Below are 56,335 nucleotides of genomic sequence, written 5' to 3'. Positions count from 1 at the left end.
GCGCGACTTCAGCCGCTCGCCCAGCTGGCGTGCCGAAGCCAGGGCCATCACCGCACCATCCACCGCCACGCTGCCGTTGGGCTCGATGTGATCGCCCAGCCATTCCAGCGCGCCAGGCTTGCCCGGCAGTAGCTTCATCAACTCGATACCACTGCCTGCCAGCTCGTGCTCTGCTTGTTCCCAATAGCGGCTATCGACCCACAACCCGGCAAACCCAGGCGTGACCACCAGCGTGCCGACCGAGCCGTGGAAACCCGACAGCCACTGGCGCCCCTGCCAGTAACCCGGCAGGTACTCGGAAAGGTGGGGGTCGGCCGAGGGTACCAGCAAAGCATCGATGCCCGCTGCGGCCATGGCCTGGCGCACGCGCGCCAGGCGCTGCGGCACGCTTTGCTCAAGGGTGGTGTGAACGTTCATGCGCTCTCCTGCGGCTACGGTTGATCCAGTGTGACGATAATGGAACAGCCGCCCAAGCCCTGCAATCATGACGACCAACACACGGCATGCATTGCCCAGCCCGCCCTGCACAACCCAGACGTTTCCTACAGCACAACCAGGACCGCCGATCAAGTGGCGCTGAACTTCCCAACGCCACCGGCTTCACACGCAGTACATTCATTGCACACAGGCGGATGACCATGCCCAATGCCTGCGCCCCTCGAAGCGGCGTGGTGCTGCTCGACACCCGCGCCCACACCCCTGACCACGAGCATGCCGTGCACCTCAAGCTTGCCGAAGGCCTGGCCCGCCTACTGGGTTGCCGAGCGGTGCAGCCCAAGCAGCCACCCACTGCTGCCGATGGCTACTACTACCTGCCAACCGAAACCCTGGTCGAGCCCAAGCGCCATGCAGCCATGGGCATTTGCGCCGAGCACGACCTGTTCGGCGGCCTGGTCGCACACCCCTACATGGCCACCAAGGCGATCTCGCACCCGTTGCCGGCCGGGGCCAGCTTCCCTACCGGCTGGACCGATGACTTCGCCCGGCAAGCCAGCGACGCCCTGCTGCGCGGCTACACCGTGTTCAGCAAAGCCGATGCGCGCACCGCCGCCCAGCTACTGCTGCTGGACGGCCCGTTGCGGGTCAAGCCTGTGCTGGCTTGTGCCGGCCGCGGGCAACAGGTCATCACCACGGCAGATGCCCTGGAGCCACTGCTAGCCGGCATGGATGATCAGGATTTGGCAGTGTGGGGGCTGGTGCTCGAGGAAGACCTGAGTGACGTGCAAACCTTCAGCGTCGGCCAGGTGCGCGTCGCGGGCTTGACCTGCAGTTATCACGGCACCCAGCAATTGACCCACGACCATCAGGGCACCGAAGTATACGGTGGCTCCGACCTGGTCGTGGTGCGTGGCGGCTACCAAACGCTGCTGCAACTACCGCTGGATGACCACCTGCGCCTGGCTATCAACCAGGCGATGGCCTACGAGCAGGCCGCCGAACAGCACTTCCCAGGCTTCATCGCTTCGCGGCGCAACTACGACATTGCCCGCGGCCTCACCCCCAAAGGCCACGTGCGCAGCGGCGTACTAGAACAATCCTGGCGCCTGGGCGGTGCCAGCAGTGCCGAGCTGCTGGCCTTGCAGGCGTTTGCCGACGACCCGGCACTGCAACGGGTGCGGGCCTCCACCCATGAGGTGTTCGGCACCCCCGACCTGCCCACTGACGCCACCCTCTTCTACCAAGGAAACGACAGTGAACTCGGACAACTCAGCAAATTTGCGCGGATTCGCGAACATGGCCATTCAGAGTGAAACCGTTGAGCTGCAAGTCGAGAATGACAGCATCGTCGGCACCTTGGTCAGCCCGGGTAGCAAAATGCCGGGCATCCTCTTCGTCCATGGCTGGGGCGGCAGCCAGCAACGCGACTTGGCCCGGGCTCGGCATATTACCGGGCTAGGCTGCGTCTGCATGACCTTCGACCTGCGCGGCCACGAAAAAACCGAAAGCCAGCGGCTCACGGTCACGCGCGAACAAAACCTGATGGACCTGCTAGTAGCCTACGACCGCCTGGTCGGCCACCCAGCCGTCGACGCCAGTGCCATTGCCATCATCGGCAGCAGCTATGGCGGCTACCTCGCCACCTTGTTGACCCGCGAGCGGCCTGTCAAATGGCTGGCCTTGCGGGTACCTGCCATGTACTGGGACGAGGAATGGAATAGCCCCAAGCAAACCCTCGACCGGCAACGGCTTAGCGCCTACCGCCAGCGCCCGCTCGGCCCGGCGGACAACCGCGCACTGGCCGCCTGTGCCGAATTTACCGGGGATGTGTTGCTGGTGGAGTCCGAGCAGGATGCCTACGTGCCGCACAGCACGTTGATGAGCTATCGCTCGGCATTCGTCAGCGCCCATTCGCTCACCCACCGCATCGTCGACGGTGCCGACCACGCGTTGTCCAGCGAAGCGAGCCAGAAGGCCTACAGCTCGATTCTGACATCATGGGTCAGCGAAATGGTCATCGGTGCCCGCCTGGACCGCTACCCGCACTACGCGCCGTGGTATGCCTGAGGCTCGCCTACCTGGCAATGCAGGCCGCCATCGGCACCGCGCACCAAGCTACGCAGGGTCTGGTAGGCAGCGAAGTTGACACCACGCGCCTGATGCTGGCCGAGCAGGTCAAGGAACGGCTCCTCGACGAAATAAACTGCCGCCGCCGCCCATGCCTGGCGGGACTGCCATTGCAGGTACTGCAACACCCGGCTGCCGTCGTCACTGGCCTGGATGCTGACGCTCTGCAGCCCTTCGCAGCGCGTGGCCAGCTCTTCGCTGCGCGCCACCAGCGCTTGGGCCAATGCCTGCTGGCATATGCTTGGCACTTCATATTCGATCATCTGGGTGAACCACAGGGCATGGGGTGTTGCTGTCATGAAGAGCTCCTGGCGACGGACGCGTACAACGCGATACCGAACAGGGTAAAACCTCAAGTTATATCAAGGTCAAGCGGTTTCTCCGCCACTGGAAGGGCACTAACCGGATACCGCGAAGCGTCGCCGATAATCACTCGGGGTCAGGCCGGTGATGCGCTGGAACACTTTGCGAAACGCGCCCGGGTCCTGGTAACCGACGCCCCAGGCGATTTGCTCGACATTGCGCCGGGTGAACTCCAGCAAGCGGCAGGCCCGCCCTACCCGCACTTGCTGGCAGTATTCGGTCGGCCGTAACCCCGTCGCGGCACGAAAACGGCGCAGGAAGGTGCGTTCCTCCAGCCCTGCGCAGGCGGCCATGCTGGCCAGGTCAGCGTCCTGCCCGCCGTTGCCCTGCAACCAGTGCTGCACTTTCAGCACCGCCTCATCGCCATGCTCCAAACGCGGGTTGAATACAGCACCGGGCAGCGCTGCTGCAACCGGGTCGACCGCCAGGTAGCGGGCAGTTTCGCGCGCCACCGTCGCGCCCATAAAGCGCTCCAACAAGCGCAAGCCCAGGTCGGTCCAGGCCATCAAGCCGGCCGATGTGACGATGTCACCGTCGTCCAGCAATGGCTGCTGGGCCTCGACCCGCACCTTGGGAAAACGCTGGGCAAGCGAATGCACGTAGTTCCAGTGGGTGCAAGCCGGGCGCCCGTCCAGCAGGCCGCTGGCAGCGATGAAGAACACCCCGATACACACCGAAGCCATCACTGTGCCACGCCCGTGCAACCGGCACAGCGAAGCGCGGTGGCGTTCCAGCAGCTCGCCTTGCGGTGCCGACTCCAGGCTTGGCGGAATGATCAGCACCCGCAGGTCAGACGCGGCGGCGGTTGGGCTCTCAGGGGCAAGCTGCAACTGCCCGGCGTCATCGGCCTGCCAGAAGCTGATGCGCACCCGCGGCAACTCGACAGCGCCCAGTTCGCCAGCAACCCGGTTGGCCACCAGAAACAGGTCGGCCAGCCCATGCACGGCGGCACGCTGCGCACCGGGGTACAGCAGCAGGCCGATATCCAGGCTGGCGGGGTTGTCAGTTTTTGCCCTCATTGTGTCGGTCACGCCAATCCTCAGGTCGGTGCACACAGCCTATAACTAACGTCAGCCAACGACTACTGCCACAGGAGGCAACATGAACAAGCAGGCGCTGATCATCATCGATATCCAGAACGACTACTTCCCCGGCGGCAAATGGACCCTAGAGGGCGCCGACCTGGCAGCCGACAATGCTGCCCGTCTTTTGGCCGCGGCGCGCCAGCGAGGCGACTTGGTGGTACATGTGCGGCATGAATTCGACAGTGCCGATGCACCGTTTTTCGCGCCTGGCTCGCAGGGCGCGGCCATCCACGCCAAGGTCGAGCCGCTGGCGGGCGAGCCGGTGGTGCTCAAGCACAAGGTCAACGCCTTCCTGGGTACTGACCTTGAGCACACGCTGGACCGGCACGGCGTCGAAGCGCTGACCATCGTCGGCAGCATGAGCCACATGTGCATCGACGCCGCCACCCGTGCTGCGGCTGACCTGGGTTATGACGTGACCGTGGCGCACGATGCCTGTGCCACGCTGCCACTGGAATTCAACGGCAAGCAAGTGCCAGCAGCGCAGGTGCATGATTCGGCTATGGCAGCGTTGGCATTTGCCTATGCCAAGGTGGTCAAGACCGATGAGTTGCTGGATCGTTGATAGGTCTTGATAGTTGGGGGCGCTTTGCGCCCCTTTTCGCAACGTGAGGCTGCCCCCACAAAGGCTCGGGTAGCTTCTGTAGCAGCCTGCAGCGTCAAATCACCACATTGCGCACAAAGCGCACCGCCACCGCCCCATCGTTGCGATAGGCATACTGGCAGTTGCTGGGGAACACCTGGAACTGCCCCGCCTGCAGCCGATGCTCCACCCCTTCGATAATTAGCGTCAATTGCCCTTCAGCCACATAAATCTGCTCGCTCCAACCCTCGGCATCGGCCTCGCTGGAATAGCACTCGCCCGGCGCCAGGGTCCATTCCCACAGCTCCACCTCGCGCCGCGCCACGCTACTGCCCAGCAGCACCGCCCTGCTCTGCGGGTGCTCGCCGGCCCAGGCCAGCTCTTCGATGCGGCCGGGGTCACGCTGGTCGGGCGCCTGGATCAACGTGCTGAACGCCACACCCAAGGCTTCGGCAATCAGGTCGAGGGTGGTCAGGCTGACATTTTTTTCGCCCGCCTCGATCGCCACCAGCATGCGCCGGCTGACCCCGGAGCGCTCGGCCAATGCCGCCTGGCTCATACCGGCGCCATTGCGCAGGCTGCGAACATTGAGGCTGACATGTTGCAGCACCGATGCCCGGTGCGAAGAATCTTTGTGCACTATATTGCTCACTGGTCGATATTGCGCAGTATACTGCCCACTTTGCGGCGATTGTGCGCCGCCCCCTGCGAGTGCGCAAGACCATGAGCCAACCCAGCAGCAAGCCGACCCCCACCGTTACCTTTCGCCTGAGCAAGGCCGAGTTGGTGCTGGTGTTCATCACCATGCTATGGGGCGGCACCTTCCTGCTGGTGCACAACGTGATGAGCGTCAGCGGCCCGATGTTCTTCGTCGGCTTGCGCTTCGCTGCAGCCGCCCTGTTCGTTGGCATGGTTTCAGCGCGGGCACTGCCCGGGCTGACCTTCACCGAACTCAAGGCCGGCGTGCTCATCGGCGTGTCGATCATGCTCGGCTACGGCCTGCAGACCATGGGCCTGCAAACCATCAGCAGCAGCCAATCGGCATTCATCACCGCGCTGTACGTGCCGTTCGTGCCGCTACTGCAGTGGCTGGTACTGGGCCGGCGGCCCGGTCTGATGCCCAGCATCGGTATCTGCCTGGCGTTCGCCGGCCTGATGCTGCTGGCTGGGCCAGAGGGCGGCAGCCTGCACTTCAGCGAGGGTGAACTGGTGACCCTGGTCAGCGCCGTGGCCATCGCGGGCGAAATCATCCTGATCAGCCGCTATGCCGGCCAGGTCGATGTGCGCCGAGTCACCGTGGTGCAACTGGCGACCGCTTCGCTGCTGGCGTTTCTGATGATCGTGCCAACCCAGGAGCGCATCCCCGACTTCTCCTGGCTGCTGCTGGCCAGTGCCGTGGGCTTGGGCGCCATGAGTGCGGTGATCCAAGTAGCGATGAACTGGGCACAGAAGTCGGTTTCGCCCACCCGTGCCACCCTCATTTATGCCGGCGAACCGGTATGGGCTGGGATCGTCGGGCGCCTTGCCGGTGAGCGCCTGCCGGGCGTGGCGCTGCTCGGCGGCCTGCTGATCGTGATCGCGGTGGTGGTCAGCGAACTCAAGGTGCGCCGCCCCCGCCAAGCTATCGAAGCACGCGACGTGCAGGCAGACGGCGAACGCCAGGCCGGGCTATGAAAAGGTCAACAGCGGCTATGCTTTGTAAAAAACTGTTATAAAAAAACAGCTTGTCACAGCCTGTTTGTAGGATTCTGCGACAGCTTGCGTGTTGGTGATCATCACCTCGGCACGTATGATTCTTTGCAAACTTCTCCAGAATAGGCCGCTATGTCATTGATAGTGCTATTGCTTCTGCCGTTCGTGGGCAGTTGCCTGGCAGCTGTGCTGCCGCACAACGCACGTAACGCCGAGTCCATTCTCGCCGGGCTCGTGGCCCTGGTCGGCACCGTCCAGGTAGCACTGCTGTACCCTCAGGTCGCCCACGGTGGCGTGATTCGCGAAGAATTCCTCTGGCTGCCCAGCCTGGGTTTGAACCTGGTACTGCGCATGGACGGCTTCGCCTGGCTGTTCTCGCTGCTGGTGCTGGGCATCGGCGCGCTGGTGTCGCTGTATGCCCGCTACTACATGTCGCCACAAGACCCGGTACCGCGCTTCTTCGCCTTCTTCCTCGCTTTCATGGGCGCCATGCTCGGCCTGGTAATCTCCGGCAACCTGATCCAGCTGGTGTTTTTCTGGGAACTCACCAGCCTGTTCTCCTTCCTGCTGATCGGCTATTGGCACCACCGTGCCGACGCCCGGCGCGGTGCTTACATGGCACTGATGGTCACGGGTGCAGGCGGCTTGTGCCTGTTGGTAGGTGCCCTGCTCCTCGGCCATGTGGTCGGCAGCTACGACCTGGACAAGGTCCTGGCTGCCGGCGACACCATCCGCCAGCATGCGCTGTACCCGGTGCTGCTGCCCCTGATCCTCATCGGCGCCCTGAGCAAGAGCGCCCAGTTCCCCTTCCAGTTCTGGCTGCCCCACGCCATGGCAGCACCCACCCCGGTATCGGCTTATCTGCACTCGGCTACCATGGTCAAGGCCGGGGTGTTCCTGCTGGCGCGCCTGTGGCCGGTGCTATCGGGTAGCGAGGAGTGGTTCTGGATCGTCGGGGGTGCCGGCGCGCTCAGCCTACTGCTCGGCGCCTTCGCCGCCATGTTCCAGAACGACCTCAAGGGCCTGTTGGCCTATTCGACCATCAGCCACCTGGGCCTGATAACCCTGCTGCTGGGCTTGAACAGCCCGCTGGCCGCGGTGGCTGCTGTGTTCCACATTCTCAACCACGCCACCTTCAAGGCCTCGCTGTTCATGGCCGCCGGTATCATCGACCACGAAAGCGGCACCCGTGACATCCGCCGCCTCAGCGGCCTGATCCGCCTGGTGCCGTATACCGCCACCCTGGCCATGGTGGCCAGTGCCTCGATGGCGGGCGTACCGTTGATGAACGGCTTCCTGTCCAAAGAAATGTTCTTCGCCGAAACGGTGTTCATCAGTTCCACCGCCTGGGTCGAAGCTACCCTGCCGGTGATCGCCACCCTGGCGGGTACCTTCAGCGTGGCCTATGCCCTGCGCTTTACCGTCGATGTGTTCTTCGGGCCAACGGCCCAAGACCTGCCCCATACCCCGCACGAACCGCCACGCTGGATGCGTGCACCGGTCGAACTGCTGGTGCTTACCTGCCTGGTGGTGGGCATCTTCCCCGCCCAGTCGGTGGGCCCGCTGCTGGCCGCCGCCGCCCTGCCAGTGGTGGGCGGCACCCTGCCGGAATACAGCCTGGCCATCTGGCATGGCTGGAACGCACCGTTGATCATGAGCTTGGTGGCCATGAGCGGCGGTATCGTGCTGTACCTGTTGCTGCGCAAGCAGCTGCGCCTGGGCCGCTTCCCCTACCCGCCCTTAATCGAGCGTTTCAACGGCAAGCGCCTGTTCGAACACGGCCAGGTGCAATTAATGCTGCTGGCGCGGCGCATCGAACGCCTGCTCACCACGCGCCGCCTGCAGTCGCAGCTGTTCATGCTGGTGGTGGCTGCCTTCCTCGCCGGCCTCACGCCCATGCTCTACAGCGGCCTTAGCTGGGGCGATCGGCCGAAAATTCCGGGCTCGGGGGTGTTCGTCGCGCTGTGGTTGATCGCCATCGCCTGCGCCATCGGTGCCGCCTACCAGGCCAAGTACCACCGTTTGGCAGCGCTGATCATGGTCAGTGTCTGTGGCCTGATGACCTGCATCACCTTCGTCTGGTTCTCCGCGCCCGACCTGGCCCTGACCCAGCTGGTAGTGGAAGTGGTCACCACTGTGCTGATCCTGCTTGGCCTGCGCTGGCTGCCGCGGCGGATCGAAGGCGTGTCGCCACTGCCAGGCAGCCTGGAGCGTGCACGCATGCGCCGCCTGCGGGACCTGCTGCTGGCAGTGCTGGTGGGTGGCGGTATGGCCGTGCTGTCGTATGCCATGCTGACCCGGCCGACGCCCAACGACATTTCCTCGTTTTACTTGAGCCGGGCCCTGCCCCAAGGCGGCGGCACCAACGTGGTCAATGTCATGCTGGTGGACTTCCGTGGCTTCGATACCCTGGGTGAAATCACCGTGCTGGTGGCCGTGGCACTGACCGTGTTCGCCCTGCTGCGGCGCTTCCGCCCACCGAAGGAGAGCATGCAATTGCCGGCGCAGCAGCGCCAGCTGGCGCCCGATGTGGTCACCGACCTGATCAACCCGCGCCATGCCACCGATACTGCCCTGGGCTTCATGATGGTGCCTGCGGTGCTGGTGCGCCTGCTGCTGCCGATCGCCCTACTGGTGTCGATGTACCTGTTCATGCGTGGTCACAACCAGCCAGGTGGCGGCTTCGTCGCCGGCCTGGTGATGTCGGTGGCGTTCATTCTGCAGTACATGGTAGCGGGCACCCAGTGGGTAGAGGCGCAGATGAGCCTGCGGCCGCTGCGTTGGATGGGTACCGGCTTGCTGTGCGCAACCCTGACCGGGGTCGGCGCGATGCTGTTCGGCTACCCGTTCCTCACCACCCATACCGCCCACCTGCACGTGCCGTTGCTCGGTGATGTGCACGTGGCCAGCGCGCTGTTCTTCGATGTCGGCGTGTACACCGTGGTGGTCGGCGCGACCCTGCTGATCCTCACGGCCCTGGCGCACCAGTCGGTGCGCGCCTACCGCCCGGGCAACCCGTCGAAAACCAGTCAAGCAGGAGCCGCCTGATGGAAGAAGTGATTGCAGTCGCCATCGGCGTATTGGCCGCCTCAGGGGTGTGGCTTATCCTGCGCCCGCGGACCTACCAGGTCATCATGGGCCTGTGCTTGCTGTCGTACGGGGTCAACCTGTTCATCTTCAGCATGGGCAGCCTGTTCATCGGCAAGGAGCCCATCATCAAGGACGGTGTTACCCAGGACCTGCTGCACTACACCGACCCGCTGCCGCAGGCCCTGGTGCTTACTGCCATCGTCATCAGCTTCGCCATGACCGCGCTGTTCCTGGTGGTGTTGCTGGCCTCGCGAGGGCTGACCGGTACCGACCACGTGGATGGCCGGGAGCGTGACGAATGAGTGGCATGAGTCAACTGATCATCGCGCCCATCCTGCTGCCGCTGCTGACAGCGGCCGTGATGTTGCTGCTGGGCGAGAAACACCGGCAGATCAAAGCCCGGCTGAACCTGCTGTCGACCTTCGCCGGCCTTAGCATCGCGGTCAGCTTGCTGCTATGGGTACGCACCCAGGGCCAGGCGGAATCGATCGGTGTCTACCTGCCGGGTAACTGGCCGGCACCGTTCGGCATCGTGTTGGTGGTCGACCACCTGTCCGCGCTACTGCTGACCCTCACTGGCATCATCGGCTTCAGCGCCCTGTTGTTTGCCCGCGCCCGCTGGGACAGTGCCGGGGCCAGCTTCCATGCTTTGTTCCAGATCCAGTTAATGGGGCTGTACGGCGCCTTCCTCACCGCCGACCTGTTCAACCTGTTCGTGTTCTTCGAGGTGCTGCTGGCTGCCTCCTATGGCTTGCTGCTGCACGGTTCGGGGCGAGCCCGGGTGCGCGCCGGCCTGCATTACATCGCCATCAACTTGTTTGCCTCATCGCTGTTTCTGATCGGCGCGGCAATGCTGTATGGCGTAACCGGCACCCTGAACATGGCCGACCTGGCCCTGAAGATTCCGCTGGTGCCGGAGGCCGACCGCGGCCTGTTGCATGCTGGTGCAGCCATCCTGGCCATGGCCTTCCTAGTCAAGGCCGGCATCTGGCCGCTGAACTTCTGGTTGGTGCCGGCCTATGCCTCGGCCAGCGCGCCGGTGGCGGCGCTGTTCGCCATCATGACCAAAGTCGGCCTGTACGCCGTGCTACGCCTGTGGACGCTATTGTTCTCCGGGCAGGCCGGGGCCTCGGCACACTTCGGTGGGCAATGGCTGGTGTACGGTGGCCTGGTTACTCTGGCGGTGGCGGCGGTGTCGATCCTGGCCGCACAACGCCTTGAGCGCATGGCGGCCCTTAGTATCCTGGTGTCGGCCGGCACCCTGCTCGGCGCTGTCGGTTTTGCCCAGCCGGCGCTGACCGGCGCGGCGTTGTTTTACCTGGTCAACTCCACGCTGGCGCTGTGCGCGCTGTTCCTGCTCGCCGAACTGGTCGAACGTTCGCGCTCAGCCAACGAAGCGCCGCTGGACGATGAAGAAGATGCCATGCCGCCGCCGCTGGAATCGCTGCACCCGCCCAAGGGCATCAACCTGGACGACGAGCAAAAGGTGGTGATCGGCCAGATCATTCCGTGGACCATGGCCTTCCTCGGCCTCAGTTTTATCGCCTGCGCCCTGCTGATCATCGGCATGCCACCGCTGTCGGGTTTTGTCGGCAAGCTCAACCTGATCAGTGCGCTGTTCAATCCGCAGGGGCTGGGTACGCCGCCCGAGCACCCACTGGGCGCAGCAGGCTGGGGCCTGGTAGCCTTGCTGATCTTGTCCGGCATGGCTGCGCTGATCGCTTTTGGCCGCGTTGGTATCCAGCGCTTTTGGAAGCCCGAAGAACGCCCGTCGCCGGTGTTGCGCCGCTACGAGTGCCTGCCCATCGTCATCCTGCTTGGCCTGTGCATCATCCTTAGCCTCAAGGCCGAACCGTTGCTGCGCTACACCCAGGATACCGCTGCCAGCCTACAGGCTCCGGATACCTACATCGACGCCGTGATGGCCGCCCGGCCAATTCCTGGCCCGACCTCGCTCGACGTACAGGTGCAGCCATGAGCCGACTGTTCCCCGCCCCGCTGTTATCGGTTTCGCTGTTTGCGCTGTGGCTGTTGCTAAACCTCTCGGTCAGCCCCGGCAACCTGTTGCTGGGTGCTGCGCTGGGTGTGCTGACGCCGCTGCTGATGGCCCCCCTGCGCCCGCAACATGCCCACGTGCGGCGGCCGCTGGCCATCGCCCGGCTGATCGGCCGGGTCGGCATCGACGTGATCATGTCCAACCTGCTGGTGGCCCGTGGCGTGTTGCGGGCCGGCAAGCAACCACCACGCTCGGCATTCGTGCACATCCCACTTTCGCTACGCGACCCGCATGGCCTGGCGGCGCTGTCGATGATTACCACGGTGGTGCCCGGCACGGTCTGGTCCGAACTGGCGCTGGACCGCAGCGTATTGCTGCTGCATGTGTTCGACCTGGACGATAAGGCCGCTTTCATCCAGCACTTCAAGGACACCTACGAACGCCCGCTGATGGAGATTTTCCAATGACAGGCCTGCTCGCCCATGCTGTCCTCACCAGCCTGTTCATCTTCGCCCTGGCCATGGCCCTGGCGCTGATCCGGCTGTTCCGCGGCCCGTCCGCCCAGGACCGGGTGCTGGCGCTGGACTACCTGTACATCCTGGCCATGCTGACCATGTTGGTGCTGGGGATTCGTTATGCCAGCGACACCTATTTCGAAGGTGCCCTGTTGATTGCGCTGTTCGGCTTCGTCGGCTCGTTTGCCCTGGCCAAGTTCCTGCTGCGCGGTGAGGTGATCGAATGACTGAAACCCTTGTACTGCCCCTCTGGCTGGAGGTGCTCACTGCCATGCTACTGCTGACCGGCAGCCTGTTCGCGCTGATCGGTGCCTTGGGCCTGTTGCGCCTGAAGGACTACTTCCAGCGCATGCACCCGCCGGCACTGGCCTCGACCATTGGCACCTGGTGCGTCGCGCTGGCCTCGATCCTGTACTTTTCCTGGCTCAAGGAAGCGCCAGTGCTGCACGCCTGGTTGATTCCGATCCTGCTGTCGATTACCGTGCCGGTGACCACGCTGTTACTGGCCCGGGCGGCGCTGTTCCGCAAGCGCATGTCGAACGAGCCGGTACCTGAAGAAGTCAGCAGCGGCCGTGATCGCGGTCATTGATTGAAGGTTACCGCCTCACCCTTGGCTGAGGCGTTGCAACTCCCGTCGAACCATGGCGACATACGGCGCCGGGCCAAGGCGGTACAGTTCGCCTGCCACCCAGTTCAACCAGGCGCCTTGCAGGGCTGCGCGCCTGGCCAGCAAGCGCTCGGCCTCGGCCACGGCACCTGCCTGGTGCTGCCGATGAAACGCGGCACGCGTGGCAGGTGCGGCGTTACTGTCGCTCATTCACTGGCCTTGAAGGTGGTCAGTTCACCCTTGCGCCATTTGGCAACTTTGCCGGTCACTGCCTTCAGCAACTTACCCAGGCCTTCTTGCACTTGTTGCTGCGCGGCGAACACCAGCATCACGCCGTGGCCCTCACGGAACACGATGCCCTCGCCTTCGGGCACCGATACGAAGGCGTAATCGCCTACGCCATACACGTTAAGCTTGATTTCGCGAAAGCGCATTTCCAGTTTGCCACCTTCGCGGCTGGGCAATACGGCGGCGCGAAAGTGGTCGCCAACTTTCAGTTCCAGGCGCTGTTTGTCATCGACCACCAAGGCGCTTTCGGTGTCGATTTCGGCCATGTACAGGCCTTCGGGACTCTGTTCGGTGACATAGATAAAGCGGCCCTGGAACAGCTGGGCCAATTTACCGCGCAAATCGCCCAAGGCGAACAACGCATGGGTATCAAGAGTGCTGACTGCCAATGAAGTAATCCTCAACCGGTTACAACCCGCCCTCATCCAAGCTCGGTGAGGCACGGCAATTTCTTGTCGATGGGCGAAAAGAGTAATAAAGCGATATGCGACATGTCTGTGTCCGCTGGCGATGCAGCGTGCAGGATTGTTTACTCTGGCCTGCCAGATCTGGCCTTAAACAGGCTTTCGGCATATTCCCGATTCGGGAAGCGTAATGGCTGACAACCCACCTGCCAGAAAAGAAGCGATAGGCATTGCCAGAGCGCACGTCTGAACGGGCCCTGCAACCATCAGCACATTACTAGTAGAAGAATATGCAACAAAACACCGAAATCCGTCGAGAGGCAAAGTGCATTTCTTGCACTGCGCCAGCCTACAACAACCTGTTTGGTCGCCGGGGCTGTGCATTCGCTCAGGCAGCCAGACCTTTCTTCAACTGCTGCAACCAGGCAGCCTGACACTCCAGCGCCTCTTCACGCGTGGCGAATGCTGTACCACGGCGCTCGCCATTGACCAGCACTACCCAGCAGATGCGTTTGCCCAACGCCCGCAGCGTGCTCGGCACGCCCGAGCCAATCATCACGGCTACATCGACCTGGCTACTCATCATACCCTCCGGAATTTGATTAGCACCCTAACGATAAAGCCATGATACGCCTGCTCGTCACGCGGAAACAGCGCATCGCTGTACAGCAGTGTTACGCACTGGGCAACAAAACCTCTGCCAACAAGAAACGCCAAAAGCCCCAGGGATCGCTCCGTGGGGCTGGGTACACCGCGCGGGGTTACACCTGGCGCTGGTGGCGGTCGAGCTGCTCGTGGCGCTCCTGGGCTTCGATGCAGTACTTGGTGGTCGGGCTGATCAGCAGACGCTTCAGGCCAATCGGCTCACCACTGTCATCGCACCAGCCGAAGCTTTCGTCGGCAATACGGTCCAGGGCCATTTCCAGCTGAGGCAACAGGCGCTGGTCGCGGTCGATGGCATTGACCAGCCAGCTACGCTCTTCTTCGACCGAAGCTACATCGGCAGGGTCCGACGGGGTGTCCAGGCCTTCGATGGTGGTGCGGCTGAGTTCGATGCGTTCATGGGTTTCGACTTTCATCGCCTGCAGCAGCCCAGTGAAGAAGGCCAGCTGTTCAGCGTTCATGTAGTCATCGGCCGACATGGCCAGCAACTGTTCCTTGGTCATCGATTTCTCTATGAAAAAATGTGCATTGGGGCGATTCGGGTGCCGCCGACGCCTTGGCGTCGGCAGCAGAATTTTTCAAGCGCCAACCGGCACTCTTTTTACAGGGGGCGGCAGTCTAAGGCGCCACGTCGCGTGGAGCAACTGCAAATGGGTGCGAATTTGCTTCCGATGCCTACAATCCGCTGGTCGGTGCTCGGAGGTGAGGCTTGGGGTGGGCGTGTGGGGGCTGATACGGATTGGGTTCGGGCTACCAAGTGCAGGGCGGGGATTGGGTGAGGGCTACCAGGTGTTTACCATGACATTTTCAGCGCCTGTGAGACCTCTCAAGGCATGCACCCAAAGGCCCCACCCAGCCAGCCCCCCCGCCAGAATCAACGATCTTTGAACTGCGCCTCACGCTTGGCAATAAAGGCTGCCATCCCCTCTTTCTGGTCTTCGGTGGAGAAGGCCGCATGGAACACGCGACGCTCAAAGCGCACACCCTCGCTGAGGGTCACCTCGAACGCACGGTTGACGCTCTCCTTGACCATCATGCTCACCGGGATCGACTTGCTGGCAATGGTCGCGGCCACCTTCAGCGCCTCCTCCAGCAGTTCCGCCTGCGGCACGATACGCGCCACCAGGCCCGCACGCTCGGCCTCTTCAGCGCCCATCAAACGGCCAGTCAGGCACAGTTCCATGGCCTTGGCCTTGCCCACCGCTCGGGTCAGGCGCTGGGTGCCGCCCATGCCCGGCAGCACACCGAGGTTGATTTCCGGCTGGCCAAACTTGGCGTTGTCGGCAGCCAGGATAAAGTCGCACATCATCGCCAGCTCACAGCCTCCGCCCAAGGCAAAGCCGGATACCGCGGCAATGATCGGCTTGCGTCGGTTGGCAATGCGGTCGGCATCACTGAACAGGTCGTCAACGTAGATTTGCGGGTATTGCAGCTCGGCCATTTCCTTGATGTCGGCGCCAGCGGCAAAGGCCTTGGCGGAACCGGTCAGCACCACGCAGCCAATGCTCGGGTCACGCTCAAGCTGGTCCAGCGCCTGGTTGATCTCGCCGACGATCTGCGCGTTCAGTGCGTTCAGCGCCTGGGGGCGGTTGAGGGTGATCAGGCCGACCTTGCCGTGGATGTCCAACAGGATGGTTTCGAATGCCATGCAGTCTGCTCCTTCAAAGATTACGCGCAATGACCATGCGCTGAATGTCGCTGGTGCCTTCGTAGATCTGGCAAACCCGAACGTCGCGGTAGATCCGCTCCAGCGGGAAGTCGCTCAGATAGCCATAACCGCCCAGGGTCTGCAAGGCGTCCGAACAGACCTTTTCGGCCATTTCCGAGGCAAACAGCTTGGCCATCGACGCTTCCACCAGCGCCGGGCGCCCGGCATCGCGCAGCGCGGCGGCATGCAGCACCATCTGCCGGGCCACGGCAATTTTCGTTGCCATGTCGGCCAGGCGGAAGGCCACGGCCTGGTGTTCGATCAGCGCCTTGCCAAAACTCTGCCGCTCGTTGGCGTAGTCGCGCGCCACTTCGAACGCCGCACGGGCCATGCCCACGGCCTGCGAGGCGATGCCGATACGGCCACCTTCAAGGTTGGCCAGGGCAATCTTGTAGCCCTCGCCTTCGGCGCCCAGGCGGTGGGCCACCGGCACGCGCACATTGTCGAAGACAATCTGGCAGGTATCGGAGGCATGTTGGCCGAGCTTGTCCTCGACCCGCGCCACTTGGTAACCGGGCGCATCAGTAGGCACGATGAAGGCGCTGATACCGCGCTTGCCGGCGTCCGGGTCGGTCACGGCAAACACGATCACCACCCCAGCGTTCTGCCCAGAGGTGATGAACTGCTTGCTGCCGTTGAGCACGTAGTGGTCACCCTCCAGGCGTGCACGGGCCTTCAGGCTGCTGGCATCGGAGCCGGCCTGCGGTTCGGTCAGGGCGAAGGCGCCAAGCATGGCGCCGGTGGCCAGCGGGGTCAGAAACTGTGCCTTCTGCTGTTCGGTGCCAAACCGCAGGATCGGCACACAGCCTACCGAGTTGTGCACGCTCATGATGGTCGAGCAGGCGCCATCACCGGCGGCAATTTCTTCCAAGGCCATGGCGTAGGCCACGTAACCGGTGTCGCTACCGCCCCACTGCTCGGGTACCAGCATGCCGAACAGGCCCAACTCGGCCATCTCCGCGATGGCTTCCTTGGGGAAGCGATGTTCCTTGTCCCACTGCTCGGCAAACGGCTTCAAGCGCTCCTGGGCAAAAGCGCGTACCGCGTCGGCGATTTGTTGTTGCTCGTCAGTTACCAGCATGGTTCACCTCAGTACAGGCATTCGACGGCCATGGCCGTGGCCTCGCCACCGCCAATGCAGATGGCCGCCACGCCACGGCGCAGATTGTTCTGGCGCAGGGCCGACAACAGCGTCACCAAAATGCGCGCGCCAGAGGCGCCGATCGGGTGGCCGAGGGCGCAAGCGCCGCCATGGATATTGACCTTGTCGTGCGGCAGGTCGAGGTGCTTCATGGCCGCCAGGGTGACCACGGCAAAGGCCTCGTTGATCTCGAACAGGTCGACCTCGGCCAGGTTCCAGCCGGTGCGCTTCATCAGCTTGTCGATGGCACCGATCGGGGCGGTGGGGAACAGTGCCGGGGTGTCGGCGAAGGCGGCATGGCCGTGAATCACCGCCAGCGGTTTGAGGCCGCGCTTGTCTGCTTCGGAGCGGCGCATCAGCACCAACGCAGCAGCACCGTCGGAAATCGAGCTGGCGTTGGCAGCGGTCACCGTGCCGCCTTCGCGGAACGCCGGCTTGAGCTGCGGGATCTTGTCCAGGCGCGCCTTGGGCGGCTGCTCGTCGTCCTTGATGAGGCGCTTTTGCTTACCCTCGGTGACCTCCACCGGCACGATCTCGGCGGCAAAGCGGCCGCTTTTGATCGCGTCCTGGGCACGGGTTAGCGAGGCAATGGCGAACTGGTCCTGGGCCTCACGGCTGAAGGCGTTGGCCTGGGCGCAGTCTTCGGCAAAGGTGCCCATCAAGCGGCCTTTGTCGTAGGCGTCTTCCAGGCCGTCCATGAACATGTGGTCGATGATCTTGCCGTGGCCCATGCGGTAGCCGCCACGGGCCTTGTCCAGCAGGTACGGCGCGTTGGTCATGCTTTCCATGCCGCCGGCAACCACGACGTCGGCGGTGCCGGCCAGCAGCAGGTCATGGGCCATGATCGCTGCCTGCATGCCCGAGCCGCACATTTTGTTCAGGGTGGTGCAGGTGGTGTGCTTGTCCAGCCCGGCACCCAGCGCCGCCTGGCGCGCCGGCGCCTGGCCCAGGCCGGCCGGCAGCACGCAGCCGAACAGCACCTGCTCGACACTGGCAGCATCGATGCCGGCACGCTCTACGGCGCCACGGATGGCCGCGCTGCCCAGTTGCGGTGCGGTCAAGCTCTTGAGGTCGCCCTGCAGGCCGCCCATGGGCGTACGCACGGCGCTGACGATAACGATCGGGTCATTGGCGAGGGTCATGTTCGCTCTCCTTACTTGGCAGCCATGCGCAGTGCACCGTCGAGGCGGATCACCTCGCCGTTGAGCATGCTGTTCTCGATGATGTGACGGGCCAGCGCAGCGTATTCATGCGGGCGGCCCAGGCGCGGCGGGAACGGTACGCCAGCAGCCAGCGATGCGCGCACTTCCTCGGTCATGCCGGCCATCATTGGTGTTTCGAAAATACCGGGGGCGATGGTCATCACACGGATGCCGAAACGCGCCAGTTCACGGGCAGCCGGCAGGGTCAGGCTGGCGATAGCGCCCTTGGAAGCGGCGTAGGCGGCCTGGCCGATTTGGCCGTCATAGGCGGCGATGGAGGCGGTGTTGATGATGACCCCGCGTTCGCCGCCGCCATCGGCCGGCCCTTCGGCCATGGCCGCAGCGGCCAGGCGCAGCAGGTTGAAGCTGCCGATCAGGTTGACGTTGATCACCTTGGCAAAGCTGGCTAGGCCATGCGGCCCCTGTTTGCCCAGCACTTTTTCGGCACCGACGATACCGGCGCAGTTGACTAGGCCGTGCAGGCTGCCAAACGCACTGAGCGCCGCCTCGACCGCCGCTTGTGCGGCCTGCTCGTCGCTGATGTCGGCCACTGCGAAGTGTGCATTGTCACCCAGCTCGCGGGCCTTGGCCTCGACGGCCTGGGCATTGAGGTCGACCAGCATGACCTTGGCGCCGGCCTCGATCAGCATCTGCGCGGTGGCAGCACCCAGCCCGGAGGCAGCGCCGCTAACGATGAAGTGTTTGTTGGCTATTTGCATGATCGGTTTCCTTTCAGGCGCTCGCAGGGGTGGCCTGTTGCGCTTGTTGTTTGGCGACTTCCTGGTTGCGCAGGATGAAGCGTTGCAGCTTGCCGCTCGGGGTTTTGGGCAGCTCACTGACGAATTCGATTTCTCTTGGGTAGGCATGCGCGTACAGGCGCTGGCGCACGTGCTGGCGCAAGGTTTCTTCCAGCTCGGCATTGCCTTGGTAACCACCGGCCAATACCACAAAAGCCTTGATCAGCTCGGTACGCTCAGGGTCTGGCTTGCCGATCACCGCCGCCTCGATCACCGCCGGGTGCTCAATCAGGGCGCTCTCGACATCGAACGGGCCGACTCGGTAGCCGGAGGTGGTAATCACGTCATCGCTACGCCCAACGAAGCTGATGCTGCCGTCCTGGTTCAGCTCGACAGTGTCGCCGCTAAGGTAGTACTTGCCGACGAAGGCTTTGGTCGCCAGGCCGTGGTAGCCCGCGAACCAGCACAGCGGCGATTGCTCGCGGTCGACAGCAAGGATGCCCGGCTGGCCGGCTGGCAGTTCATTGCCCTGCTCGTCCAGCACCACGATGCGGTGGCCGGGGATGGCAAAACCGGCCGAGCCCAGGTGCACCGGGTGCTGCAGGCCATGGTGGTTGCACAGCACCATGCCCAGCTCGGTCTGCCCGTAGTGGTCGTGGATGGTCACGCCCAGTTCGTCGGCGAACCAGCGGATCACTTCCGGGTTGAGCGGTTCGCCAGCGCTGCTGACCACTCGCAGGCGGCCCTTGATTGGCGCCGAGAACCCATCGCCCGCAGCGATCAGCATACGGTAAGCAGTGGGCGAGCCGGCCAGGTTGGTGATGCCCAGCTTGGCGATCACCCTGGCGCAGCTTTCGACGCTGAACGGGCCATCGTAGAAGGTGGTGGCGTGGCCCAGCGACAGCGGGCCGGTGACCGCGTAATACAGGCCATAGGCCCAACCCGGGTCGGCCAGGTTCCAGAAGATGTCTTCGGGGCGCAGATCGATGGCATCGCGCATGTAGCCCTGGAAAGCGACGATGGCACGCAGCGGCACTTCCAGCGGTTTGGCCGGGCCGGTGGTGCCGGAGGTGAACATCAGCAGGAACGGGTCGTTACCCGCGCGCATGACCGGCTCGCAGACATCCGCGGCATGGTCCAGGCACTGCTGGAAGTCCAGCTCGCCGCTGCGGGCGTTGACTGTGATGATGGTCGGGCAAGCGTGCACATCGTCCAGCTTGGCGCGGTTGTGGCTGTCGGTGACGACCACGCGGGCATGGGACTGCTCCAGGCGGTGCTCGATGGCCTTGGGGCCGAACGCGGTGAACAGTGGCTGATAGACGGCCCCGAGGCGCCAGGTGGCAAGGATGGTAACCAGTAATTGCGGGGTCCGCGGCATCAGGCCGGCAACCCGGTCCCCGGGTGCCACGCCCTGTGCCTTGAGCACATTGGCAAAACGCGCAGCTTGCGCCTTGAGCTGGTCGAAGCTGTACCGCGTGGTGTTGCCATCGCGGTCTTCGTGGATCAGCGCCAGCGTGTCGGCACCGGCATGGCGGTCGCAGCATTCGACACAGGCATTGAGGGCTTCGAGGTTGCCATGCAACGCCGCCGCAGCAGCCTGGCCATGGTCGAACGCACGAGCGGCCTCGGTGTAATCACGCATCGTCAGACTCCTGGTTTCTTGTTTTTGGAGTTAAACCATCGGTCTGACGATGTTCGCGCCGCACAGGCCCGGCGGCAATGGCCTAAGTTGTCAATCTGGATGACTGGTTTGGCCGCTGGGTGACAGGGCTTCTGCCCGCACCGGCAAAGCCGCTCGGGTCAGTTGCAGGGCCAGTTCAGCAAGCGCCTCGTCCCGCTCCTGAAGCAAACGCTTGGCCTGTGCCAGATAATGTGGGTCGCCCAGCGCGGCCTCGCTGCCGGGCTGCGATTGCCCCTGCGTTTCCATCGCTTCCCACTGCTCAAGGTAGCCGTCCTCAATGGCCGCGAATGCCGCAGCGTTCTGCGCACGCAAGGCGGCTTGCCAGAACGGCAGCTTGCTGATGAACACGGCGCGCTCATCGGTGGCCTCGGCCGCAAGTACCCTGCTGTAGGCATTGTCAATGTCGGCTTCTTCCACTTCGGCCAAGGTCGCGAACCACAGGCTGTCGGCTTGGCCCAGCAGGTTAAGGCGGTGGGCAAGGTGTGTACGGTAGACCAGGCTCACCTCAACTTCCTCTTCGTCGTCCTCCCCTTGCTGCCAGCGCCCGTCAGCGTAACGGGCATTCATGTCTTCGCGCGCCAAGTCCTCCACCTTCTTCAGGCGGAACAGACGCTGCGCCAGGCGTAGCCGCTCATTGGCGGTGGCTGCCGGCTCGCCATTGTGGGTGAGTTGTGAGACGTGCATGCCAACCTCTAACTGGCTGAAGCAGTGCGCAGCGCTATCGGCGCAGGTGCGGGGGTCGGCGGCGAGCTCGAACAGGTCCTGGCGCACTCGATCACTGGTGCTTGCCGCCGAAATCACTCCCCACACGCGACGGCCGATTTCTTGTGGAACCACAATGAAGTCGGTACTCCGGGTCAGCTCGTCGAGCAAGTCGAAGAAAGCGTCGCCGCGCTCCTCGGCGCGCAATGCGTCCCATTGCACCCCGGCAGCCTGGCGCTGGTCATCGGGCAAAGTATCCAACCACCGGGTTTTCCCCGAAGGCTCGTCATCGGCGCCAGGCGCAGGCTCCGGCGTGGGCGGAGGTACCGGGCGCAAGCGGTCAAGTTGCTCTACCGGCAGCGGGTTACCAGAAAGCACCAGCACCTGGCGGCGCAACACGGGTGTGTCGAGCACATCATCTGGAAGATGAGCGACCTGGTTGTTGCTCAGGTCGACGTAGGTCAGCCGCTCGCACCGCTCAAGGCCGTCAGGTAGCGCGCTGAGGTTGGTGTTGCGCAAGTTCAAGGACGCCAGGTTTACCAGTTGCCCCACGCGCAAGCCGATCGAGCCAATCACATTGTCACTGAGATCAAGGAAACGCAGTTGTCTGCAGTTGGCCAGCACCTGCGCCTGCGCTGCCGTGAAGCGGATACGGTTGCCTGTCAGGTTCAGCTCCTCCAGGTGCGTCAGCTGCTCCAAGCCGGCCGGCAGGGTCTGCAACTGGTTGTAGCCCAAACGCAGTGTCTTCAGCCGCGGGAAGCAGGCCAGAAAGCCTGGCGGCAATACGCTTAGGCGCATGTTGACAAGTGTCAATTGGAGGACGTGGCCATAGTCAGTGCCAACGGGCAGCGTGGGCAGCTCACCTACGGGTAGCGAGGCCAAATACAGCTGTGAGCCCCAGCCATATTGCCCTGGGTCGGGCAGGCGCACACCCTCCATGCGCCAGGCCCGGCGAAACTCGTCACTGACCTGCAAGCGCTGCTCACGCTGAAACCGTTGCGGATGGCGCGCCCAGGCGTTGAGGCGTTCGTCCAAGCGGTCATATTCCTGCTCTTGGTTCAACAGCGCGCTATAAGGCGATAGGGTGTATTGATACAACAGCCCGAGATAACGTTCGACCGCCTCTTCATTGAAGCTTGGGTAAAGGCTACGAATCCGGCGGCGCAGCGTTAATTCGGGCTGCTCCAGGCATGACAGCAGCGGCCCGAGTGGGTACCCCACGCGGCCATCCTCCAGGCGCTGAAGTACTGCCCCCAACGGCCTGGCTTCACGCCAGCCCATCAGCTTTAACATCCCTTGGCGATCAGCCGGGAGCCCGGTTTGCAGCTGCGCCCGAATCTGCCCTGGAACATCGTCACCTAGCCACCCCATTTTCTGCAAAAAACCGGGTGCTAAAACGGCCGCCAACACTTCGAACACCCCGTGCGGTTCGGCCACCTTCAGCTCGCTCTGCAAGCCCGCCTTGTCATAGAGCACGAAGCGTCCGTCCTTCCAGACCATATCAAGCTGTTGCGCCAACTCGTCATAGGCAGGCTGCAGGCGCTCCAGCACTGCCCCGGACAATGAACCCTCCCGCCACACCAGGTCGACCTGACCGGCGGCAAGGCCGGCCTTGCGCAGCAAAATGAACACCAGCCTTACCAGGTCGGCACAATAGCTGCCGCGCAGGTACAGCGCTTCGCGCAGCCGAACCAGGCGCACCTCTTGTAGCAGCGCCCGTGCCCGCTGCGCCAGGGCCAGCGGCAGGCGCGAATGGCCGATGAGTGTTTCGCGCATCGCCTGCGAAGCGTCTTTAAGCAACTCCAGCGCATAAGCCTTCGGCAACGTGGGGAAATGCCGCGCCAGCGCTGGCAGCGCCGGGTCATCGCGCAGATATTGCTCGGCAAAATGGTCGAGCATCGATGGGCGCAAGCGCTCTGCATGGTCAATAGCCGCAGTGAGCTGGTCCTCCAGCGCCTCGTCGTGCAGGGCGAGTATCTGACTGCACCACTGCAAGCGGGCTACAAAGCCCTCGCCCTCGCTGGTTTGCGCGAAGAAACGCTCGTTTTGCTCGTGCACCGCAAACCGCTCGAGCGTGTCACGCAAAGCAACCGGCAGTGCACGGCGTTCGACCAACAGTTTGCGCAGCATCGGCTCGTCAACATCGGCAACCCGCAGTATCTGCGCCAACCGCTCGGCATCCAGCGCCCTGGCCGCGGGCCACAGGCGTGTCAGCAGGTGCGCGCTGCCTTGCCACTCCAGCGGGCGGTAGACACTCAGCCACCAGCCACGCTCACCATTGCCCCGAAGCGGCGGGCCATAAACCTGTGCACCCTCGCGGTGCAGCAGCCGCCAGTTACCCTTGGCATCCTGGCGCACCGCATAAAATGTACCGTCGTCATGCCACCAAAGGCTGCCGTCAGCGCTGAACAGACCATCATGGCGCTCGCGCATCAACAGCTGTGCGGGCGCTTTGCGATAGGGCTCAAGGTCGTTGCGCCATAGCCGTTGCGTGCCCTGTTCGGTGGTGATCGGCTCCAGCGACTCGACGAAGGCATTGCGCGCCGTGTGCACCCCCAGCGCCGTCACCCCTAGCAGTGCGGCGGACGTGGCCACCGTCAACAGGTGCTCCAAGGCTTCGTGTTGATGGCCCTGGCTCCAGTCGTTGACGCCGGCGAAAACGTGGCCGAGTAACTGCCTGGCCATGTCGGCCAACAACAGCCCGCCAATTACCGGTACGAACAGGCCGGCCAACCCCAACAACGTCAGCCCGGCATCGGCAATATTGGCCAACCGTTTGGCTGTCGCAGCGCTGTCGGCGTCCGCTGTGGGCACGGCCAGGAACCGCGCATCAGCCTTGATGCGCTGCACATGCCATTGGGCCAGCCCGCTGAACACATCGCCCTTGATCGAAACACCTGCGGGCTGCAGGTCTGGCTGGTCATCGCTCAAGCGCTGGTTGAGCAATGTCAGGTAGCCCGTACGGTCGCTCAAGGCAATACACTGAACCAACGCCTCCTTGAACGCGTTGCCGGCCATTGCCTGCACAAGCGCCCGGTTCGCCGCGTCCCAGTCAGCGAACCGGCGCAACGGGAAGTCCCCAGCCTGGGGCAGGTACACAATTACCCCTTTCAGGCGGTTGGGGGGCCCATAAGGAAAGTCGCCTTGCTGCCGCGTTGGCTGGTGAAGCTCAAACGCCATGCCACCATCCACCCGGCAACCCAGCAGCTGTAACGCCCTGGCTTCAACCTGCCAGCCTTGCGCATGTAGCGCCGGTTGAGCGCGGCCTATCAAGCGCAGCATCTGCAGGTCGCTGCTGGCAAGCTGCCCCTGCAATGCGGCCAGCTCCGCAGCCAGCGCCAGCGCCAGGCGTAGGTCCTTGGCCAGCGTGTCGGTAAAGGTTTGCCCCAGCACCTTGGCCAGGTAGCTTTGGTAAGCGGACCCGACATCACTTTCGCGGCACACGGTGACCAGGGTGTCGACACGGTCGATCACCGGCTGTGCCGGCTCACCCGCAATAGGCGAAACCTTGAACACGGCAGTGTCGTCGGAAAACGACTCACCCGCGCTAAAGTTTTGCAACAGCTTCTGTAACAGGGGTTGCAGCACCAGTTGGGTCTCGAAGTCCGGGGGCAAAACCCCCTCGATCGGGTTGAACGGCTGGGTACTGACGCGCAAGCGCTGCTCTTGCCATACCGCAGTTTCAAGGTCGACGGTAACGTCCATCTTTGCCTGGATGGCTGCACCGAGGCGGTCCTTGGCGAACGCATCCAGTGGCTGTATCTGCTTGTACAAGCCGGCCATCAACTGCTGGCTTCGCAAGTGGGCCACAACGCTGGCCTGTAGTGCTTTGACCTGTCGGTGATCGGCGCTCGTCATCCAGCCGGGCAGGAGGGGGACGATGAAATCGTTGGCGGGGTACTGGGTTTGCGGCCGTAGGGTGGAGGTGGGCATGAGCAAGGTCCTGGCTGTCAAAAGCCATTACCTTGCTCAGCGCTGGTGCGTGGCAGCAGCAGGAATCATTGTAAATAGCCGCCCCGCTGCCTTGGGGCGTGGCTGGCCGTGTTCCACCTGCTAACCGCGGTCGCGGGCCTGGATCAGCGCACGGTAATGCCCGGGGTTGCAACCGAACCATTTGCGGAACGCCTTGTAAAACGAGCTGCTGTCGGCAAAACCCAGGCGCTCGGCGATCTCGCCCATGGCCGCTTCATGCCGGCCCAACCAGGCAATGGCCAATTCGCGGCGCGCACTGTCCTTGAGGCCTTGGTAGGACTGTCCCTCCTCGGCCAGCCGGCGGCGCAACGTGGACGGTGACAGGCACAACTGGCGCGCCAGCGCGTCACCATCAGGCCACTGGCCCGGTGGCAGGCGCAACAAGTCGGCGCGAATACGCAGGCCCAGGCTGGCCGGGTCGCGGTACTTGACCAAAATGTTACCCGGCGCCTCGGCCAAAAACCGCTGCAACTCTTCCTCACTGCGCTTGATGGGTATATCCAGGCAATCGGCGGCAATGATCATGCGGGTGCGGGGGCGGTCGAACTGCAGGTTATCGGAAAACATCACCCGATAATCGCCACAAAACGGCGGTTCGGCGCAGCGCAGGTCGACGGCCAGAATCGGGATACGGCGGCCGGCCAACCAGCACGCCACACCATGCACGATCATCCAGAAGGTGAAATAGGTAAACGCGCGCCGCGGCTCATCGCAGGGCTCGTTGATGACGATTTCCGCCAGCCCCTGCTGGCGCACCAAGCCTGGCTGCAGGTCTTCGAGCATCAACGAAAGAAACGCCAACGCGGTTTCCAGCCCTGCACCAAGTGTGGGTTGGGCCATGCTGGCCCGGCACATGAAGGCCAGGCTGCCGCTGCGCAGGCCACGCCGGTCCATGGCGAAGAATTCGTCGTTGCAGCGCCGCGCCAACAATCGCCACAGCCGGGCATAGGCCTCGGCGCTGACCCGCGCCGCAGGCAGGTGCAACTGTTCGACAGCAATACCCGCCCGGGCCAGCAAGCCGGTATCGGGCTGGCCAGCGGGGCAGGTCTGCATCAGCGCCTCGCGCACCAACTGCATGGAAATGGTGTTTTTTTCGCTCATCGAAGGTCCTGTCGGCTCAATGCCGGCCATTTTCGGCCGCCCCCTTGAAACCGCCATCATAGCCCTGCCGCCAGGCCGAGAAAGGCCTGAATCAGGCGCAGTTCGCGACGGCGCTCCAGGCAGCCGATCAAGTGCTGGTTGCGCAGCCCTTCGCCGGCCAGTGGCCGTGCCACCACCCTTGGGTCATGGGCCACTTCGGTGGACGAAACCACGCCAATGCCCAGCTCCGAAGCCACCGCTTCGGTTACCGCCTCGCGGCTGTCCAGCTCCAGCAGTACACGCGGCTGCACGCCAGCGGCGGCGCAGGCCTTGTCGAAGGTGCGCCGAGTGGTCGAACTGGGTTCACGCAGCACCATGATCTGCTGGTGCAAGGCGGCCAACGGTAGGTCGCGCTCCGCGCTGGCCCAGGCATGCCCCGCCGGCAGCAAGGCACACAGCCGCGACTCGCAAAGGTTTTGCAAATGCAGGCCCTTGCGCGGTTCGATCTCGGTCAGCACGGCCACGTCGGCATGCTCGCTGAGCAGTGCAGCCAGGGTTTCCTGGGCATTGCCCAGGCGCAGGTTGACGGTAATGCCCGGGTAGCGCTCACGCAGCACGGCCAGCATCGGCATGACCCGGTGCGGGCCGTCGGCCGCCACTTCCAGGCGCCCGGTCAACAGCTGGCGGTTGGCCTCAAGCATAGCCTGTGCTTCTTCGGCCAGGCCGAACATGGCACGGGTGATGGCCGCCAGCCGGGTGCCCTCTTCGGTCAACTCCACCCGCCGCGCAGTACGCCGCAACAAGGTGATCTGGTAGTGCTCCTCCAGTGCCTTGACGTGCCCGGTCACCGCCGGCTGGCTGATGAACAGGCGTGCAGCAGCACGGGTGAAGCTGCCCTCACGGGCCACGGCATCGAAGGCGCGCAACTGGAACAGGTTCATTTGTATCGGCCTGACTTATAGCTCGGATAACGACAAACAATTTGATTGATGGCAGCGCGAATTGCAACCTAGCCCCGTCGTTCACGCCACCGCTTGTGAGGAATAACGGAATGAGCAACGCCCCGATCCTGCTGACCCCCGGCCCACTGACTACCTCGTCCCGCACCCGCCAAGCCATGCTGGTGGACTGGGGCTCCTGGGACCGTGATTTCAACCAACTGACGGCCAGCGTGTGCGAACAATTGCTGGCCATTCTCGACGGCAGCGCCAGCCACCACTGCGTGCCCCTGCAAGGCAGCGGCACCTTCGCCGTGGAAGCCGCCATCGGCACCTTGGTGCCGCGCAATGGCAAGGTTCTGGTGCTGATCAACGGCGCCTACGGCCAGCGCCTGGCAAAAATCTGCAAGGTACTGGGCCGCACCTACAGCACCTTTGAAACCGCCGAAGACCAGCCGACCACCGCCGCCGACGTCGACCGCCTGCTGGCTGCCGACCCGGCTATTACACATGTCGCACTGATCCATTGCGAAACCAGCACCGGCATCCTCAACCCATTGGCCGAGATCGCCCGAGTGATCAAAGGCCACGGCAAGCGCCTGATCATCGATGCCATGAGTTCGTTCGGCGCACTGCCCATCGATGCCCGCGAAATACCCTTCGAGGCCCTGATCGCTGCCTCCGGCAAATGCCTGGAAGGCGTACCGGGCATGGGCTTCGTGTTTGCCGAAAAAACCGCCCTGGCTGCCGCCGAAGGCAATGCCCACTCGCTGGCCATGGACCTGCACGACCAGCACGCCTACATGGCCAAGACCGGCCAGTGGCGCTTCACCCCGCCCACCCACGTGGTCGCCGCCCTGCACGAAGCGCTGCAGCAATACAACGAGGAAGGTGGCTTGCCAGCACGCCACCAACGCTACGCGGACAACTGCAAGACCCTGCTCGAAGGCATGGCCGCCATCGGCCTGCGCAGCTTCCTGCCGGCCGCGATCCAGGCGCCGATCATTGTCACCTTCCACGCGCCGAACGATGCCCGCTACCAGTTCAAAGACTTCTATGAGCGGGTCAAGGCCAAGGGCTTCATCCTCTACCCAGGCAAGCTGACCCAAGTGGAAACCTTCCGTGTCGGCTGCATCGGCGTGGTCGGGGCGGACGGCATGCAGGCCGCCGTGAACGCCGTGGCCGAAGTGCTGCGGGAAATGGAAGTGCTGGACATCTGACCCTCTGCCCACCCTATTTCAGGAATTAGCCCACATGAACTACAGCAACCCCACCCAGCTGCAAGCCGCCATCCTCGACTGGGCCGGCACCGTGGTCGACTTCGGCTCCTTCGCCCCAACCCAGATATTCGTCGAAGCTTTTGCCGAATTCGATGTGCAGGTGTCCATCGAAGAAGCCCGCGGCCCGATGGGCATGGGCAAGTGGGACCACATCCGCACCTTGTGCGATGTGCCGGCGATAGCCGAGCGCTACCGCAAGGTGTTCGGCCGTACCCCGACCGACGATGACGTCACTGCCCTCTACAACCGCTTCATGCCGCTGCAGATCGAGAAAATTGCCGTGCACTCGGCACTGATCCCCGGCGCCCTGAGCACCCTTACCGGGCTGCGCCAGGACGGCCTGAAGATCGGCTCGTGCTCGGGCTACCCGAAAGTGGTGATGGACAAAGTGGTGGAGTTGGCTGCGCAGAATGGCTACGTGGCCGACCATGTAGTGGCCACCGACGAAACCCCGAACGGCCGCCCATGGCCGGCCCAGGCGCTGGCTAACGTAATCGCCCTGGGGATCGACGATGTGGCGGCCTGCGTAAAGGTCGACGACACCGTGCCGGGTATTCTCGAAGGCCGCCGTGCCGGCATGTGGACCGTGGCCCTGGTGTGCTCGGGCAATGCCTTGGGGCTGACCTGGGAAGGCTACCAGGCACTGAGCGCCGAGCAGTTGGAGAGCGAACGCCAGCGCATTCACGCGCTGTTCGCCGGCTCCCGCCCGCACTACCTGATCGACACCATCAACGATTTGCCCGAAGTGGTTGCCGACATCAACCGGCGCTTGGCCAAGGGCGAAATGCCGCAAACATCCTGACCCGGGATGGGCTCGTCGCGAGACTTTCAGCGCCTGTGAGATCGAGCGCCGCCCGCGCGGCGCTTCGCGGCGCAAGGCCGCTCCCACATCTGTTTCGGGCCAGTCACTCCTGTGAGTTCACCTCTGCCCGCCTTGTTTGTTCCATTCGATATCGAAGGCTGCGCAACTGCTTTCCACCCATCTCCAGCCGTGCATCAAGGCTGCACCCCATCCGGCACAGGGATAATTGGCCCGAAACAGATGTGGGAGCGGCCTTGCGCCGCGAAGCGCCGCGCGGGCGGCGCTCGATCTCCCCGGCGCTGAAAATAACCAGGCAAACACCTGCCAAAACCTCCCACTACTCCGGCAACTGCACCTGCGGCTTGGTCGCCGCAAAGATTGCCCAGCTCGACAAGAACAAGGCAGCGATCAACGGCCCGATCACAAACCCGTTAAGCCCAAACACCGCCAACCCGCCCAGCGTCGACACCAGGATCAGGTAGTCCGGCATGCGCGTATCCTTGCCCACCAGAATCGGCCGCAAAAGGTTATCCACCAGGCCTATCACCAGCACGCCGAACGCGGTCAGGATCGCCCCCGGCAATATCGCCCCGGTCAGCAGGAAATACGCCGCCACCGGCGCCCAGACGATGCCCGCCCCCACTGCTGGCAACAGCGACAGAAACGCCATCAGCACCGCCCACACCAGCGCGCTGGGAATATCCAGTACCCAAAAAATTAAACCGCCCAACGCGCCCTGCGTAATGGCAACCAGCACATTGCCTTTCACCGTCGCCCGCACCACGCGGTTGAACTTCAGTTGCAACCGGCGCTTCTGCTGCTCGGGCAGCGGTACTGCCAGCCGCACCCGGCGGGCGACCTCCCCGCCTTCGCGCAGGAAGAAGAACAACAAGTACGTCATGACGCCGAAGCTGACCACGAACTCGAACGTGCCCTGGCCAAAGTTGAACGCCTGGCTGGCCAGCACTTGGCTGCCCTGGGTGGCCCACTTGGTAATCTTGTCGCGCAGCCCGTCCAGGTTACCCATGCCCATGCTGTCCAGGCCCTGCTGGGCAAAGGCCGGGAGCATGTCCTTGCCGCGCTCGACATAACCGGCGATGTCCAATTGCCCACTCTCGACACGCTGGTACAGCATGGCGCCTTCCTGCACCAACAGTGCACTGGTAATGATCACCGGCAGCACCGCCACCAGCAGGCACACCAACAAGGTGGCGGCCGCGGCCAGGTTGCGCCGGCGCCCAAAGCGGATCAGCAGGTGGCGCTGCAACGGGGCGAACAGGATGCCGAGTATCACCGCCCAGAAGATCGCGCCGTAGTAAGGCAGCAAAATCCACACGAAGGCGATGGTCACCAGCGCCAGAAGCACTGCCAGGGCTCTGTTCTGTAAAGCGGCTTCGTTCATTGCATATCCTCGGGTGGCTTCTTGGATATTAGTGCTCGCCGCTTGGCCAAAAGTGCCACGGTTTCCTTGATGCAAATCAATACGTGCCTTGTCCGCCAGCTCTAGCATCCCCGCCTTTTGCCCCGGTGCGCACATGACTCCTACCGCCAAGCCCGAACTACTGGCCCCCGCCGGCACCCTCAAGACCATGCGCTACGCCTTTGCCTATGGCGCCGACGCGGTCTACGCCGGCCAGCCACGCTACAGCTTGCGGGTGCGCAACAACGAGTTCGACCATGCCAACCTGGCCTTGGGCATCCAGGAGGCACATGCGCTGGGCAAGCGCTTCTACGTAGTGGTCAACATCGCCCCGCACAATGCCAAGCTCAAGACCTTCCTCAAGGACCTGGCACCGGTGATCGAAATGGCCCCGGATGCGCTGATCATGTCCGACCCCGGCCTGATCATGCTGGTGCGCCAGCACTTCCCGCAGATGCCGGTACACCTGTCGGTGCAGGCCAACACGGTCAACTGGGCCAGCGTGCAGTTCTGGCAGCAACTGGGCCTGAGCCGGGTGATCCTGTCGCGCGAGCTGTCGCTGGAAGAGATCGAGGAAATTCGCCAACAAGTGCCAAACATGGAGCTGGAAGTGTTTGTCCATGGCGCCCTGTGCATGGCCTACTCCGGCCGCTGCCTGTTGTCGGGCTACCTCAACAAACGCGATGCCAACCAGGGCACCTGCACCAATGCCTGCCGCTGGAAGTACGACGCCACGCCGGCCACCGAGAACGCCACCGGCGACATCGTGCGCGAAGTGCAGCCGACCCTGGGCCTGGGCACACCTACCGAGCAGGTGTTCCTGCTGCAGGAAAGCAACCGCCCCGGCAGCGAAATGCCGGCATTCGAGGACGAGCACGGCACCTACATCATGAATGCCAAGGACCTGCGCGCCATCCAGCACGTCGAGCGCCTGGCCGGCATGGGCGTGCACTCGCTGAAGATCGAAGGCCGCACCAAGTCGCACTTCTACTGCGCCCGCGCGGTGCAGTCGTACCGCCAGGCCATTGACGACGCCGTGGCTGGGCGGCCGTTCGACCGCGCGCTGATGGGCAACCTGGAATCTCTGGCGCAACGTGGCTATACCGAAGGCTTCCTGCGCCGCCACGTGCACGACGAGTACCAGAACTACCAACGCGGCAACTCGGTCTCCGAACGCCAGCAGTTCGTTGGCGAGCTGACCGGTGCGCGTGTCGATGGCCTGGCCGAGGTCAAAGTGAAGAACCGCTTCGCCGTGGGCGACCATCTGGAGCTGATGACCCCGCGCGGCAATTACCACTTCGACCTGCACCGCCTGTGCGACCGCCAGCAGCAGGCCATTCAGGTGGCGCCGGGGGACGGCCATGTGGTGTACCTGCCAATCCCAGAGCAGGTCGCGCTGGACTACGCCCTGCTGATGCGCGACCTCGGTACCGACGAGGCGTCCAGCTGACAATCCTGTAATGTGCACCTCAGCCAGCTGACAGGTGCCTGCAGCGAACATCGCGCAAGCCGCTTACGCTATGCTGCGGGCCTACCGCTGGAAGGAGTGCTTCACCATGCTGCGCAAACACTTGCTGACCCTGAGCCTGCTGGCCGTCACCGGCCTGGCCCAGGCTGCCGAGACCATCGACGTCTACCGCGACCCCAACTGCGGTTGCTGCAAAGCTTGGATCAGCCACCTGCGCGACAACGGTTTCACCGTCAACGACCATGTCGAACCCAACATGAGCGCGGTCAAGCAACGCCTGGGCGTGGCGCCGCGCTTGGCGTCGTGCCACACCGGGGTGATCGACGGCAAGTTCGTCGAGGGCCACGTGCCGGCCGAGCAGGTACGCCTGCTAGCCACGCGCAGCGACCTCAAGGGCCTGGCCGTACCGGGCATGCCCATGGGCTCGCCGGGCATGGAAATGGGTGACCACAAGGATGCCTACCAGGTCATCGGCGTGACCCAGGAGGGCAAGGACAGCGTGGTCGCCAACTACTGATGCTCAGCCTGTGGGCGCTGTTCCTCAGCGCCTTCGGCGCCGCCACCCTGCTGCCGCTGCAATCGGAGGCAGTGCTGGTCGGCCTGTTGCTGCGCCAGCCCGAGGCTTGGGCGACCCTGCTGCTGGTGGCCACCCTGGGCAATGTGCTCGGTTCGGTCGTCAACTGGTTACTGGGCCGCGCCCTCGAGCACCTGCGCGACAAGCGCTGGTTCCCGTTCAGTGCAGTACAGCTGCAGCGCGCGCAGCAGCGCTACCAGCGCTGGGGGCAATGGTCGCTGCTGCTTAGCTGGGTGCCGCTGATCGGCGACCCGCTGACACTGATCGCTGGGATCATGCGCGAGCCGTTCTGGCGTTTCCTGCTGCTGGTCACCCTGGCCAAGGCCGGCCGCTATGCAGTGCTGGCGATGATCACCCTGGGCTGGTTTCACGCCTTGTAACCCCTTTCACGTTCAGCCTCGAGCGCCGCACGAGCGGCGTAGATGCTTCGCGGGCGAGCCCGCACCCACCCTACACTTCCCAGACTTGCGCCTCGGTCCAGCCCAACTCGGCAAAATCCCCTGCCCGTAACCCCGCCTCTTCCTCACAGAAAAACTCATCCAGCTGTGGCGGCCTGACCGCCGTATCACTGAGCATCGCATGCACCTGCCCACGGTGATGTACCTGGTGCTCGAACAGGTGCGCCAGCAAGCGCAGCCGCTGCTCGCGCTGCACCCGCTCGGGCCGCACGATGCTTACATAACGCCCCAGTTCGCCATCGCGCAGGCTGCGGCAATAAGCGATTAGCCGGTGGTCGGCCTGGGCCTGCTCGGCATGCAGGTCGGTACAGGTGGCAAACGGCTGTTCTGGCTCGAAGAAGCGCTCGCCATCGGGCTCGGGCTGCTCGCCACGCTGCTCGCACTCGAGCATGTGCAGGTAAAACCAGTCCACCGTCAACAGGTGGTTCAGGGTGGCCTTGATCGACGGGAAAAAGCTGCAGCGCGGGGCGACGAATTCATCCTGGGTCAATTGCAGGCAGGCCTTGTACAAGCGGTGGTTGGCCCAACCATTGTTGTAGGCCTGGGTCAGTAGATGATGCGACAACGGCTCCATGGGCGGCTCCTTTTCAGGCGAAGCGCTGCAGTTGCATCTCCCGTAGCCGGCTTAGGGTCCGTTGGTACGGGAATGCCAGATACCCTTGAGTGTAGAGGGCATCGAGCGCTACCTGTGCCTCCAGGTACAACGCCACCCGGCGGTCGTAACATTCATCGACCAGGGCAATGAAGCGGCGCACGGCATCATCCTTAGGCGACAGCGCCGGCAGTTCGCGGTCGCCCGCCACCACCCGCGCCGCACCATCCTCGGTGCCACGGGCGATGCGGCCAGCCCGCTGTTCACCGCCCAGCGCTGGAATGCCCGACACCAGGATGGCCGGGAAACGGTCGCACAGGGCCATGAATTCCATGGCTGCCAGCGGCTGTTCGCACAAATCGCTGAAGCGGCACCAGACGGCTTGCGCGCTGCGCCGCACCACCTGCACCTGCCTGGAACCAATGGCCAAGGGCTGATCGTGGCCCGCATCGCCCGGGCTGAGTTGGCGGAATACCTCGGCCAACTGGCTGCCCTGCCCCGCTTGCGCCACCCAGTAACGCTGGCGTTCGGCGCCGGGGTGCAGGCGATGGTCCTGGTCGCCGGCTACCGGCAATACCTGCATGTGCCGCTGGATGGCAGCGATGGCCGGCAAGAAACGCTGGCGATTGAAGCCGTCGCGGTAAAGCTGCTCGGGTGGCTGGTTAGAGGTGGCGACGATGACTACGCCCTGATCGAACAGCACCTGGAACAGGCGGCCGAGGATGATTGCATCACCGATGTCGTTGACGAACAGTTCGTCGAAACACAGTACGCTGATCTGCCCGGCCAGCTCCCGGGCCAGCGCCAGCAGCGGGTCGGCGGTACCGTTGAGCTGGAACAGGCGCTGGTGGACCCAGGCCATGAAGTGATGAAAGTGCTGACGCCGGCTGGGTGCGCGCAGGCACCGATGGAACTGGTCCATCAGCCAGGTCTTGCCCCGCCCGACCGGGCCCCAGAGGTAGATGCCGTGGGTGGCGCGGCCCTGCTCGACGGCTTCGAAGCAGGCCTGCAAAGCCTGAACGGCGCTGGCCTGGGCGGGGTCGGCAACGTAGCCCTGGGTGGCCAGGGCTTGCTGGTAGAGGGATTGGGGGTCGGTAGCCATGCCGTATTCTACACGTACCTTGTGGGTAATCGCCCACAGGGGCAGTGCCGCGTCAGGTGCCGTCGCCTAGGCCCACTTTGAGTAGCGCGCCGTCCTTGGCATCGGTCAGCACATACAGGTAACCATCCGGGCCCACCCGCACATCGCGAATACGCGCTTTCAGCTCACCCAGCAAACGCTCTTCATGCACCACCTTGTCGCCCTCCAACTGCAGCCGGATCAGCTCCTGGGTGGCCAATGCGCCAATGAACAGGTTGTGGTCCCAGGCCTTGAACGTCGGGCTGTCGTAGAACGCCATACCGCTGATACCCGGCGACTTTTCCCATACGTGGTGCGGGTCGACCATGCCCTGCACATGCTTGCCCTTGGCCTCAGGTATCGGCAGCAGCGAGTAGTTGATGCCGTGGGTCGCAACCGGCCAGCCGTAGTTCTTGCCGGGCTTGGGGATGTTGATTTCGTCGCCGCCACGCGGGCCGTGCTCGTGGGTCCAGAGCTTGCCGGTCCAGGGGTTGAGCGCAGCGCCTTGCTGATTGCGGTGACCGTATGACCAAATCTCGGGGCGCACGTTGTGCTTGCCGACGAAGGGGTTATCCTTGGGCACTTCGCCGTCCGCCAAAATGCGCACGATCTTGCCTTGTAGCTTGTCCAGGTCCTGGGCGGTCGGGCGCTGGTTATTCTCGCCGAGGGCGATGAACAGGTAGCCGTCGCGGTCGAATACCAGGCGCGAGCCAAAGTGATTACCCACCGACAACTTGGGCTGCTGGCGGAAGATCACGCTGAAGTTCTCTAACCGGGCACGGTCCTCGGACAACTGGCCGCGGCCGACCGCAGTACCGGCCTTGCCGTCACTGCCCTCTTCGGCGTAGGACAAATAGACGGTGCGGTCCTTGCCGAATTCCGGCGACAACACCACATCCAGCAGGCCGCCCTGGCCCTCGGCCCAGACCTTGGGCACGCCGCTGATCGGTGGGCCAACCTTGCCTTCGGCGTTGACCACCCGCAGGTTGCCAGCGCGCTCGGTCACCAGCATGTCCTTGCCGCCCGGCAGAAACGCCAAGGCCCAAGGGTTGCGCAGGCCGTCGGCCAGGGTGCTAACGATCAACGTGCCTTGTTCACTGCGAAACTGCTGCTCGGCCGCCGCCTGCGCCAGCAGGGGCAGCAGTGCAGCGGCAGTCAGGGTGGCTAGCCAGGGTGCTCGAAGCATGCACGATTCCTTTTTCCAAGCGCTTTGGACGGGGTCACGGCGCGCGCGGGTTGTCGCGCGGTGGCCGGGTGGGTTGCAGGTTCGGGGTTTGCTGCTGGCGGCGCAGGTTGTCGCCGTTGCCGATGCCGCGGTTATCCAGCGTGGGCGGGCGCTGGTAGGGGTCGGTAGACGGGCCGCGCACCGGTGGCGTGGCCGGCATGCTGCCCTGGCGGCTATTGGGGTTGGCGCGCTGGATGGGGCTGTTGTAGGGGTTGTTGTTAGCGGCAGCGAGTTGCAAGGGTGGCTCAGTGGCGGCGTGTGCAGGCAGGCACAGCGCCAGGCCGAAGGCCAGGATGGGCAATGTCGGGGTCATGCTTCACCTCCTGTACGAAAATGCCGCGCCGGGTGGGTTTGATAGCCTAAGGCGCGAGGGGTTCGCGGCAAAAGTGTGAATGCGGGTGGAGATAATTCCTGATGTTTCAGTATGCGCCTTGCTGGCTGCTTTGCTGCCCGGCACGACACATGACCGGCGGACGCAGGCCTTTTGTGGCAGCGGCTTTGTGTCGCGAAAGGGCCGCCAAGCGGCCCCAGGCTTACTGGCCCTTGTCTACCTTGTGCCGCGCCGCATACAGGCACAGCATTTCCATCGCCAGGGTCGCCCCAGCCAATGCGGTGATATCGGCATGGTCATAGGCCGGCGCCACCTCCACCAAGTCCATGCCCACCAGGTTGATACCGCGCAGCCCGCCCAAGATCTCCAGCGCCTGCAGCGTGCTCAGCCCACCACACACCGGCGTGCCGGTACCTGGCGCATAGGCCGGGTCGAGGCAGTCGATATCGAAGGTCAGGTATACCGGCCGTTCGCCCACCCGCTGGCGAATGGCCGCAATCACCGCCTCGGTGCCCTGGCGGTGCACCTGCCGGGCGTCGAGGATGGCAAAGCCCTGGCTGTCGTCATTGGTGGTGCGCAGGCCGATCTGTACTGAGCAGGCTGGGTCCACCAAGCCTTCGCGGGCGGCATGCCAGAACATGGTGCCGTGGTCGATGCGCTTGCCGTCCTCATCCGGCCAGGTGTCGCTGTGCGCATCGAAGTGGATCAGTGCCAGCGGGCCATGCCGGCGAGCATGGGCCTTGAGCAGCGGGTAGCTAATGAAGTGGTCGCCGCCCAGGGTGAGCATGGCGCAGCCGGCTGCCAGGATAGGCGCGGCATGGGCCTCGATACGGTCCGGCACCGACTGTGGGCTGCCGCTGTCGAAGGCGCAATCGCCATAATCGATCACCGCCAGGTGGTCGAACGGGTCGAACGCCCACGGCCAGTGTCGGGCCCAGGCCTGCTGCACCGAGGCGGCACGGATCGCCCGTGGGCCGAAGCGCGCGCCGGGGCGGTTGCTGGTGGCAGTATCGAACGGCACACCGCTGACCACCACATCGACGCCACGCAGGTCGCGGCTGTAGCGGCGACGGGAAAAACTGGTAATGCCGGCGTAAGTACTTTCGGCGGCGGTGCCATACAGGCTGTCACGGGTCATGGCCTGGTCGTTGTTTGCGGCTTGCTCCACGGTCGGGCTCCTGGGTCGTTATGGGTTATTGGCGGCTGCGAAAGGCGGTCCACAGGCGGTTGCGCAGGCGCAGGTCGGCCAGGGCCATGCTGCGGTCGGCATACAAGCGCTGGCGCACCGCAGCAGGCGGGTAGATGTCCGGGTCGTTGCGTACCGCGTCGTCTACCAAAGGCGTGGCGGCCTGGTTGGCATTGGCGAAGAACAGCGTGTTGGTCAGCGCGGCAACCGATTCTGGTTGCAGCATGAAGGCGATGAACGCCCGCGCCGCTTCGGGGTGCGGGGCGTCCTTGGGGATGACCAGGTTGTCCTGCCACACCAACGTGCCCTCGCGGGGGATGCGGTAGATCAGCTCGAACGGCTTGCCGGCGCGGCGCGCCTGGTCGGCGGCCATTGCGGCATCACCGTTGTAGGTCAACGCCAGGCACACACTGCCATTGGCCAGATCGCTGATTTGCCGGCCGTTGGCGACATAGCTGATCGATGGCTGCAACTGGTTCAGCAGGTTCTGCGCGGCGGCCAGGTCGGCCTTGTCCTGGCTGTAAGGGTCCTTACCCAGGTAATTCAGGGCCACGCCGATCACTTCTTGCGGTGAGTCGGGCATGGCGATGCCGCAGTCCTTCAGGCGGCTGGCGTACTCAGGCTTGAACAGCAGGTCGAGGCTGTCCAGCGGCACATCGCCCAGGCGCTGGCGTACCGCCTCCACATTCACCCCCAGGCCCAAGGTGCCCCAGGTATAGGGCACGGCATAGCGGTTACCGGGGTCGGCCTCGGCGAGCTTGGCCAGCAGGTCCTTGTCGAGGTTGCCATAGCCGGGCATAGCCTGGGCGTCCAGCGGCTGCAGGGCGTTGGCCTTGAGTGCCCGGGCCAGCAAGGCCGCCGACGGCACCACTACGTCATAGCCGCTGCGACCGGTCAGCAATTTGGTTTCTAGCACCTCGGTAGTGTCGAAGGTGTCGTAGCGCACCTTATAGCCGGTTTCCTGCTCGAAACGCTGCAGGGTTTGCGGGGCGACGTAGTCGGCCCAGCTGTAGAGGTTGACGACCTTTTCTTCAGCTTGCAGCGGCAAGGCCAGGACCAAAGACAACAGGCACAACGATCGACGCATGGCGGACACCTCGGTAAATGGCTGGATGGCGCAAGCATGGCAGCCGGGTTACATTGCAAAAATGGCAAGTTTGCAAAGCTGACATTCATCAGGAGCAATGCAATGCTCGGACAGGTACAAGACCCCGACCTGCACCTGCTGCGGCTGTTCGTCACTGTAGTCGAGGCCGGTGGCTTCAGCGCCGCACAAGGGGTGCTGGGCCTGAGCCAGCCCACGATCAGCCAGCGCATGGCGCAACTGGAGTCGCGCCTGGGCTACCGCCTGTGCAGCCGCGGCAAAAGCGGTTTCCAGCTCACGGAAAAAGGCACGTTATTGCTGGAGGCGGCCCGTGGGTTGCTGCTGAATATCGAGCAGTTCCGCCAGCAGGCCAGTGGCGTTGCCGGGCGGCTGCTGGGGGCCGTGCGCATCGGCCTGGCGGAGAGCCAGGACAAGGCGGTGAGCGTGAAACTGGCGACGGCCATTGCAGCCTTTCGCAGGCGCGAGGAGTCGGTGCAGCTGGAGCTGATCAGCGCGCCGCCGGCGCAGCTGGAACGGCTGTTGCTGGAGCAGCGGCTGGACTACGCCATCAGCTACTTCTCTGGCAACCAGGCGGCCTTCGATTACCAGCCACTGTTCGCAGAGCGGCAACGGCTGTATTGCGGTAAGGGGCATGTGCTGTTCGGCGAGGCTGGCGTTAGCCGTGAGCGCTTGCAGCAGATGGACCAGGTGCGCCACCCGTACCGGTTTCTCAAGGGTGGCGAGCCGTTCCAGAGCCAGCACAGCATGGCGATGGCGGAGCAGATCGAGAGTGTGCTGACGTTTGTTCTGTCGGGCCGGCATATTGGCTATTTGCCGTGCCATTACGCGCAGGGGTGGGAGGCCGAGGGGGTGTTGTGGGCATTAGACCCGGGGCTGGATTTTCTGGTGCCGTTTACGTTGGCACGGCACCGGGCCCAAGTGGTTGGCGAGGCACAGCAGGCGTTTGCCCAGGATTTGCTGGCAGCGTTTGCCTGAACCGGCCAATTCGCGGGTAAACCCGCTCCTACAGGGGGCTCACCAAAGCTGAAGGGGGATCAGCGGCTGGCGCTGGCAGCGGCCATCAGCTTGTTGACTTCGCTGCGCACCATGCTGGCGTATTCAGGCGGCGACATGCCGTCCAACTCAGCCCGCACCCATTCGGCCCATTTGCCCTTGCGCCGTGGCTTTTCCGCGATCAGCCGGGCCGCTTCCCCCTTGGCTTTGCCCAGGTTGTTCTGCCACATCTCGAACAGCCGGGCCTTCTCTGCCTCGATCTGCGCCCGTTCCTCGAAGCTCATGTTGGCCAGATTGAAACTCATGAAGGTACCTACCCTGTTGAAAATGGCGGCTATCTTACACCAACGCTCGGTGTACACGGCGAAGCAACTTTTTTCGCGCACAAGCATCCATTGTTCAATCCATTCCATTAACGAGGACGAGTTCATGGCCCGTAAAAACCCCGCGCTGGCCGCCAGCGATCAGATCAAGGACCAGGTATTCAGCGAATTGCAGGCGCTGATCGAAGAATCGGAAAAACTGCTGAATGAAAGCTCAGCTCTGGTGGGCGAAGAAGCAGAAACCCTTCGCGCGCAAGTCAGCCTCAAACTGAAACAGGCGCGCCAGGCAGCCGCTAGCGTGCGGGACAAAGCGCAACCGGTGGTCGAGGCAACCCAGGACTATATCGGCGGCCATCCTTGGCAAACCGTGGCCATTTCCGCAGGCTTCGGTCTGGTCATCGGCCTGCTGCTGGGCCGACGCAACTAACTGCCAGGCCGCCTAGTGTGAATCAGGCGGCTTGCGCCAGCGGGATGCCGCTGTGGAAGCGCAGTTCCTGGTCCGGTGACTGAATCAGCTCCATTTCCGCTGCACGCACCAGCTCGACCCGGCGGCCGATGTCTGCCGGGTCACCGTAGTTGTGGGCCAGCTTCAGGTAACCCTGATAGTGGCGCGCTTCGCTTTTCAGTAGCCCGTGATAGAAGCGACCCAGCTCTTCATCCAGGTGCGGTACCAGAGCGGCAAAGCGCTCGCAGCTGCGCGCCTCGATGAATGCCCCCACCACCAATGTATCCACCAGCTTGACCGGCTCGTGGGCGCGCACCAGGCGGCGCAGGCCCGAAGCATAGCGCCCTGCCGACACCGGCCGCAGCGGCACACCACGGCGCTTCATCAGGCGCAGCACCTGCTCGTGGTGCACCAGTTCCTCGCGGGCCAGGCGCGACATCATGTTGATCAGGTCAAGGTGGGTGTTGTACTTGGCGATCAAGCTCAAGGCGGTGCTGGCGGCCTTGAACTCGCAGTTTTTGTGGTCGATCAGCAAGGTTTCCTGGTCGGCGAGCGCCGCTTCGATCCAGGCGTCGGGCGTCGGGCAGCCAAGAAAGGCGTCGATTTCGGGGATCAGGGACATAAGCGTGCAACCACACAGAACGGGCAAGGCCGGCGATTATACCGGCGGAGCCGGGCGACGCCAGTGACTATGCTTGATGTGCATCAAGCGCCAGTGACGCAAGCGCCGACTATAGTCAGTCATTGGCCGTCACCTTTGAAGGGAGTTAACGCTCATGCAAGCCGTCCGCAGCATCCTCGTCGTCCTCGACCCCGAGCACGCCCACAGCCGGGCGCTAACCCGTGCCAAGCTGATTGCCGGGGTGACCGGCGCACGCCTGCACCTGCTGATGTGCGACAAAAAGCACGATCACAGCGCGCTGCTGAGCCTGCTGAGCAGCCAGCTGCATGATGACGGTTACGACAACATCACCCATGAAGAGGCCTGGCGTGGCAACCTGCACGACACCATCATCTACGTACAGCAGGCCGAGGGCTGCGAGTTGGTGATCAAGGAGCACCGCCCGGACAACCCGCTGAAAAAGGCCTTGCTCACCCCCACTGACTGGAAACTGCTACGCCAATGCCCGTGCCCCGTGCTGATGGTCAAGAGCGAACGGCCGTGGACCGGCGGCAAGATCTTGGCCGCGGTAGACGTGGGTAACCAGGACGAAGACCATCGCCGCTTACATGCGAGCATCATTGACCATGGCTATGCCATTGCCGGTTTGGCCAAGGGTGAATTGCACGTTATCAGTGCACACCCATCGCCAATGCTGTCGGCGCCGGACCCGGTGTACCAATTGAGCGAGACCATCGAAAAGCGTTATCGCGATGCTTGTGCCGCGTTCCAGGCTGAATACGGCATCGGTGAAGAGTGCCTGCATGTGGCCGAAGGGCCGGCGGACGTGCTGATTCCACATACCGAGAAACAGCTCGATGCCGTGGTGACGGTTATCGGTACGGTTTGCCGTACGGGGATTACCGGGGCATTGATCGGCAATACCTCGGAGGTGGTGCTGGATGCACTGGAAGGGGATGTGCTGGTACTTAAAAGCGAAGAAGTCATCGCGCACTTGGCGGAATTGGCCCGAGGCTGAATTCAACCTGTCAGGGCCCTAGCGCCGGCAAGCCAGCGCTAGGGCCGCGAAGCAGCCCCATTCAACAGCAACAGCTAGATCAACGCCTCCCGTACCTTCGGGTCAAGCCCGTCCTCCGCATGGGCCTCGCTCCATTCCGCCAGCTGCCGGCGCATCGCCGGCGTCCAGAAGCTTTGCAGGTGATTGCGTACCCCTTGTACCGCCAGCGCCCGGTCAGGTTCGCTGTCGAAGTAGTGGGCAATCTGGTTGGCCATCTTGACCAGGCTGTCGCTGCTCATCGGCGCACCTCGGCTTTCTCGGTTTTACGGCGCTCTTGCAGCAAGCGCCGCTGCTCGTCACTGAAGTCCTGGTAGCGTTTTTGCCACTGCGACGGCTGGAACACCTTCACCACCTCCACCGCCGTCACTTTGTATTCTGGGCAGTTGGTGGCCCAGTCGGAGTTGTCGGTGGTAATCACGTTGGCCCCCGACTCGGGGAAGTGGAACGTGGTGTACACCACCCCCGGCGCCACCCGCGCACTGACCTTGGCACGCAACACGGTCTGCCCGGCACGGCTGCCGATGCCCACCCAGTCACCGTCCTGGATGCCACGGCTTTCGGCGTCGGTTGGGTGAATTTCCAAACGGTCGGCATCATGCCAGGCAACGTTGCCGGTGCGCCGGGTCTGAGCGCCGACGTTGTACTGGCTCAGGATGCGCCCGGTGGTCAGCAGTAACGGGTAACGGGTGTTGACCTTCTCCTCGGTGGGCACGTAGCCGGTAAGCATGAAGCGCCCTTTGCCACGCACGAATTGGTCGATGTGCATGGTCGGCGTGCCGTCCGGCGCGGCGTCGTTGCACGGCCATTGCAGGCTGCCGTGGCGGTCGATTTCGGCGTAGCTGACGCGGTGGAAGGTGGGCGTCAGGCTGGCGATCTCCTGCATGATTTCGGACGGGTGGCGGTAGTTCATCGGGTAGCCCAGGGCATTGGCCAGGGCCACGGTTGCCTCCCAGTCGGCCTTGCCGGCCAGCGGTTCCATGACCTTGCGTACCCGCGAAATGCGCCGCTCGGCATTGGTGAAGGTACCGTCTTTCTCCAGGAACGAGCTGCCCGGCAGGAACACATGGGCGAACTTGGCCGTTTCGTTGAGGAAGATGTCCTGCACCACCACGCACTCCATGGCCAGCAAGGCTGCGGTAACGTGCTGGGTATTGGGGTCGCTCTGGGCAATGTCCTCGCCTTGGCAGTACAGGGCCTTGAAACTGCCGTCCAGCGCCGCCTCGAACATGTTGGGGATGCGCAGGCCGGGGTCGGGCTGCAAGGTCACGCCCCAAGCACGCTCGAACTCGGCACGCACGCCTTCGTTGGAAATGTGCCGGTAGCCCGGCAGTTCATGCGGGAACGAGCCCATGTCGCACGAGCCCTGCACGTTGTTCTGCCCGCGCAGCGGGTTCACCCCTACCCCTTCGCGGCCAATGTTGCCGGTGGCCATGGCCAGGTTGGCGATACCCATTACCGCCGTGCTGCCCTGGCTGTGCTCGGTCACACCCAGGCCGTAGTAGATGGCCGCGTTGCCGCCGGTGGCATACAGGCGGGCGGCGGCGCGGATCTGCTCGGCCGGTACGCCACACACTGGGCCAAGCACTTCAGGGGCGTTTTCTGCCAGGCTGACAAAATCGCGCCAGCGGGCGAAATCCTCGGTTTCGCAGCGGGCATCGATGAAGCTTTGGGCCAACAGGCCTTCGCTGACGATGACGTGGGCCAGGGCGTTGAGCATGGCCACGTTGGTACCTGGGCGTAGCTGCAGGTGCAGTTCGGCGCGGGCGTGGGGTGAATCGACCAGGTCGATGCGCCGAGGGTCGATCACGATCAGCCGCGCGCCTTGGCGCAGGCGGCGCTTGAGCTGCGAACCGAATACCGGGTGGGCGTCGGTGGGGTTGGCGCCGATCACCAGCACCACATCGGCCTGCATCACCGAATCGAAGCTTTGCGTACCGGCCGACTCACCCAGGGTCTGCTTCAGGCCATAGCCGGTGGGCGAATGGCACACCCGCGCACAGGTGTCGACGTTATTGTTGCCGAACGCCGTGCGCACCAGTTTCTGCACCAGGTAGGCTTCTTCGTTGGTGCAACGGCTGGAGGTGATACCGCCGATGGAATCGCGCCCGTACTTGAGCTGGATGCGGCGGAACTCGCTGGCGGCATAGGTGACCGCTTCGTCCCAGCTCACTTCCTGCCATGGGTCTTCCAGGCGCTTGCGAATCATCGGCTTGGTGATGCGGTCCGGGTGGGTAGCGTAGCCCCAGGCGAAGCGGCCCTTGACGCAGGCGTGGCCGTGGTTGGCGCCACCGTTCTTGTCCGGGACCATACGCACCAGCTGGTCGCCTTTCATCTCGGCACGGAACGAGCAGCCGACCCCGCAGTAGGCGCAGGTGGTGATGACCGCGCGCTCGGGCTGGCCCAGCTGCACCAGGCTCTTTTCTGTCAGGGTCGCCGTCGGGCAGGCCTGCACACAGGCGCCGCACGACACGCACTCGGAGGCCAGGAAGTTGTCGCCGCCCGCCGCCGCCACCCGCGATTCGAAGCCGCGCCCGGTGATGGTGAGGGCAAAGGTGCCCTGGATGTCCTCGCAAGCGCGCACACAGCGGCTGCAGACAATGCACTTGCTCGGCTCGTAATCGAAATACGGGTTGGAAACGTCCTTTTTCTCGGCCAGGTGGTTGGCGCCGTCGTAGCCGTAGCGCACCTCACGCAGGCCCACCTGGCCAGCCACGGTCTGCAGTTCGCAGTTGCCGTTGGCCGAACAGGTCAGGCAGTCCAGCGGGTGGTCGGAGATGTACAGCTCCATCACGTTGCGGCGCAGGCCGGCCAGGCGCGGGGTTTCGGTGTGCACCACCATGCCTTCGCTGACCGGGGTGGTGCAGGAGGCCGGATAGCCGCGCATGCCTTCGATTTCCACCATGCACATGCGGCACGAGCCAAAGGCTTCGAGGCTGTCGGTGGCGCACAGTTTGGGGATGCTGGTGCCGAGCATGGCCGCAGCACGCATCACCGAGGTACCAGCAGGCACACTGATGGCACGGCCATCGATGCTCAGGCTGACTTGCACCTCGCTGTCGCGGGCCGGGGTGCCCAGGTCGGTTTCGGGGTCGAAGAAATTGATCACTGCGCGGCCTCCGTGGTGGTCAGCCCAAAATCGGCGGGGAAGTACTTCAGCGCGCTGGCCACCGGGTAGGCGGTCATGCCGCCCATGGCGCACAGCGAGCCGTACTGCAGGGTGTCGCACAGGTCGCGCAGCAACAGGGCGTGGTCATGCCGCTCAGTTATGTCGCTGGTGGCGATTAGCCGGTCGACCACTTCCATGCCACGGGTAGAGCCGATGCGGCATGGGGTGCACTTACCGCAGGATTCCTCGGCGCAGAACTGCAAGGCGAAGCGCGCCATGCTAGCCATGTTGAGGGTGTCGTCGGCCACCACTACACCGCCATGGCCAAGCATCGCGCCGATAGCCGCGAACGCTTCATAGTCCAGCGGCGTATCGAAGTGGCTGGGTGGCACCCAGGCACCGAGCGGGCCACCGACCTGCGCGGCCTTCAAAGGCCGGCCACTGGCCGTGCCCCCCCCGTAGCCCTCCACCAGCTCGCGCAGGGTCAGGCCGAAGGCGCGTTCCACCAAGCCGCCTTGGCGGATGTTGCCGGCCAGCTGGAACGGCATGGTGCCCAGCGAGCGGCCCATGCCGAAGTCGCGGTAAAACGCCGCCCCCTTGGCCAGAATGACCGGTACCGAGGCCAGGGTGAGCACGTTGTGCACCAGCGTCGGCAGGCCAAACAGGCCTTGCAAGGCGGGTAGCGGTGGCTTGGCGCGGACGATGCCGCGCTTGCCTTCGATGGACTCGAGCAGTGCGGTTTCTTCACCGCAAATATAGGCACCGGCGCCCACCCGTACTTCCAGGTCGAAGGCCTGGCCGCTGCCAGCCACGTTGCTGCCGAGGTAGCCGGCGTCACGGGCGATAGCGAAGGCTTGGTCGAGCACGCGGATGGCGTCGGGGTATTCCGAACGCACATAGATGTAGCCCTTGTCGGCGCCCACCGCCAGGCCGGCGATGATCATGCCCTCGATCAGCAGGAACGGGTCGCCTTCCATCAACATGCGGTCGGCGAAGGTACCCGAGTCGCCCTCGTCGGCGTTGCATACCACGTACTTTTGCCCGGCCCCTGCGTCGCGCACGGTGCGCCACTTGATACCGGCCGGGAACGCCGCGCCACCCCGGCCGCGCAGGCCGGAATCGAGTACAGCAGCGACCACTTCGGCGCCGTCCATGGCCACGGCCGCTTCAAGCCCGGCGAAACCGCCGTGGGCACGGTAGTCGTCCAGCGACAGTGGCCGGGTGATGCCGGCGCGGGCGAACAGCAGGCGCTGCTGGGTCTTGAGGTAAGCAATGGCTTCGACCGGCCCCAACGCCAGCGAATGGCCCCCGGCGTCACCGGCCAGGGCATCGAGCAATGACGGCACGTCTGCCGGGGTGACCGGGCCGAAACCTAGGCGCCCTTGCGCGCTGTCGCACTCTAGCAGCGGCTCCAACCAGTACAGGCCGCGTGAACTGGTGCGCTGGATATCCAGCGGCAATTGGCGGCGCTCGGCCTCGCGCTGCAAGGCATCGGCGACCTGGTCGGCGCCCACGGCACGGGCTACCGAATCGCAGGGGAGGTAAACCTTCAGCATGCTGCGTCCTCCCGGCAACCGTTCACCAGCGCACGCAGGCGCTCAGGGGTCAGGCGCGCATGCACTTGGCCGTCCAGCTCCAGCGCTGGCGAACAGGCGCAAGCCCCCAGGCAGTAGACCGGGCGCAGGCTGATGGCTCCGTCGGCGCTGGTGCCATGGTCGTCCAGTGCCAGCTGTTCGCGCAGTTGCGCGGCCAGGGCCTCGGCGCCACGGCTCTGGCACGACTCGGCGCGGCATAGGCGCAGGGTGTGGCGCGCCGGCGGCGTGGTGCGGAAATCGTGGTAGAAGCTGATCACCCCGCGTACCTCTGCCAGGCTGAGGTTCAAAGCATGGGCGATTTCGGCGACGGCGGCATCGGGGATGTAGCCGATGTCGTGTTGAATGGCATGCAGGATCGGCAACAGGGCGCCGGGGGTATCCTTGTCACGGGCCAAGATGCGGTGGATCACAGGCAAGTGGAGCAGTTCGTCAGGCATTCAGCGGACCTCGGCATCACGGCGCCCGCCTTTGTTGTTGTGAGGGCGGGTATCCGGCGTGTTCTGCTGCGGCGCGCCGGCCACGTCACGGTTGCGTGGTGCCAGCGGCCTCCTCGCCTACGGCCGCGCGTCTGCGCGCACTGGTCCGAAGGCATCCTGCAAGCATGGCAGTTGTGGCGCCGGGGGGTTGCGTGCGAGCGACCAGGCGCATCCTGAAACCGACGCAGGCTGTTTCTGCATGCGGGCGTGGGCACATCCCTACACGCCCAGCTCTATTCAGCCTACATTTCCCCATCCAGCTTGACTCGTGAAATTTTTCCTGTATTTTTTCATGAAAAATAACTCTAAAAATTTCACGGCAGCCCGAATCGATGAAGATGCACGAAGAGGTTGAAGCCCTCGCGATCCTTATTCACGACCTGCGCAAATTCAAGAACCTGACCCTGGGTGAACTGGCCGAGCGCATCAACCGCTCGGTCGGCTTCCTGTCCCAGGTCGAACGCGGTGTTTCGCGCCCTACGGTGGCGGACCTCACCGCCATCAGTGAAGCGCTCGGCGTATCGACCGCGTACTTCTACAACCTGAGCAAGCCGCGCAACATCAGCTGGGTCACCCGCCCCCACGAGCGGCGCACGCTGTACCTGGAATCGGGCATTACCGATGTGCTGGCCTCGCCCACCATCGCCGGGGCGTTCTCCATGCTCGACAGCCATCTCGAGCCAGGCGCCACCAGTGGCGAGCCGTACCTGACGGACCGTTCCGAGCAAGGCTGTTTTGTGCTCGAAGGCGAACTCACGGTATGGCTGGATGACGGCGATGCCGTGACCCTGCAGGCCAATGACTGCTTCCAGCTGCAACCCCACGCGCAGTTCCGTTACGCCAACCTGACGGACAAACCCACGCGTGTGCTCTGGGTCTTCAACTGAATTCGTTCACCTCACAAGGACAAGAAGATGAGTGTCATCTTTCCGGATCTGCTAACTGAAGTGCGCGCGTTCCGCGCAAAACACCCAGAAATACGTTATGTCGACCTGATTGCACTGGATATCCCCGGGCACTTCTACGGCAAGCGCTACCCCATGGACATGCTGGAAAAAGTCGCCGCTGGCACACCGCTGAAGCTGCCGCAAAACTGCGTGCTGTTGGGCACCCAAGGAGGCCTTTACCCCATTGGTGACTACTGCTTCGCCGACGGCGACCCAGATGCCGCCCGGCGCCTGGTACCGGGTACCCTGAAACCGGTGCGCTGGGAAAAGGAAGTGATCGCCCAGATGCTCATCACCTCCGACGGCACCGCCAAGCCGATCGAGTTCGAGCCCCGTGAAGTGCTGGCCCGCGTGCTCCAGCGCCTGGCCAAACGCGGCATCCACCCGGTGGTGGCCTTCGAGCTGGAGTTCTACCTGTTCGACCGCAAGCTCGACAACGGCCTGCCGCAGTACCCACGCGACACGGCCACCGACGACCAGGACGACCAGCCGAACATGCACATCGAGCGGCTGTCGCGCTTCTCGTCGGTGCTGCACGAAATGGTCGATGGCGCCAACGAACAGGGTGTGCCGGCCAACGTCATCACGGCCGAGTTGGGCCCAGGCCAGTTCGAGATCAACTTCTCCCACAGCGACGATGCTCTGAGCGCGGCGGACTGGTCGGCGCTGTTCTGCCGCAGCACCCGCGGTATTGCGTTGAAACATGGCTACCGCGCCAGCTTCATGAGCAAACCGTACCTGGACGCACCCGGCAGCGGCATGCATGTGCACGTCAGCCTGTACGATGACGCCGGCAACAATATCCTGGCCGGTGCCGAACAGCGCAAGCTGCGCCATGCGGTGGCCGGGTGCCTGGAGCTGCTGCCCCACTGCATGCCGATTTTCGCCCCCAACCACAATGCCTACCGCCGTTACGGCGCCATGGTCAACGCAGCGAGCAAAGCCAGTTGGGGCTTCGAAGACCGCGATGCGTGCATTCGCATCCCCGAGTCCGACCCGCGCAACCTGCGCATCGAGCACCGCCTCGCCGGCGCCGATGCCAACCCGTACCTGGTACTGGCGGCCATCCTGACCGGCATGGAGCACGGCCTGGAGCGCGGCGTCGAACCTATCGCCCCGTTGAACGACAACCGCCAGAGCGGTATCGATTTCCCCAAGGATGCCCTCAGCGCCCTGGCCGCCATGCGTCACCACCCGGTGATCAACGAAGGCCTGGGTAGCGAGTTCGTGATGGTCTATTGCGAAAACAAATACCAGGAGCAACTGGACTTCATGCACCACATCGATGCCCGCGAATACCGCTGGTTCCTGTAGGTAAAGACCAAGACGCTGCCCCCTAGCGCTTCATTACAACGCGCAATATGGATTTGCCGGAGGAAGATATGCCACGTTTGCCCGTTATCGGCATTACCGCATGCACCAGCATGATTGAGCTGCATGCAACCCAGACCATCAGCGAGAAGTACGCACGCGCGGCGGCCAAGGCAGCGTGTGGGTTGCCCATCGTGATTCCCAGCCTCGCCGACCTGATGGATAGCGCCGATATTCTCGACGTGGTGGATGGGCTGATCTTCACCGGTTCGCCGTCCAACATCGAACCGCACCACTACCACGGCCCGGCCAGTGCAGCGGGCACTCATCACGACCCGCTGCGTGACGCCACCACGTTGCCGTTGATGCGTGCGGCCATCGCCGCCGGTGTGCCGGTGCTCGGCATTTGCCGTGGCTTCCAGGAAATGAACGTGGCGCTGGGCGGCACCCTGCACCAGAAAGTGCACGAGGCCGGCATGTTCATGGACCACCGCGAAGGCAAAGGGGAGCCTATCGAAAAGCAGTATGGCCCGCGTCACGCCCTGCATATCGAGCCCGGCGGCATGCTTGATCGCATGGGCTTGCCGGCGATCATCGAGGTCAATTCCATCCACGGCCAAGGCATCGATGCATTGGCCCCCGGGCTGAGGGTTGAAGCGCTGGCACCCGATGGCCTGGTGGAAGCGATTTCGGTCGAGAACAGCAAGGGCTTTGCCCTGGCCGTGCAATGGCACCCCGAGTACCAGGTCATGGATAACCCGCATTACCTGACCATCTTCCAGTCCTTTGGCAAGGCCTGCCGGCAGCGCTCGGTATTGCGCCAGCGGCTGTTGCTGTCCGCCTGAAAGACAACCGTTACCAACGACAAAAAAGTACCCGCGCAGTTCGGCTGCGCAACTTGATGGAGTGAAGTCAATGAGTGAACAGCATTCGCAGACGCTTGCCTGGCAAGCGATGAGCCGCGACCATCACCTGGCGCCGTTCAGCGATGTCCAGCAACTGGCCAAGAAAGGCCCGCGCATCATTACCTCGGCCAAGGGCGTGTACCTGTGGGACAGCGAAGGCAACAAGATTCTTGATGGCATGGCGGGCCTGTGGTGCGTGGCGGTCGGCTATGGCCGCGATGAACTGGCCGACGTCGCCAGCCAGCAGATGAAGCAGTTGCCCTACTACAACCTGTTCTTCCAGACCGCGCACCCGCCTGCGCTGGAACTGGCCAAGGCAATCGCCGATGTGGCGCCGCCAGGCATGAACCATGTGTTTTTCACCGGCTCCGGCTCCGAAGGCAATGACACCGTGCTGCGCATGGTCCGGCATTACTGGGCGCTCAAGGGCCAGAAAAACAAGAAGGTCATCATTGGCCGTATCAACGGTTACCACGGTTCCACCGTGGCCGGCGCGGGCCTGGGCGGTATGAGCGGTATGCACCAGCAAGGCGGGTTGATCCCGGATATCGTGCACATCCCGCAGCCGTATTGGTATGGCGAAGGTGGCGACATGACCGAGGCCGACTTCGGCGTGTGGGCGGCCGAACAGCTGGAGAAGAAAATTCTGGAAGTCGGCGTGGACAATGTCGCCGCCTTCATCGCCGAACCGATCCAGGGCGCTGGCGGCGTGATCATTGCGCCACAGACCTACTGGCCGAAGGTGAAGGAAATCCTCGCTAAGTACGACATCCTGTTCGTCGCCGACGAAGTGATCTGCGGCTTCGGCCGTACCGGTGAGTGGTTCGGTAGCGACTACTACGACCTCCAGCCTGACTTGATGACCATCGCCAAGGGCCTGACCTCCGGCTACATCCCCATGGGCGGTGTGATCGTGCGGGACAAAGTGGCCAAAGTGATCAGCGAAGGCGGTGACTTCAACCACGGCTTCACCTATTCCGGCCACCCGGTGGCGGCTGCGGTGGGCCTGGAGAACCTGCGCATCCTGCGGGACGAGAAGATCATCGAGCAGGTGCGCGAAACAACCGCCCCGTATCTGCAACAACGCCTGCGCGAGCTGGCCGACCACCCGCTGGTGGGCGAAGTACGCGGCCTGGGCATGCTCGGCGCGATCGAGCTGGTGAAAGACAAGGCCACCCGCGCCCGTTACCAAGGCAAAGGTGTCGGCATGATCTGCCGCCAGCACTGCTTCGACAACGGCCTGATCATGCGCGCCGTGGGCGACACCATGATCATCGCGCCGCCGCTGGTGATCAGCATTGAGGAGATCGACGAACTGGTGGAAAAAGCCCGCAAGTGCCTGGACCTGACGTACGAGGCTGTTCGCTAAGCGGCAGTTGGTTTCACTGGGGCTGCCCTGCAGCCCCTGTTTGCTTGACTGACACACAGCAAGCCCTTGAAGCATTTTGCTTTGCGAGATGAATCCTGTACTTTTCAGGGCATTATTTTCCTGTCCGAAAGTCGCGATTCAACTATGAAAGTGCACGAAGAGATCGAAGGCCTGGCCGTACTGATTCGCGACCTGCGCAAGTTCAAGGGCCTGACACTGGGCGAACTGGCCCAACGCATCGGCCGTTCGGTGGGTTTTCTTTCCCAAGTCGAACGGGGCGTATCGCGCCCAACCGTGGCCGACCTCACGGCAATCAGCGAAGAACTGGGTGTCTCCACAGCCTATTTCTACAAACTGGACAAACCCCGCGAACTCGACTGGGTCACCCGCCCTCACGAGCGTCGTACGCTTCACCTGGCCGGCGGCATCACCGACGTGCTGGCCTCCCCCACCATCACCGGCGCTTTTTCCATGCTCGATAGCCACCTTGAGCCAGGGGCCAGCAGCGGCGAAGAGTACCTTGACGACAGCTCGGAACAGGGCTGCTTCGTGCTTGAAGGCGAGCTGACCGTCTGGCTGGATGGCGGCGAGCCGGTAACGCTGCGCGCCAATGACAGTTTTCAGCTGCAACCGCACGCCAGTTTTCGCTACGCCAACCTCACCGATAAGCCTACCCGCGTGCTCTGGGTATTCAGCTAAGCGCTCGCCCCACGACATCACGCCAGTTGCTGCCACCCCTACAGGGGTGGCTTGCATCCGCCCGCCCGCCTAAAACTCCGGTTGACAATTGCGTCAAGAAAGACAACTATCCGGCCGCTTTTTCATGCGAAGTATTCTTATTAGCATTACGCTTATCACTTGAATGCTTGCATCGTCCATCGAAAAGGAGCCAATGGATGTCCGCTTGTTTTTCCCCCCCTGCCTTCAGCATTCGCCAAGCAGCGCTGGTGGTCAGCCTTTCAGGCGCGCTACTGGCCAGTGCAAATGCCAGTGCCGCGCTTGTCAGCTACAGCATCCCGGCGGGGCCGCTGGGCGCTGCCATCAACCAGTTCGCCACGGCGAGCGGGGTGATTGTCAGCTTCAGCAACGAAGAAGTCGCCGGCCTCGCTAGCCAGGGATTGCACGGCAGCTACGCGCTGGAACACGGCTTTGCGCAGCTGTTGCAAGGTACGGGCCTGCAGGTGCAGCAAGCGGGAGATAAGCACTACATGCTGGTTAGCCCCAGCCAGAATGGCACGCTGGAGCTAGCCGCCACCACCGTCTCCAGCGTGGGGCTGGGTGCCACCAGCGAAGGCACCGGCAGCTATACCACCGGCTCGGCCAACACCGCCACCGGGTTGCGCCTCTCGGCACGCGAGACACCGCAATCGGTCAGCGTGGTGACCCGGCAGCAGATCGAAGACCAGAACCTGAACGATGTTGCCCAGGTACTGGCACAAACCCCTGGCGTGGTCATCGACAGCATGGGGCCAGCCGGCAGCGACGCCAACCATATTTATGTACGCGGCTTCGAGGTTGGCAGCATACAGGTCGACGGCATCAACCGGCCCGACACCTACGGTTTTAAAGACGACCTTGCCGACATGGTGTCGTATGACCGGGTCGAGGTGGTACGCGGGGCCACGGGGCTGATGTCTGGCACCGGCGACCCCAGCGCCACCGTCAACCTGATTCGCAAGAAGCCGACGCTGGAAACGCAACGCAAGCTAACCCTGAAAGCGGGCTCGTGGGACAACTACCGCACCGAACTGGATGTGTCCGGCAAGTTGTCGGACAGCGGCAATGTGCGCGGGCGCTTCGTCGCCTCGACCACCGACAGCCAAAGCTACATCGACCGCCAGTCCCTGGAAAAGCAGGTGGCCTACGGCGTGGTGGAGTGGGACATGACCGACAGCACGATGCTGACCGTAGGTGCGCAATACCAGGAAATGGACAACGACGGCGCGGGCAACCACGGCTTCCCGATGTTCAATACCGATGGCAGCCACTTCAGCCCTTCTCGCTCATTCAACTCGGCCGCGGATTGGAGCTACCACAAGCGTCGCGCCAAGACAGTGTTCACCACCCTGGATCACCAGTTGGACAACGGCTGGCAACTGAAACTGAATGCCGAACACAGCCGACGCAGCTATGACGATGCCTTTGCCACTGCCGCCAGTGGCACCGTCAACCCCGACGGCAGTGGTATCACTACCTGGACCGGCCGCTGGGCGGGCGAGCCCCGGCAGACCTCGTTCGACCTCTCGGCTGCGGGCCCGTTCGAGCTGTTGGCCCGCGAGCACCAAGCCTACTTGGGCGCCAGCCACTACCGCGCCTACGACCGTAACAACGGTTACCCGCTGTGGTCGCTGCAGACCATCGACAACATCCACAGCTGGGACGGCTCGCTGGCGATACCGGACGCCATCCACACCAAGTCCACCGAAGATGCGCTGGATGAGACCCAGGACGGCCTGGTGGCCTCGGTGCGCTGGAGCCTGGCCGATGACTGGTCGCTGATTACTGGGGCGCGGGTGATTGACTGGCAGCGCGACGAAACCCACGAGACGCTGGCGACCGGCGCTACCAGCCGCATCTCGCGCAGCGAAACCGGGGTCGTCACCCCTTACCTCGGGCTGGTTTATGACCTCAACGAAAACTGGTCGGCCTATGCCAGCTACACCACGATCTTCAAACCGCAAAGCAACAAGGATGTCAGTGGCAACTACCTTGAACCGCTAGAGGGCGTGAACTACGAGCTGGGTATCAAAAGCGAGTTCTGGGACAAGCGCTTGACCACTGCGTTCAGTGTGTTCGAGGTGCATCAAGACAACTTGGCCGTGGCCGACGGCAGTAACCTGGCCCCCGACGGCAACCAGGCCTACCGTGCCGAATCGGGTACCAAAACCCGCGGTTTCGAGATGGAAGCAGCAGGCGAGATCCTGCCTGACTGGCAGGTATCGGCCAGCTATACGTATGCCGTCAGCAAGGACTCGGAAGGCGACCGCCTGCTAACCGAGGTGCCGCGCGATACCCTCAAACTGTTCACCAGCTATCGCCTGCAGTCACTGGCGCAGCTGAAGGTGGGCGGTGGTGTGCGCTGGCAGGGAACCGAGTACTACAAAGACGCGGGCCCCCACGGCGAAACCTTTACCCAGGGTGCCTACAGTGTGGTCGACCTGATGGCGCAATATGCTTTCACGCCGCAAACCAGCGTCTCGTTGAACCTCGACAACGTGTTTGACAAGACCTACTACACAGCCATCGGCTCACGTGGTTGGTATGGCAGCCCACGTAGCGCCACGGCCACGTTGGTGTACGCGTTCTAACATTTGCGCGGAGTTGTCGCGGTGCCGGTTGCGCTTGGGCGCCCGGGTACTTGTGCACTAGGATGGCGTATACCCACCCGGTTGACGCAGTAGCGCCAAGAGTATTCATGGAACGAAAAGCAAGCCCATCAACCGCCGCCGACTGGGTCATACGTAGCGCGCCACCTGGCAGTGTGGAACGCATCGAGGCGTGGTTCGGCGGCCATGGTTACGACCCACACCGTCACGATACCTACTCGATCGGCCGCACCCTTGTCGGCGTGCAGAGCTTTCACTACAAGGGGGTGCTGTGCCACGGCGTGCCAGGCAACACACTGGTGCTGCACCCTGATGAAGTGCATGACGGCATGGCCGGCACCGAGGTGGGCTTTCGCTACCGAATGGCCTACATCGACCCTTCGCTGATCCAGAACGTTCTCGGTGGCGAACCATTGCCTTTCATTGCTGGCGGGCTGTCCAGCGATACGCGTCTGTTCCGTGCCAGCGAGGCCTTTGTCCAGGCACTGGATCATCCGCTGGAAACACTCGAAGAGCAGGACGCGGTCTATGACCTGGCAATGGCGCTGCGTGCGGTCGGCGGCAAGCCACGTGGTCGCAAACGCTTGGACTACCGCTCGGCCGAGCGCGCCAGAGCGTTCATCATGGAGCACCTGCAACTCGGCATCACCCTGGAGATGCTCGAACAGGCCAGCGGGCGTGAGCAATGGAGCTTGTCACGGGACTTTCGGGCCCTTTACGGCACCAGCCCCTACCGCTTTGTCACGCTACGGCGCCTGGACTGTTTTCGTAGGCTGATTGTGGATGGCTTCACGCTGGTCGATGCGGCATTGGCCGCAGGCTTTCACGATCAAAGCCACATGACCCGGCACTTCACACGCACCTATGGTGTGCCGCCGTTGCGCTGGCTGGAGCGCTTGCGAGCTGCCCGCTAAGTTGCAGGATCGTACAAGAGCAGCGTGCGGTTTGTTGGATAGGCTGACGGCTCCATCAAAGAGGATCCGTCATGTCCGACATCCATCAGCAATCCGCATCACAACCCGTGAATTTGATTGAAAAAGCTTCGCTGATCGAGCAGCAGTGGAGCCCGAGGGTCGTCGCCGAAATGAATGACTACCAATTCAAGGTCGTGCGTATCGAAGGTGAGTTTATCTGGCACTCGCACCCAGAGACCGATGAAGCGTTTGTTGTGCTCGAAGGCGTCTTGCGCATCGACCTCCCAGAGGGCAGCGTGCAGGTGAACCCAGGTGAACTGTATGTCGTGCCGCGTGGCGTAGCGCATAGAACCGCGGCACAAGCGCAAGCGAA

The 56,335-nt window shown here is 63.5% G+C and carries 55 protein-coding genes (2 of these 55 only partly in view); 26 read left to right on the top strand and 29 right to left on the bottom strand.

Annotated features, from left to right (window positions below; genetic code table 11):
* Nucleotides 1-417, bottom strand: partial view of an aminopeptidase P family protein gene (locus DV532_RS08815; RefSeq protein WP_056806842.1) — the beginning only. 1,392 nt of this gene lie to the left of the window's left edge; 417 of the gene's 1,809 nt are visible here — the first part of the coding sequence; it begins with the start codon at nt 415-417; the stop codon falls past the left edge of the window.
* 215 nt (nt 418-632) lie between these two features.
* On the opposite strand from DV532_RS08815, the gene DV532_RS08810 reads away from it, so the two are divergent.
* Complete coding sequence (locus tag DV532_RS08810) at nt 633-1,751, top strand: DUF3182 family protein (RefSeq protein ID WP_056806839.1); 1,119 nt, start codon at nt 633-635, stop codon at nt 1,749-1,751.
* Nucleotides 1,735-2,505 carry a S9 family peptidase gene (locus tag DV532_RS08805; protein ID WP_056806836.1) on the top strand — a complete coding sequence of 257 codons (771 nt, stop codon included), beginning with the start codon at nt 1,735-1,737 and terminating at the stop codon, nt 2,503-2,505. The genes DV532_RS08810 and DV532_RS08805 overlap by 17 nt, the downstream gene beginning before the upstream one ends.
* On the opposite strand, the gene DV532_RS08800 is transcribed toward DV532_RS08805, so the two are convergent.
* Nucleotides 2,484-2,864 carry an antibiotic biosynthesis monooxygenase gene (locus DV532_RS08800; RefSeq protein WP_056806834.1) on the bottom strand — a complete coding sequence of 127 codons (381 nt, stop codon included), beginning with the start codon at nt 2,862-2,864 and terminating at the stop codon, nt 2,484-2,486. The genes DV532_RS08805 and DV532_RS08800 overlap by 22 nt on opposite strands.
* A gap of 99 nt (nt 2,865-2,963) precedes the next feature.
* Entirely contained in the window at nt 2,964-3,947 is a 984-nt protein-coding gene (locus DV532_RS08795; protein ID WP_056806831.1) for a GlxA family transcriptional regulator, read from the bottom strand.
* Nucleotides 3,948-4,029: 82 nt separating this feature from the next.
* Here DV532_RS08795 and DV532_RS08790 point away from each other — a divergent pair, with 82 nt between their 5' ends.
* Nucleotides 4,030-4,578, top strand: coding sequence for a cysteine hydrolase family protein (locus DV532_RS08790; protein WP_056806828.1), 549 nt, complete (start codon nt 4,030-4,032; stop codon nt 4,576-4,578).
* 94 nt (nt 4,579-4,672) lie between these two features.
* On the opposite strand, the gene DV532_RS08785 is transcribed toward DV532_RS08790, so the two are convergent.
* Nucleotides 4,673-5,236: a helix-turn-helix domain-containing protein gene (locus tag DV532_RS08785; RefSeq protein ID WP_082477187.1), complete on the bottom strand. Its 564-nt coding sequence runs from the start codon at nt 5,234-5,236 to the stop codon at nt 4,673-4,675.
* Nucleotides 5,237-5,319: 83 nt separating this feature from the next.
* Between DV532_RS08785 and DV532_RS08780 the strand changes: the two genes are divergently transcribed.
* The 7 genes from DV532_RS08780 to DV532_RS08750 all read left to right on the top strand — a co-directional run bounded on the left by DV532_RS08780 (nt 5,320) and on the right by DV532_RS08750 (nt 12,478).
* Entirely contained in the window at nt 5,320-6,270 is a 951-nt protein-coding gene (locus DV532_RS08780) for a DMT family transporter (protein WP_056806882.1), read from the top strand.
* A 150-nt stretch (nt 6,271-6,420) separates the two neighbouring features.
* Nucleotides 6,421-9,336: a monovalent cation/H+ antiporter subunit A gene (locus DV532_RS08775; protein ID WP_056806821.1), complete on the top strand. Its 2,916-nt coding sequence runs from the start codon at nt 6,421-6,423 to the stop codon at nt 9,334-9,336.
* Nucleotides 9,336-9,680 carry a Na+/H+ antiporter subunit C gene (locus DV532_RS08770; protein WP_003250128.1) on the top strand — a complete coding sequence of 115 codons (345 nt, stop codon included), beginning with the start codon at nt 9,336-9,338 and terminating at the stop codon, nt 9,678-9,680. Before DV532_RS08775 ends, DV532_RS08770 begins: the two co-directional genes overlap by 1 nt.
* Nucleotides 9,677-11,356, top strand: coding sequence for a monovalent cation/H+ antiporter subunit D (locus tag DV532_RS08765; RefSeq protein ID WP_056806818.1), 1,680 nt, complete (start codon nt 9,677-9,679; stop codon nt 11,354-11,356). The genes DV532_RS08770 and DV532_RS08765 overlap by 4 nt, the downstream gene beginning before the upstream one ends.
* Nucleotides 11,353-11,841, top strand: a complete 489-nt coding sequence (locus DV532_RS08760; RefSeq protein WP_056806815.1) for a Na+/H+ antiporter subunit E — start codon at nt 11,353-11,355, stop codon at nt 11,839-11,841. Before DV532_RS08765 ends, DV532_RS08760 begins: the two co-directional genes overlap by 4 nt.
* Entirely contained in the window at nt 11,838-12,116 is a 279-nt protein-coding gene (locus DV532_RS08755) for a K+/H+ antiporter subunit F (RefSeq protein ID WP_056806811.1), read from the top strand. Before DV532_RS08760 ends, DV532_RS08755 begins: the two co-directional genes overlap by 4 nt.
* Nucleotides 12,113-12,478: a Na+/H+ antiporter subunit G gene (locus DV532_RS08750; protein ID WP_056806807.1), complete on the top strand. Its 366-nt coding sequence runs from the start codon at nt 12,113-12,115 to the stop codon at nt 12,476-12,478. Before DV532_RS08755 ends, DV532_RS08750 begins: the two co-directional genes overlap by 4 nt.
* A 15-nt stretch (nt 12,479-12,493) precedes the next feature.
* Here the strand turns inward: DV532_RS08750 and DV532_RS08745 are convergent, their stop codons facing one another.
* The 12 genes from DV532_RS08745 to DV532_RS08690 all read right to left on the bottom strand — a co-directional run bounded on the left by DV532_RS08745 (nt 12,494) and on the right by DV532_RS08690 (nt 27,015).
* Nucleotides 12,494-12,706, bottom strand: coding sequence for a hypothetical protein (locus DV532_RS08745; RefSeq protein WP_056806804.1), 213 nt, complete (start codon nt 12,704-12,706; stop codon nt 12,494-12,496).
* A complete protein-coding gene (locus tag DV532_RS08740; protein WP_003250101.1) occupies nt 12,703-13,173 on the bottom strand; it encodes a hypothetical protein in 471 nt (156 codons plus the stop codon). Before DV532_RS08740 ends, DV532_RS08745 begins: the two co-directional genes overlap by 4 nt.
* A 403-nt stretch (nt 13,174-13,576) precedes the next feature.
* A complete protein-coding gene (locus DV532_RS08735) occupies nt 13,577-13,771 on the bottom strand; it encodes a hypothetical protein (protein ID WP_056806801.1) in 195 nt (64 codons plus the stop codon).
* A 178-nt stretch (nt 13,772-13,949) separates the two neighbouring features.
* Nucleotides 13,950-14,354, bottom strand: coding sequence for a TraR/DksA family transcriptional regulator (locus tag DV532_RS08730; RefSeq protein WP_056806797.1), 405 nt, complete (start codon nt 14,352-14,354; stop codon nt 13,950-13,952).
* A 371-nt stretch (nt 14,355-14,725) separates the two neighbouring features.
* Entirely contained in the window at nt 14,726-15,499 is a 774-nt protein-coding gene (locus tag DV532_RS08725; protein WP_056806794.1) for an enoyl-CoA hydratase, read from the bottom strand.
* 13 nt (nt 15,500-15,512) lie between these two features.
* On the bottom strand, nt 15,513-16,640 hold the full coding sequence (locus DV532_RS08720) for an acyl-CoA dehydrogenase (RefSeq protein ID WP_056806792.1): 1,128 nt from the start codon (nt 16,638-16,640) through the stop codon (nt 15,513-15,515).
* An 8-nt stretch (nt 16,641-16,648) separates the two neighbouring features.
* Nucleotides 16,649-17,842 (bottom strand): acetyl-CoA C-acyltransferase, encoded by a 1,194-nt coding sequence (locus tag DV532_RS08715; protein WP_056806789.1) that lies wholly within the window; start codon nt 17,840-17,842, stop codon nt 16,649-16,651.
* An 11-nt stretch (nt 17,843-17,853) separates the two neighbouring features.
* Complete coding sequence (locus DV532_RS08710; RefSeq protein ID WP_056806786.1) at nt 17,854-18,621, bottom strand: SDR family NAD(P)-dependent oxidoreductase; 768 nt, start codon at nt 18,619-18,621, stop codon at nt 17,854-17,856.
* Between the two features lie 13 nt (nt 18,622-18,634).
* Complete coding sequence (locus tag DV532_RS08705; RefSeq protein WP_056806783.1) at nt 18,635-20,281, bottom strand: acyl-CoA synthetase; 1,647 nt, start codon at nt 20,279-20,281, stop codon at nt 18,635-18,637.
* A gap of 90 nt (nt 20,282-20,371) precedes the next feature.
* Entirely contained in the window at nt 20,372-24,955 is a 4,584-nt protein-coding gene (locus DV532_RS08700) for an NEL-type E3 ubiquitin ligase domain-containing protein (RefSeq protein ID WP_056806780.1), read from the bottom strand.
* 120 nt (nt 24,956-25,075) lie between these two features.
* Nucleotides 25,076-26,095 carry an AraC family transcriptional regulator gene (locus DV532_RS08695; protein ID WP_056806777.1) on the bottom strand — a complete coding sequence of 340 codons (1,020 nt, stop codon included), beginning with the start codon at nt 26,093-26,095 and terminating at the stop codon, nt 25,076-25,078.
* Nucleotides 26,096-26,151: 56 nt separating this feature from the next.
* Nucleotides 26,152-27,015 (bottom strand): LysR substrate-binding domain-containing protein, encoded by an 864-nt coding sequence (locus tag DV532_RS08690; RefSeq protein WP_056806773.1) that lies wholly within the window; start codon nt 27,013-27,015, stop codon nt 26,152-26,154.
* A gap of 110 nt (nt 27,016-27,125) precedes the next feature.
* Here DV532_RS08690 and DV532_RS08685 point away from each other — a divergent pair, with 110 nt between their 5' ends.
* Entirely contained in the window at nt 27,126-28,232 is a 1,107-nt protein-coding gene (locus tag DV532_RS08685; RefSeq protein WP_056806771.1) for a 2-aminoethylphosphonate--pyruvate transaminase, read from the top strand.
* Nucleotides 28,233-28,266: 34 nt separating this feature from the next.
* A complete protein-coding gene (phnX, locus tag DV532_RS08680; RefSeq protein WP_056806769.1) occupies nt 28,267-29,094 on the top strand; it encodes a phosphonoacetaldehyde hydrolase in 828 nt (275 codons plus the stop codon).
* Between the two features lie 337 nt (nt 29,095-29,431).
* On the opposite strand, the gene DV532_RS08675 is transcribed toward phnX, so the two are convergent.
* The gene (locus tag DV532_RS08675; protein ID WP_056806767.1) at nt 29,432-30,496 is read right to left on the bottom strand and encodes an AI-2E family transporter; all 1,065 of its coding nucleotides are present in this window, start codon (nt 30,494-30,496) and stop codon (nt 29,432-29,434) included.
* A 133-nt stretch (nt 30,497-30,629) separates the two neighbouring features.
* On the opposite strand from DV532_RS08675, the gene yegQ reads away from it, so the two are divergent.
* From yegQ to DV532_RS08660, 3 genes are all read left to right on the top strand, one after another.
* Nucleotides 30,630-31,964 carry a tRNA 5-hydroxyuridine modification protein YegQ gene (gene yegQ / locus DV532_RS08670; RefSeq protein ID WP_056806764.1) on the top strand — a complete coding sequence of 445 codons (1,335 nt, stop codon included), beginning with the start codon at nt 30,630-30,632 and terminating at the stop codon, nt 31,962-31,964.
* A gap of 106 nt (nt 31,965-32,070) precedes the next feature.
* Nucleotides 32,071-32,499: a DUF411 domain-containing protein gene (locus DV532_RS08665; RefSeq protein WP_056806879.1), complete on the top strand. Its 429-nt coding sequence runs from the start codon at nt 32,071-32,073 to the stop codon at nt 32,497-32,499.
* Complete coding sequence (locus DV532_RS08660) at nt 32,499-32,936, top strand: YqaA family protein (RefSeq protein WP_056806762.1); 438 nt, start codon at nt 32,499-32,501, stop codon at nt 32,934-32,936. Before DV532_RS08665 ends, DV532_RS08660 begins: the two co-directional genes overlap by 1 nt.
* 70 nt (nt 32,937-33,006) lie before the next feature.
* Here DV532_RS08660 and DV532_RS08655 read toward each other — a convergent pair whose 3' ends face one another.
* The 6 genes from DV532_RS08655 to DV532_RS08630 all read right to left on the bottom strand — a co-directional run bounded on the left by DV532_RS08655 (nt 33,007) and on the right by DV532_RS08630 (nt 38,555).
* Nucleotides 33,007-33,588, bottom strand: a complete 582-nt coding sequence (locus tag DV532_RS08655; RefSeq protein WP_056806759.1) for a DinB family protein — start codon at nt 33,586-33,588, stop codon at nt 33,007-33,009.
* Nucleotides 33,589-33,601: 13 nt separating this feature from the next.
* Nucleotides 33,602-34,708, bottom strand: a complete 1,107-nt coding sequence (gene zapE, locus DV532_RS08650; RefSeq protein WP_056806756.1) for a cell division protein ZapE — start codon at nt 34,706-34,708, stop codon at nt 33,602-33,604.
* Nucleotides 34,709-34,760: 52 nt separating this feature from the next.
* Nucleotides 34,761-35,912, bottom strand: coding sequence for a PQQ-dependent sugar dehydrogenase (locus DV532_RS08645; protein WP_056806753.1), 1,152 nt, complete (start codon nt 35,910-35,912; stop codon nt 34,761-34,763).
* A gap of 34 nt (nt 35,913-35,946) precedes the next feature.
* Nucleotides 35,947-36,264 carry a hypothetical protein gene (locus DV532_RS08640; RefSeq protein ID WP_056806750.1) on the bottom strand — a complete coding sequence of 106 codons (318 nt, stop codon included), beginning with the start codon at nt 36,262-36,264 and terminating at the stop codon, nt 35,947-35,949.
* Between the two features lie 220 nt (nt 36,265-36,484).
* Entirely contained in the window at nt 36,485-37,450 is a 966-nt protein-coding gene (speB, locus tag DV532_RS08635; protein ID WP_056806746.1) for an agmatinase, read from the bottom strand.
* Nucleotides 37,451-37,475: 25 nt separating this feature from the next.
* Entirely contained in the window at nt 37,476-38,555 is a 1,080-nt protein-coding gene (locus DV532_RS08630; protein ID WP_056806742.1) for an extracellular solute-binding protein, read from the bottom strand.
* A 102-nt stretch (nt 38,556-38,657) separates the two neighbouring features.
* Here DV532_RS08630 and DV532_RS08625 point away from each other — a divergent pair, with 102 nt between their 5' ends.
* Entirely contained in the window at nt 38,658-39,548 is an 891-nt protein-coding gene (locus DV532_RS08625; RefSeq protein ID WP_056806738.1) for a LysR family transcriptional regulator, read from the top strand.
* A gap of 59 nt (nt 39,549-39,607) precedes the next feature.
* Here the strand turns inward: DV532_RS08625 and DV532_RS08620 are convergent, their stop codons facing one another.
* Nucleotides 39,608-39,871, bottom strand: a complete 264-nt coding sequence (locus DV532_RS08620; RefSeq protein WP_056806876.1) for a hypothetical protein — start codon at nt 39,869-39,871, stop codon at nt 39,608-39,610.
* A gap of 124 nt (nt 39,872-39,995) precedes the next feature.
* Here DV532_RS08620 and DV532_RS08615 point away from each other — a divergent pair, with 124 nt between their 5' ends.
* Nucleotides 39,996-40,316, top strand: a complete 321-nt coding sequence (locus DV532_RS08615) for a YqjD family protein (RefSeq protein ID WP_056806736.1) — start codon at nt 39,996-39,998, stop codon at nt 40,314-40,316.
* Between the two features lie 22 nt (nt 40,317-40,338).
* Here the strand turns inward: DV532_RS08615 and DV532_RS08610 are convergent, their stop codons facing one another.
* Entirely contained in the window at nt 40,339-40,956 is a 618-nt protein-coding gene (locus DV532_RS08610) for a tRNA-(ms[2]io[6]A)-hydroxylase (RefSeq protein ID WP_056806733.1), read from the bottom strand.
* 154 nt (nt 40,957-41,110) lie between these two features.
* On the opposite strand from DV532_RS08610, the gene DV532_RS08605 reads away from it, so the two are divergent.
* Nucleotides 41,111-41,974, top strand: a complete 864-nt coding sequence (locus DV532_RS08605; protein ID WP_056806731.1) for a universal stress protein — start codon at nt 41,111-41,113, stop codon at nt 41,972-41,974.
* Between the two features lie 74 nt (nt 41,975-42,048).
* Here the strand turns inward: DV532_RS08605 and DV532_RS08600 are convergent, their stop codons facing one another.
* From DV532_RS08600 to DV532_RS08585, 4 genes are read right to left on the bottom strand one after another with little or no spacing between them, the layout of a single operon-like run.
* Nucleotides 42,049-42,252, bottom strand: coding sequence for a formate dehydrogenase subunit delta (locus tag DV532_RS08600; RefSeq protein WP_056806728.1), 204 nt, complete (start codon nt 42,250-42,252; stop codon nt 42,049-42,051).
* Nucleotides 42,249-45,119: a formate dehydrogenase subunit alpha gene (gene fdhF / locus DV532_RS08595; protein WP_056806725.1), complete on the bottom strand. Its 2,871-nt coding sequence runs from the start codon at nt 45,117-45,119 to the stop codon at nt 42,249-42,251. The genes DV532_RS08600 and fdhF overlap by 4 nt, the downstream gene beginning before the upstream one ends.
* Entirely contained in the window at nt 45,116-46,675 is a 1,560-nt protein-coding gene (locus tag DV532_RS08590) for an NADH-quinone oxidoreductase subunit NuoF (RefSeq protein WP_056806724.1), read from the bottom strand. The genes fdhF and DV532_RS08590 overlap by 4 nt, the downstream gene beginning before the upstream one ends.
* Nucleotides 46,669-47,151, bottom strand: a complete 483-nt coding sequence (locus tag DV532_RS08585; protein WP_056806721.1) for a formate dehydrogenase subunit gamma — start codon at nt 47,149-47,151, stop codon at nt 46,669-46,671. Before DV532_RS08585 ends, DV532_RS08590 begins: the two co-directional genes overlap by 7 nt.
* 371 nt (nt 47,152-47,522) lie before the next feature.
* Between DV532_RS08585 and DV532_RS08580 the strand changes: the two genes are divergently transcribed.
* The 8 genes from DV532_RS08580 to DV532_RS08545 form a co-directional block, all read left to right on the top strand.
* On the top strand, nt 47,523-48,077 hold the full coding sequence (locus tag DV532_RS08580; RefSeq protein WP_056806719.1) for a helix-turn-helix domain-containing protein: 555 nt from the start codon (nt 47,523-47,525) through the stop codon (nt 48,075-48,077).
* Between the two features lie 27 nt (nt 48,078-48,104).
* Nucleotides 48,105-49,451 carry a glutamine synthetase family protein gene (locus DV532_RS08575; protein ID WP_056806716.1) on the top strand — a complete coding sequence of 449 codons (1,347 nt, stop codon included), beginning with the start codon at nt 48,105-48,107 and terminating at the stop codon, nt 49,449-49,451.
* A 68-nt stretch (nt 49,452-49,519) separates the two neighbouring features.
* Nucleotides 49,520-50,293, top strand: a complete 774-nt coding sequence (locus DV532_RS08570) for a gamma-glutamyl-gamma-aminobutyrate hydrolase family protein (RefSeq protein ID WP_056806713.1) — start codon at nt 49,520-49,522, stop codon at nt 50,291-50,293.
* Nucleotides 50,294-50,363: 70 nt separating this feature from the next.
* The gene (locus DV532_RS08565) at nt 50,364-51,722 is read left to right on the top strand and encodes an aspartate aminotransferase family protein (protein WP_056806710.1); all 1,359 of its coding nucleotides are present in this window, start codon (nt 50,364-50,366) and stop codon (nt 51,720-51,722) included.
* Nucleotides 51,723-51,866: 144 nt separating this feature from the next.
* The gene (locus tag DV532_RS08560) at nt 51,867-52,421 is read left to right on the top strand and encodes a helix-turn-helix domain-containing protein (RefSeq protein WP_056806707.1); all 555 of its coding nucleotides are present in this window, start codon (nt 51,867-51,869) and stop codon (nt 52,419-52,421) included.
* A 197-nt stretch (nt 52,422-52,618) separates the two neighbouring features.
* Nucleotides 52,619-55,030: a TonB-dependent receptor gene (locus DV532_RS08555; RefSeq protein ID WP_056806703.1), complete on the top strand. Its 2,412-nt coding sequence runs from the start codon at nt 52,619-52,621 to the stop codon at nt 55,028-55,030.
* A 107-nt stretch (nt 55,031-55,137) separates the two neighbouring features.
* The gene (locus tag DV532_RS08550) at nt 55,138-55,962 is read left to right on the top strand and encodes an AraC family transcriptional regulator (protein ID WP_056806700.1); all 825 of its coding nucleotides are present in this window, start codon (nt 55,138-55,140) and stop codon (nt 55,960-55,962) included.
* Nucleotides 55,963-56,033: 71 nt separating this feature from the next.
* On the top strand, nt 56,034-56,335 hold the 5' portion of the coding sequence (locus DV532_RS08545) for a cupin domain-containing protein (RefSeq protein ID WP_056806698.1). Its footprint extends 85 nt past the window's final position; the window shows 302 of its 387 coding nt (coding positions 1-302); its start codon is at nt 56,034-56,036; its stop codon lies beyond the right edge, outside the window.

Origin of the sequence: Pseudomonas sp. Leaf58, from assembly GCF_003627215.1 — a bacterium.
Taxonomy (GTDB): Bacteria; Pseudomonadota; Gammaproteobacteria; order Pseudomonadales; family Pseudomonadaceae; genus Aquipseudomonas.
The sequence above is the reverse complement of the archived record's forward strand: the minus strand, read 5'-3'. Positions and strand labels throughout refer to the sequence as shown.

Bases quoted from the DNA above. Each gene is read 5' to 3' on its own strand.
- DV532_RS08765 (WP_056806818.1), top strand. From the start codon at position 9,677: ATGAGTGGCATGAGTCAACTGATCATCGCGCCCATCCTGCTGCCGCTG.
- DV532_RS08630 (WP_056806742.1), bottom strand. From the start codon at position 38,555: ATGCGTCGATCGTTGTGCCTGTTGTCTTTGGTCCTGGCCTTGCCGCTG.
- DV532_RS08585 (WP_056806721.1), bottom strand. From the start codon at position 47,151: ATGCCTGACGAACTGCTCCACTTGCCTGTGATCCACCGCATCTTGGCC.
- DV532_RS08695 (WP_056806777.1), bottom strand. From the start codon at position 26,095: ATGAGCGAAAAAAACACCATTTCCATGCAGTTGGTGCGCGAGGCGCTG.
- DV532_RS08800 (WP_056806834.1), bottom strand. From the start codon at position 2,864: ATGACAGCAACACCCCATGCCCTGTGGTTCACCCAGATGATCGAATAT.
- DV532_RS08710 (WP_056806786.1), bottom strand. From the start codon at position 18,621: ATGCAAATAGCCAACAAACACTTCATCGTTAGCGGCGCTGCCTCCGGG.
- yegQ (WP_056806764.1), top strand. From the start codon at position 30,630: ATGACTCCTACCGCCAAGCCCGAACTACTGGCCCCCGCCGGCACCCTC.
- DV532_RS08725 (WP_056806794.1), bottom strand. From the start codon at position 15,499: ATGGCATTCGAAACCATCCTGTTGGACATCCACGGCAAGGTCGGCCTG.
- DV532_RS08580 (WP_056806719.1), top strand. From the start codon at position 47,523: ATGAAGATGCACGAAGAGGTTGAAGCCCTCGCGATCCTTATTCACGAC.
- DV532_RS08675 (WP_056806767.1), bottom strand. From the start codon at position 30,496: ATGAACGAAGCCGCTTTACAGAACAGAGCCCTGGCAGTGCTTCTGGCG.
- DV532_RS08615 (WP_056806736.1), top strand. From the start codon at position 39,996: ATGGCCCGTAAAAACCCCGCGCTGGCCGCCAGCGATCAGATCAAGGAC.
- DV532_RS08685 (WP_056806771.1), top strand. From the start codon at position 27,126: ATGAGCAACGCCCCGATCCTGCTGACCCCCGGCCCACTGACTACCTCG.
- DV532_RS08605 (WP_056806731.1), top strand. From the start codon at position 41,111: ATGCAAGCCGTCCGCAGCATCCTCGTCGTCCTCGACCCCGAGCACGCC.
- DV532_RS08745 (WP_056806804.1), bottom strand. From the start codon at position 12,706: ATGAGCGACAGTAACGCCGCACCTGCCACGCGTGCCGCGTTTCATCGG.
- DV532_RS08690 (WP_056806773.1), bottom strand. From the start codon at position 27,015: ATGAACCTGTTCCAGTTGCGCGCCTTCGATGCCGTGGCCCGTGAGGGC.
- DV532_RS08620 (WP_056806876.1), bottom strand. From the start codon at position 39,871: ATGAGTTTCAATCTGGCCAACATGAGCTTCGAGGAACGGGCGCAGATC.
- DV532_RS08755 (WP_056806811.1), top strand. From the start codon at position 11,838: ATGACAGGCCTGCTCGCCCATGCTGTCCTCACCAGCCTGTTCATCTTC.
- DV532_RS08565 (WP_056806710.1), top strand. From the start codon at position 50,364: ATGAGTGAACAGCATTCGCAGACGCTTGCCTGGCAAGCGATGAGCCGC.
- DV532_RS08720 (WP_056806792.1), bottom strand. From the start codon at position 16,640: ATGCTGGTAACTGACGAGCAACAACAAATCGCCGACGCGGTACGCGCT.
- DV532_RS08760 (WP_056806815.1), top strand. From the start codon at position 11,353: ATGAGCCGACTGTTCCCCGCCCCGCTGTTATCGGTTTCGCTGTTTGCG.
- DV532_RS08770 (WP_003250128.1), top strand. From the start codon at position 9,336: ATGGAAGAAGTGATTGCAGTCGCCATCGGCGTATTGGCCGCCTCAGGG.
- DV532_RS08645 (WP_056806753.1), bottom strand. From the start codon at position 35,912: ATGCTTCGAGCACCCTGGCTAGCCACCCTGACTGCCGCTGCACTGCTG.
- DV532_RS08790 (WP_056806828.1), top strand. From the start codon at position 4,030: ATGAACAAGCAGGCGCTGATCATCATCGATATCCAGAACGACTACTTC.
- DV532_RS08705 (WP_056806783.1), bottom strand. From the start codon at position 20,281: ATGCGTGATTACACCGAGGCCGCTCGTGCGTTCGACCATGGCCAGGCT.
- DV532_RS08660 (WP_056806762.1), top strand. From the start codon at position 32,499: ATGCTCAGCCTGTGGGCGCTGTTCCTCAGCGCCTTCGGCGCCGCCACC.
- DV532_RS08750 (WP_056806807.1), top strand. From the start codon at position 12,113: ATGACTGAAACCCTTGTACTGCCCCTCTGGCTGGAGGTGCTCACTGCC.
- DV532_RS08655 (WP_056806759.1), bottom strand. From the start codon at position 33,588: ATGGAGCCGTTGTCGCATCATCTACTGACCCAGGCCTACAACAATGGT.
- DV532_RS08640 (WP_056806750.1), bottom strand. From the start codon at position 36,264: ATGACCCCGACATTGCCCATCCTGGCCTTCGGCCTGGCGCTGTGCCTG.
- DV532_RS08700 (WP_056806780.1), bottom strand. From the start codon at position 24,955: ATGCCCACCTCCACCCTACGGCCGCAAACCCAGTACCCCGCCAACGAT.
- DV532_RS08665 (WP_056806879.1), top strand. From the start codon at position 32,071: ATGCTGCGCAAACACTTGCTGACCCTGAGCCTGCTGGCCGTCACCGGC.
- DV532_RS08575 (WP_056806716.1), top strand. From the start codon at position 48,105: ATGAGTGTCATCTTTCCGGATCTGCTAACTGAAGTGCGCGCGTTCCGC.
- DV532_RS08715 (WP_056806789.1), bottom strand. From the start codon at position 17,842: ATGACCCTCGCCAATGACCCGATCGTTATCGTCAGCGCCGTGCGTACG.
- phnX (WP_056806769.1), top strand. From the start codon at position 28,267: ATGAACTACAGCAACCCCACCCAGCTGCAAGCCGCCATCCTCGACTGG.
- DV532_RS08735 (WP_056806801.1), bottom strand. From the start codon at position 13,771: ATGAGTAGCCAGGTCGATGTAGCCGTGATGATTGGCTCGGGCGTGCCG.
- DV532_RS08570 (WP_056806713.1), top strand. From the start codon at position 49,520: ATGCCACGTTTGCCCGTTATCGGCATTACCGCATGCACCAGCATGATT.
- DV532_RS08805 (WP_056806836.1), top strand. From the start codon at position 1,735: ATGGCCATTCAGAGTGAAACCGTTGAGCTGCAAGTCGAGAATGACAGC.
- DV532_RS08600 (WP_056806728.1), bottom strand. From the start codon at position 42,252: ATGAGCAGCGACAGCCTGGTCAAGATGGCCAACCAGATTGCCCACTAC.
- DV532_RS08550 (WP_056806700.1), top strand. From the start codon at position 55,138: ATGGAACGAAAAGCAAGCCCATCAACCGCCGCCGACTGGGTCATACGT.
- DV532_RS08730 (WP_056806797.1), bottom strand. From the start codon at position 14,354: ATGACCAAGGAACAGTTGCTGGCCATGTCGGCCGATGACTACATGAAC.
- DV532_RS08775 (WP_056806821.1), top strand. From the start codon at position 6,421: ATGTCATTGATAGTGCTATTGCTTCTGCCGTTCGTGGGCAGTTGCCTG.
- DV532_RS08625 (WP_056806738.1), top strand. From the start codon at position 38,658: ATGCTCGGACAGGTACAAGACCCCGACCTGCACCTGCTGCGGCTGTTC.
- zapE (WP_056806756.1), bottom strand. From the start codon at position 34,708: ATGGCTACCGACCCCCAATCCCTCTACCAGCAAGCCCTGGCCACCCAG.
- DV532_RS08810 (WP_056806839.1), top strand. From the start codon at position 633: ATGACCATGCCCAATGCCTGCGCCCCTCGAAGCGGCGTGGTGCTGCTC.
- DV532_RS08590 (WP_056806724.1), bottom strand. From the start codon at position 46,675: ATGCTGAAGGTTTACCTCCCCTGCGATTCGGTAGCCCGTGCCGTGGGC.
- DV532_RS08610 (WP_056806733.1), bottom strand. From the start codon at position 40,956: ATGTCCCTGATCCCCGAAATCGACGCCTTTCTTGGCTGCCCGACGCCC.
- DV532_RS08560 (WP_056806707.1), top strand. From the start codon at position 51,867: ATGAAAGTGCACGAAGAGATCGAAGGCCTGGCCGTACTGATTCGCGAC.
- DV532_RS08555 (WP_056806703.1), top strand. From the start codon at position 52,619: ATGTCCGCTTGTTTTTCCCCCCCTGCCTTCAGCATTCGCCAAGCAGCG.
- DV532_RS08795 (WP_056806831.1), bottom strand. From the start codon at position 3,947: ATGAGGGCAAAAACTGACAACCCCGCCAGCCTGGATATCGGCCTGCTG.
- DV532_RS08780 (WP_056806882.1), top strand. From the start codon at position 5,320: ATGAGCCAACCCAGCAGCAAGCCGACCCCCACCGTTACCTTTCGCCTG.